This is a genomic window from Croceicoccus esteveae, assembly GCF_031846435.1.
GTDB classification, from domain to species: Bacteria; Pseudomonadota; Alphaproteobacteria; order Sphingomonadales; family Sphingomonadaceae; genus Croceicoccus; species Croceicoccus esteveae.
Genome location: NZ_JAVRHS010000015.1, coordinates 1 through 44,669, shown reverse-complemented (window position 1 = coordinate 44,669; position 44,669 = coordinate 1). Strand labels below are relative to the sequence as shown.

39 protein-coding genes are annotated in these 44,669 nt (G+C 59.2%); 14 read left to right on the top strand and 25 right to left on the bottom strand.

The annotated features are described in order from the left end of the window. Positions 1–818 precede the first annotated feature (818 nt). Genes RM533_RS12800 through RM533_RS12775 form a run of 6 tightly spaced genes read right to left on the bottom strand, consistent with a single transcriptional unit; the run spans position 819 to position 6,730 of the window. On the bottom strand, positions 819–1,772 hold the full coding sequence (locus RM533_RS12800; protein ID WP_311341620.1) for a ParB/RepB/Spo0J family partition protein: 954 nt from the start codon (positions 1,770–1,772) through the stop codon (positions 819–821). Continuing rightward, on the bottom strand, positions 1,769–2,545 hold the full coding sequence (locus RM533_RS12795; RefSeq protein ID WP_311341619.1) for a ParA family protein: 777 nt from the start codon (positions 2,543–2,545) through the stop codon (positions 1,769–1,771). The genes RM533_RS12800 and RM533_RS12795 overlap by 4 nt, the downstream gene beginning before the upstream one ends. Continuing rightward, positions 2,542–3,177 (bottom strand): 16S rRNA (guanine(527)-N(7))-methyltransferase RsmG, encoded by a 636-nt coding sequence (rsmG, locus tag RM533_RS12790; RefSeq protein WP_311341622.1) that lies wholly within the window; start codon positions 3,175–3,177, stop codon positions 2,542–2,544. The genes RM533_RS12795 and rsmG overlap by 4 nt, the downstream gene beginning before the upstream one ends. A 29-nt stretch (positions 3,178–3,206) precedes the next feature. Continuing rightward, positions 3,207–5,072, bottom strand: coding sequence for a tRNA uridine-5-carboxymethylaminomethyl(34) synthesis enzyme MnmG (mnmG, locus tag RM533_RS12785; RefSeq protein WP_311341618.1), 1,866 nt, complete (start codon positions 5,070–5,072; stop codon positions 3,207–3,209). A 54-nt stretch (positions 5,073–5,126) separates the two neighbouring features. Beyond that, positions 5,127–6,425: a tRNA uridine-5-carboxymethylaminomethyl(34) synthesis GTPase MnmE gene (gene mnmE / locus RM533_RS12780; protein ID WP_432265078.1), complete on the bottom strand. Its 1,299-nt coding sequence runs from the start codon at positions 6,423–6,425 to the stop codon at positions 5,127–5,129. Positions 6,426–6,472: 47 nt separating this feature from the next. Continuing rightward, a complete protein-coding gene (locus RM533_RS12775) occupies positions 6,473–6,730 on the bottom strand; it encodes a DUF6489 family protein (protein WP_311341617.1) in 258 nt (85 codons plus the stop codon). A gap of 108 nt (positions 6,731–6,838) precedes the next feature. On the opposite strand from RM533_RS12775, the gene RM533_RS12770 reads away from it, so the two are divergent. After that, positions 6,839–7,537, top strand: a complete 699-nt coding sequence (locus RM533_RS12770) for a dienelactone hydrolase family protein (protein ID WP_311341616.1) — start codon at positions 6,839–6,841, stop codon at positions 7,535–7,537. Positions 7,538–7,545: 8 nt separating this feature from the next. Beyond that, entirely contained in the window at positions 7,546–9,168 is a 1,623-nt protein-coding gene (locus tag RM533_RS12765; RefSeq protein WP_311341615.1) for an FMN-binding glutamate synthase family protein, read from the top strand. 82 nt (positions 9,169–9,250) lie between these two features. On the opposite strand, the gene RM533_RS12760 is transcribed toward RM533_RS12765, so the two are convergent. The 4 genes from RM533_RS12760 to hemE form a co-directional block, all read right to left on the bottom strand. Further along, positions 9,251–9,646, bottom strand: a complete 396-nt coding sequence (locus RM533_RS12760; RefSeq protein WP_311341614.1) for a BLUF domain-containing protein — start codon at positions 9,644–9,646, stop codon at positions 9,251–9,253. 21 nt (positions 9,647–9,667) lie between these two features. Further along, the gene (gene rho / locus RM533_RS12755) at positions 9,668–10,924 is read right to left on the bottom strand and encodes a transcription termination factor Rho (RefSeq protein WP_311341613.1); all 1,257 of its coding nucleotides are present in this window, start codon (positions 10,922–10,924) and stop codon (positions 9,668–9,670) included. Positions 10,925–11,153: 229 nt separating this feature from the next. Beyond that, entirely contained in the window at positions 11,154–11,606 is a 453-nt protein-coding gene (locus tag RM533_RS12750) for a CopD family protein (protein WP_311341612.1), read from the bottom strand. 116 nt (positions 11,607–11,722) lie between these two features. Beyond that, positions 11,723–12,754, bottom strand: coding sequence for a uroporphyrinogen decarboxylase (gene hemE, locus RM533_RS12745; RefSeq protein ID WP_311341611.1), 1,032 nt, complete (start codon positions 12,752–12,754; stop codon positions 11,723–11,725). 384 nt (positions 12,755–13,138) lie between these two features. Between hemE and RM533_RS12740 the strand changes: the two genes are divergently transcribed. Further along, positions 13,139–14,155, top strand: a complete 1,017-nt coding sequence (locus tag RM533_RS12740) for an AI-2E family transporter (RefSeq protein WP_311341610.1) — start codon at positions 13,139–13,141, stop codon at positions 14,153–14,155. Between the two features lie 18 nt (positions 14,156–14,173). Here RM533_RS12740 and RM533_RS12735 read toward each other — a convergent pair whose 3' ends face one another. The 8 genes from RM533_RS12735 to acnA form a co-directional block, all read right to left on the bottom strand. After that, positions 14,174–14,797, bottom strand: a complete 624-nt coding sequence (locus tag RM533_RS12735) for a nuclear transport factor 2 family protein (protein ID WP_311341609.1) — start codon at positions 14,795–14,797, stop codon at positions 14,174–14,176. Between the two features lie 135 nt (positions 14,798–14,932). Then, entirely contained in the window at positions 14,933–16,714 is a 1,782-nt protein-coding gene (locus tag RM533_RS12730) for an ABC transporter ATP-binding protein (RefSeq protein WP_311341608.1), read from the bottom strand. After that, the gene (locus tag RM533_RS12725) at positions 16,711–17,670 is read right to left on the bottom strand and encodes a hypothetical protein (protein ID WP_311341607.1); all 960 of its coding nucleotides are present in this window, start codon (positions 17,668–17,670) and stop codon (positions 16,711–16,713) included. Before RM533_RS12725 ends, RM533_RS12730 begins: the two co-directional genes overlap by 4 nt. Further along, the gene (locus tag RM533_RS12720) at positions 17,667–19,427 is read right to left on the bottom strand and encodes an asparagine synthetase B family protein (protein ID WP_311341606.1); all 1,761 of its coding nucleotides are present in this window, start codon (positions 19,425–19,427) and stop codon (positions 17,667–17,669) included. The genes RM533_RS12725 and RM533_RS12720 overlap by 4 nt, the downstream gene beginning before the upstream one ends. 53 nt (positions 19,428–19,480) lie before the next feature. Beyond that, positions 19,481–19,879 (bottom strand): lasso peptide biosynthesis B2 protein, encoded by a 399-nt coding sequence (locus RM533_RS12715; RefSeq protein WP_311341605.1) that lies wholly within the window; start codon positions 19,877–19,879, stop codon positions 19,481–19,483. Positions 19,880–19,901: 22 nt separating this feature from the next. Further along, positions 19,902–20,186 (bottom strand): PqqD family protein, encoded by a 285-nt coding sequence (locus RM533_RS12710; protein ID WP_311341604.1) that lies wholly within the window; start codon positions 20,184–20,186, stop codon positions 19,902–19,904. Between the two features lie 169 nt (positions 20,187–20,355). Further along, on the bottom strand, positions 20,356–21,408 hold the full coding sequence (locus tag RM533_RS12705) for a sulfotransferase family protein (protein WP_311341603.1): 1,053 nt from the start codon (positions 21,406–21,408) through the stop codon (positions 20,356–20,358). Between the two features lie 223 nt (positions 21,409–21,631). Continuing rightward, positions 21,632–24,307 carry an aconitate hydratase AcnA gene (gene acnA / locus RM533_RS12700; protein ID WP_311341602.1) on the bottom strand — a complete coding sequence of 892 codons (2,676 nt, stop codon included), beginning with the start codon at positions 24,305–24,307 and terminating at the stop codon, positions 21,632–21,634. A gap of 293 nt (positions 24,308–24,600) precedes the next feature. Between acnA and RM533_RS12695 the strand changes: the two genes are divergently transcribed. Beyond that, complete coding sequence (locus tag RM533_RS12695) at positions 24,601–26,112, top strand: L,D-transpeptidase family protein (RefSeq protein ID WP_311341601.1); 1,512 nt, start codon at positions 24,601–24,603, stop codon at positions 26,110–26,112. 195 nt (positions 26,113–26,307) lie between these two features. Here the strand turns inward: RM533_RS12695 and RM533_RS12690 are convergent, their stop codons facing one another. Together RM533_RS12690 and ispG are read right to left on the bottom strand one after the other, a co-directional pair. Beyond that, a complete protein-coding gene (locus tag RM533_RS12690; RefSeq protein ID WP_311341600.1) occupies positions 26,308–27,045 on the bottom strand; it encodes a murein L,D-transpeptidase catalytic domain-containing protein in 738 nt (245 codons plus the stop codon). 83 nt (positions 27,046–27,128) lie between these two features. Beyond that, positions 27,129–28,274 (bottom strand): flavodoxin-dependent (E)-4-hydroxy-3-methylbut-2-enyl-diphosphate synthase, encoded by a 1,146-nt coding sequence (gene ispG, locus RM533_RS12685; protein WP_311341599.1) that lies wholly within the window; start codon positions 28,272–28,274, stop codon positions 27,129–27,131. A gap of 121 nt (positions 28,275–28,395) precedes the next feature. Here ispG and RM533_RS12680 point away from each other — a divergent pair, with 121 nt between their 5' ends. Then, a complete protein-coding gene (locus RM533_RS12680) occupies positions 28,396–29,406 on the top strand; it encodes a zinc transporter ZntB (protein WP_311341598.1) in 1,011 nt (336 codons plus the stop codon). Positions 29,407–29,908: 502 nt separating this feature from the next. Beyond that, complete coding sequence (locus tag RM533_RS12675; RefSeq protein ID WP_311341597.1) at positions 29,909–30,706, top strand: response regulator; 798 nt, start codon at positions 29,909–29,911, stop codon at positions 30,704–30,706. A 136-nt stretch (positions 30,707–30,842) separates the two neighbouring features. Here the strand turns inward: RM533_RS12675 and RM533_RS12670 are convergent, their stop codons facing one another. After that, complete coding sequence (locus tag RM533_RS12670) at positions 30,843–32,543, bottom strand: CHASE domain-containing protein (protein WP_311341596.1); 1,701 nt, start codon at positions 32,541–32,543, stop codon at positions 30,843–30,845. On the opposite strand from RM533_RS12670, the gene RM533_RS12665 reads away from it, so the two are divergent. The 4 genes from RM533_RS12665 (at position 32,542) to RM533_RS12650 (ending at position 35,170) form a co-directional block, all read left to right on the top strand. After that, positions 32,542–32,688, top strand: coding sequence for a hypothetical protein (locus tag RM533_RS12665; protein ID WP_311341595.1), 147 nt, complete (start codon positions 32,542–32,544; stop codon positions 32,686–32,688). The two genes, RM533_RS12670 and RM533_RS12665, sit on opposite strands and share 2 nt — an antisense overlap. Positions 32,689–32,833: 145 nt before the next feature. Continuing rightward, the gene (locus RM533_RS12660; RefSeq protein WP_311341594.1) at positions 32,834–33,166 is read left to right on the top strand and encodes a NepR family anti-sigma factor; all 333 of its coding nucleotides are present in this window, start codon (positions 32,834–32,836) and stop codon (positions 33,164–33,166) included. A 59-nt stretch (positions 33,167–33,225) separates the two neighbouring features. Next, complete coding sequence (locus RM533_RS12655) at positions 33,226–33,873, top strand: sigma-70 family RNA polymerase sigma factor (RefSeq protein WP_432265079.1); 648 nt, start codon at positions 33,226–33,228, stop codon at positions 33,871–33,873. 118 nt (positions 33,874–33,991) lie between these two features. Then, positions 33,992–35,170, top strand: a complete 1,179-nt coding sequence (locus RM533_RS12650) for an AI-2E family transporter (RefSeq protein ID WP_311341592.1) — start codon at positions 33,992–33,994, stop codon at positions 35,168–35,170. Between the two features lie 81 nt (positions 35,171–35,251). Here RM533_RS12650 and RM533_RS12645 read toward each other — a convergent pair whose 3' ends face one another. Next, positions 35,252–35,869: a superoxide dismutase gene (locus RM533_RS12645; protein WP_311341591.1), complete on the bottom strand. Its 618-nt coding sequence runs from the start codon at positions 35,867–35,869 to the stop codon at positions 35,252–35,254. Positions 35,870–36,049: 180 nt separating this feature from the next. Continuing rightward, positions 36,050–37,288, bottom strand: a complete 1,239-nt coding sequence (locus RM533_RS12640) for a dicarboxylate/amino acid:cation symporter (protein WP_311341590.1) — start codon at positions 37,286–37,288, stop codon at positions 36,050–36,052. A gap of 149 nt (positions 37,289–37,437) precedes the next feature. Between RM533_RS12640 and glmM the strand changes: the two genes are divergently transcribed. Both glmM and thiD read left to right on the top strand, forming a co-directional pair. Beyond that, positions 37,438–38,775: a phosphoglucosamine mutase gene (gene glmM, locus RM533_RS12635; protein WP_311341589.1), complete on the top strand. Its 1,338-nt coding sequence runs from the start codon at positions 37,438–37,440 to the stop codon at positions 38,773–38,775. Further along, on the top strand, positions 38,772–39,599 hold the full coding sequence (thiD, locus tag RM533_RS12630; protein ID WP_311341588.1) for a bifunctional hydroxymethylpyrimidine kinase/phosphomethylpyrimidine kinase: 828 nt from the start codon (positions 38,772–38,774) through the stop codon (positions 39,597–39,599). The genes glmM and thiD overlap by 4 nt, the downstream gene beginning before the upstream one ends. Here the strand turns inward: thiD and RM533_RS12625 are convergent. Next, positions 39,559–40,518, bottom strand: a complete 960-nt coding sequence (locus tag RM533_RS12625; RefSeq protein ID WP_311341587.1) for an LOG family protein — start codon at positions 40,516–40,518, stop codon at positions 39,559–39,561. The two genes, thiD and RM533_RS12625, sit on opposite strands and share 41 nt — an antisense overlap. Positions 40,519–40,618: 100 nt before the next feature. Next, on the bottom strand, positions 40,619–41,818 hold the full coding sequence (locus RM533_RS12620) for a nucleotidyltransferase family protein (protein ID WP_311341586.1): 1,200 nt from the start codon (positions 41,816–41,818) through the stop codon (positions 40,619–40,621). A gap of 268 nt (positions 41,819–42,086) precedes the next feature. Between RM533_RS12620 and RM533_RS12615 the strand changes: the two genes are divergently transcribed. Further along, on the top strand, positions 42,087–42,227 hold the full coding sequence (locus RM533_RS12615; RefSeq protein WP_311341585.1) for a putative RiPP precursor: 141 nt from the start codon (positions 42,087–42,089) through the stop codon (positions 42,225–42,227). Positions 42,228–42,479: 252 nt separating this feature from the next. Next, the gene (locus RM533_RS12610; protein ID WP_311341584.1) at positions 42,480–44,546 is read left to right on the top strand and encodes a family 16 glycosylhydrolase; all 2,067 of its coding nucleotides are present in this window, start codon (positions 42,480–42,482) and stop codon (positions 44,544–44,546) included. The last annotated feature ends 123 nt before the right edge of the window (positions 44,547–44,669 follow it).

Below are 44,669 nucleotides of genomic sequence, written 5' to 3'. Positions count from 1 at the left end.
TGTGTTAACATTGTGGGATCTCGAGCCGGCTGAGTTCTGATAGTGCTTTGCACAGCTTTACTTCCAAGGCTGCCTGTTCGAGGCGTTCCTGTCACGCGGCGATCTGACGAACGGAAAGGGCGATCATAGGGACCCTGCTACCGTCGCAAGCACGGCAACAGGGCGCGGCCTGCCATGGCAATCGACGTGTACTGCACGAAATGCTTCATGTTCCGCGGGTCGCGTACTCCTGATGGCGAAGCGAAGCTGTGCAAAGCACACCGATACGAGCAGTGGCAAGTGGAACTCGGTCTATGTCCGTTCCCGATGGGCAGAACAAGGTGTCTGGGATGTCATGCTCAACATGCTAGTCGAGTTGGATCTCCCTGACGATTGGCAGCGCATAATCGACAGCACCATTCTTCGCGGCCATTCTCGCAGCAGCGGGCGCTAAACGGGGCCTGCGAGGAGAGCTCGGATCAAAGCCGCGGCGGCTTTGCGAGCAAGATCTCAATGCGCGTTTACGTCCGCTGTGGAGCCGCAGGCGCGCGTAGCACACGATCAGGAACGTCCTCCGAGAAACACTGCTGCTGCTGCACAACATCCTCCCGGTCATCCCCAAAACTGACCGCCGTGATCCAGCTTCATGCGATTATCGCCGCTGCCCTTGATCGGAACCTTGTCGAGCGGCTGTTCAATCTTTTCGGGCAGTTGCCTCGCATCGCGACCCGCTACGACAGGACTGCTGCGTCACTCCTGAGCTTCTTCTGCCTTGCCGCCGCCTGCATAGGGCTACCCATTGTGTCAACAGGTCTGGGGCAGCCGCCGGGCTGTACGCGTTAAATCTCGCCGCCGCTAAGCCGCTGACAAATCATGTCAAGCTGGTCCAGCGTCTTGAACTCGACATTCACCGTCCCGGAGTTTTCGTTTGCCATTGATATCTGCACGTTCAAGCCGAGGAATTCCTGCAGCTGGGTTTGGATCGCCAGCAGATCGGCTGCACCTTCATGAGTGGGAGGGCGGGCAGAGCGACGCGGCGTCTCCCTGTTTGGCGCACTCCTGCGCCTCACCAGTTTTTCGACCTCACGTACCGACAGGTCGCGTTGCACGGTATTTTGTGCGATTTCTTCCGCAGCTTCGCAATTGATCAGGGCGCGAGCATGACCCATGGAAAGTTGATCTTGCTCGACCAATTCCAGAACGCCGTCCGGTAACGCGAGCAACCGCATCAGATTGGCAACATGGCTGCGGGATTTATTGACCAGAGTTGCTATCTCAGCTTGTGACATTCTGTTCTGATCGACCAGCCTGCTATAGGCGCGTGCCTCCTCAACAGGATTGAGGTTCTCCCGCTGGATGTTCTCTATCAACGCAAGTGCCGTGACATCCTTGTCTTCGAGTTGCCTGACGATGGCTGGAATGTTTTGCACTCCGGCGATCTGCGCGGCTCTCCAGCGACGTTCTCCTGCGACCAGCTGGTATCGGGTGCCGCCAAGCGGCCGAACGATAATTGGCTGAATGACGCCACGTGCTGCAATTGAGCCAGCGAGGTCCTGTAAAGCGCCGTGATCGAATTTGACCCGCGGATTGTCGGGGTGAGCTTCGATAGATCCGATCTCTATTTGAGCCAATCCGTCCGTTACGTTGCTTGACCTGGTATCATGCCGCATATCTCCCACAGTGTCGGCCACGGTGGTCAGGGCAACTGGCTCTTCGCGATCCACATCACCCAGCAAGGCACCGAGTCCGCGGCCAAGGGCCGCCCGACGGCGATTAGCATCTGCGCCGGTCATGCTGCTTTCCTTAACGATGGCAATCTTGATATCAGCTCGCGCGCCAATGTCATATAAGCGATAGAACCTGCGCAATGATGATCATAGATCAATGCCGGCAAGCCGTGGCTTGGCGCTTCGGCTAGTCGCACGTTGCGGGGAATAACGGCACTGAACACCAAATCTCCAAGCACGTCCCGAACGTCATCTGAAACCTGTTCACTCAACCTGTTGCGACGATCCACCATGGTGAGCGCAATGCCAACGATACGAAGGGACGGATTGAATCGCTCTTTGACCTGCTCAACAGTTTGCATAAGCTGGCTTAATCCCTCCAGCGCGAAAAATTCACATTGGAGCGGCACCAGAAGCCTGTCGGCGGCAGTGAGAGCATTCAAGGTCAGAAGCCCCAGAGAGGGCGGGCAGTCGACAAAACAGATGTCGTACTCCTGAACCGAAGCCAGGCTCGTTCGCAATCGCTCAACACGTCCGGGTACGCTTACCAGTTCCACTTCGGCACCGGAGAGGTCGACTGTAGCTGGAACAATCTGCAGATTGCTGATTTTGGTTGTAGCTATGCACTCACTCAATGGCACCTCATCAACAAGCAAATCATAGCTGCTTGCGCCGCGGGATGCGCTCGCCAAACCCAGGCCACTCGAAGCATTGCCTTGTGGATCCAGATCAATCAGCAAGGTCCGCCAGCCAGATGCGGCAAATGCCGTTGCCAAGTTTATCGCCGATGTCGTCTTTCCAACGCCGCCTTTCTGATTGGCGACAGCAATCACGATCATCTCAGTGCACCTGTATCGATCATCGTGGTTCTGCCGACAATTATGCCAGCGTTGTCATTGGTGCATGAGTGTTCCACGTGAAACATCGCTCCTTGTTCACCCATCTGAGCAAGCTCTTCAGCAGCGCTTTTACCTTTTGGTAAAAGCCACCAGGTTTCAGGGGTGGCTATGTGGCTAGCCTGTGCAAGCGTATCTGGCAAGGAAGCGAATGCACGCGCGCTGATGATGGCAGCATTCCGACGTGCGAGTGTGCTCAACCGCCCGTGGTGGACCGTCGTATTCTCCAACCCATTTGCGTTCATTGCTTTCTTCAACCAATCTGCCCGCTTTCTCCGTTCCTCGACGAGGGTGAACGGCAAATCTGGACACAAGATCGCGCAGATCATCCCGGGAAACCCTGCACCTGTTCCCAGATCTACCCACTCTCCCGATGTTCCACGTGGAACAAGATCGACAAGCTGTGCGCTATCCAAGATGTGGCGAGACCATAGGAACGGCACAGTTGCAGATGCGATGAGGTTCTGCTGCCCATTCTCCTCGAGCAGCATGCTGGTGAACTTGTGCAGGCGGGCGATCTGTACTGGGGAATAGCGACCTGGGCTCCTGCCCAGCCATGCTAATGACTGCGCCATGTCAGAAGCATCTACTACTGCGCTACCACTCATTGCGGAACCTGCTCCGTCTGTCTCCGGCGAGCATGCACGAGAAGCGCGGCCATTGCTGCGGGTGTAATTCCATTGATGCGTCCTGCCGCCGCAATTGTATCCGGCCGCGCGCGCTCCAACCTCTCGATCATCTCCAGAGAAAGGCCTGGGATGGATGCAAATGGGAAGTCTGCGGGAATGGCTACGTTTTCACCGCGCTTCAGTTCTTTCAATTCGGCATCTTGGCGCAACAAGTACGGTGCGTAGTGCAGATCTTCGAGTGCCTCATCGAAAACATCCTCGGCCGCCTTCCATCCCAAGTATTCTTCAAAGCGGCATCGCCTGCTTTCCTCTTGGCAATCGTGGAGCAACCACTCTCCGAAGGAGCGGCCGCTCTTTCCGCTCCTCGCCGTCGAGGAAATCGCTTGCAATGCGGCGGCGGGCACCGACGCTTGTAGTGCCCGCTGCGTGGAAGCACGGTCAGACTGGCGTCGTCTGAACCAATCCTTCCGCTCTTGGCTCACGCAACCGTACTCGATCGCTATTGACGTCAGTCGAGTGCTTGCATTGCTCGCTCGCAAATGAAGCCTGTATTCCGCCCGGGCGGTGAGCATGCGGTATGGCTCCGTGATGCCGTGAAGAGTCAGATCATCGATCATTACGGCGATATAGGAATTGCTTCTATCAATGGCCGGCGCGCCCACCTCCACTGTTGCACTCGCCGCGCACAGTCCAGCGACCAAGCCCTGCGCCGCAGCTTCTTCATAGCCGGTCGTGCCATTGATTTGTCCCGCGCAGAACAGCCCACGAAGGTCCTTTGCTTCTAATGAGCGGTTCAGTGCCCGAGGATCGATGTGGTCATATTCGACTGCATATCCTGGTTCGACAATGACAGCGTTTTCAAGACCTTCAATTGTATTCAGAAAACGAGCCTGCACCTCGATTGGCAGCGATGTGCTTATCCCATTCGGATAAATAAGATGAGACCCCATTCCTTCTGGCTCGAGAAAGATCTGATGTCCCGTGCGATCAGCAAATCGGCTTACCTTGTCTTCGATAGAAGGACAGTAACGCGGTCCCAGCGCATTGATGGCGCCGCTGAATAGCGGCGAACGATCTTTGGATGCGCGGATAAGATCATGGGTTCGTTCGTTCGTTCTGGTGATCGCGCAGAACATCTGCGGATTACAACGTTGTGTCGTCAACGGCGACATGGTCCAATCAGAAATATCAGACGGTTGTCTTGGCAGACTCTGCCATGCAATCGTCCGGCCATCCAGACGCGGCGGAGTCCCTGTCTTGAGACGTGCAAGCGGGAGACCGATTGCTCGCAGCTGTTTTGCCAGTTGGCTCGCGGCCTGTTCGCCGACCCGACCACCGCTGAAGGTTTCTTCGCCCCTGAACATGCGTCCGCCGAGGAAGGTCCCGGTGCAAAGAACCACGGCCCGACTGTCAATGCGGGTACCATCTGCCAGAACGACCCCGGCGACTGCCCCCTGCGAAATAATCAATTCTGATACTTCGCCGGAAAGCTGGTCCAGATTTGGCTGTGCGCGTAGCATGCCCCGGATGGAGCGACTGAACAGAACGCGATCCGCCTGTACCCTTGGACCGTGTACAGCACTGCCCTTGGAGCGGTTAAGCATCCGGTAGTGAATCGCTGCAGCATCGGCTGCCCGGCCAATCAGGCCGTCAAAAGCATCGACTTCGCGAACAAGATGCCCTTTGCCCAGCCCGCCTATTGCTGGATTGCACGACATGGCCCCGGTTTTACGAGAGTCAAAGCTGATGAGGCAGGTTCGCACTCCCATCCGAGCAGCCGCACCAGCGGCTTCGCAGCCTGCATGGCCATCGCCTACTACAATAACGTCATAAGTTTGCATGCGCGGCGTCTACCCCAAGCAGGCCGCACAAGCAAAGATGTTCCACGTGGAACATTATTTGCCAATGCAGAAATTGCCAAAGAGCGCGTCGAGCATGTCTTCTGTCGAGACGTTGCCGAGCAGTCTGTCCAACTCCACTCGCGCCCTTCGCAGAAATTCAGCCAGGATCAACAGGTCCGCCGACCGATTGCCGAGCATCTCATGCGCGGCAATGACTTCCTGGCTGCTTGCATGAAGAGCGGTTCGTTGAAATCGGCTTAGCGCAATTTGCCCCGGCTTCGGCATGGCAGCTGCCGCAACGATTCTTAACGCTTCGCGCAGTTCGCGTACACCGGCAAGCGTGACAGCGGAGACGCTAAAATCGGGAGCCTTCTTCGCAAAATTATCCAGGTCGGACTTTGCACCAATTTCCCAAGCCTCTGCAGGTCCCTCACCTTCTGCACCCAGCCACAAGACGAGATCCGCTTTGACAACCTCGTTATACGCCCTTTCAATCCCGACGAGTTCTACGGCATCTGTTGTATCATCGCGCAATCCGGCCGTATCGATGAAAAGAAACGGAACACCGTCTATTGCAACGGGTCTTTGCAGAACATCGCGAGTGGTCCCGGCAACCGGCGTGATTATCGCCGCATCCTCCTGCACCAATGCATTGAACAGGCTGCTTTTTCCGCTGTTCGGCGGCCCAGCCAGGACGACCCGAAACCCTTCCTTCAAGGTTTCTGTCTGCGGCCCGTTCAGCCATTCCTGCAGCCGGTTGCTCATCACCTCCAGGCGAGCGGCGAAATCGAGTGGCATCTGCTCTGCGTCTTCCTCGTCTGAAAAATCCAGCACAGCTTCGACTTCAGCCGAGAGCTGGAGCAGATCTTTACGCCATTGCGTCACCATCCGCGAAAATAAGCCGCCAGCCATGGCTTGCGCGTTCAACCTTTGAAGTTCCGTTTCCGCCGCCAGCAGATCGGCCAAGCCTTCTGCTTGTGCCAAATCCAGCTTGCCATTGGCAAAGGCGCGCCGGGTAAACTCCCCCGCTTCGGCATGGCGGACCGCCGGGATCTTGCCGAGGGCCTGTTCTACTGCTCGAACCACGGCCCGACCGCCGTGGACGTGTAACTCTGCGCAATCTTCACCTGTCGCGCTAGCCGGGCCCGGCATGTAGAGCACCATCCCTGTATCGAGCACATCCCCTGCTTCAGAACGCAAATCGGCCAGCACGGCTCTACGCGGCGGCGGGACACGTCCGGCGATCGTCTGCAGCAGCTGCGATGCGGCAGGACCGCTGATGCGAATGACTGCAATCGCGGCAGGCGGGCTGCCGCTGGACACGGCAAAGATCGTTTCGGGCAGGTTCTGCATTGGCGGTTGTTTATTGCGAAGCGTCGGCAGCGCTCTACGACAATCGATCAGTCTTTCTTGGCCCGCGACCCGCCAAACGCTGCGCTGGCGCCGCTTTCCATCAATTGACGAAACATGGTCAGTCCCATCTCACCCATTGGCGCAAACTGCTTCACCATGTCCTGAAGCTGTTCGACACTGCCAGCACCCTTCATCGTCTTCACCAGAGTGTCGACATATACTTCATTGGCTCGCGTAACGTCAGGCAAGCCGAGGAAGCGCCGCGCTTCTTCAGGTGTGCAATCGACTTCGAAATTCATCTTCATAACCGCGCACCTTTTGTTGTCCTGGCACAAGCTGTCACAGCCGCTTTGCAATGTCTACCGTGGCGGTCTAATGATTTTTCAAAGCTGTATCGAAGAAGAGGCCCCAAAATGAAACTGACGACTGACATCCCCACACTCGACAAGCAATCCAGCTTCGGGGCCTATGTGTCGCGGCCGAAGGGCACGCCCAAAGCTGCCATCCTCGTCATTCAGGAAGTTTTTGGCGTCAATGATGGTATTCGCAAGAAATGCGATGATTGGGCGGAAAAGGGGTATCTGGCGGTTGCGCCTGATCTGTTCTGGAGGCTGGAGCCCGGCGTAGAGCTAAATTGGGATGACCAGGCACTGCGTGAAAAAGCGTTCGACCTCATGAACCGTAACGATCCTGACAAGAACATTCTCGATATCGAAGCCACGATTCACTGGATCAGGGGTGAATGCAAAATCGCAAAGGTCGGCGCAGTCGGTTTCTGCCTTGGCGGCAAGCTTGCATATATGACCGCAACACGCACCGACATTGATGCCACGGTAGGCTACTATGGCGTGCAGATCGACGAAATGCTGGACGAGCAGCACGCCATCTCCCGGCCTCTCATGCTGCATATCCCGACCGCCGACCAGTTTGTCCCTGCTCAGGCACAGGCAAGGATGCATGAAGGCCTGGAGGACAATGCCAAGGTGACGTTACTTGATTACCAAGGCCTCGGTCATGGCTTTGCAACCGAGGACGGTACAAGGCGTGATGAGGAAGCCGCGACGCTGGCGGATCGGCGTACGGCAGAATTCTTCACGCAGCATCTTGGCTGACAACTAGCATGCTGAACCATGCGAACTGGCGCGATTCGGCCAATCTCATCACGCGGTTTGCTGTTCCGCTCGTGCTTCTGGTGCTCGCCGGCATCTGTGCGTTCTGGCAACCGGCGCGCTGGGCGTTGCTGATCCTCGTGCCGCTGCTCGTCGTAGCAATGTTCGATTTCGCACAGGATCGGCACAGCCTGCGCCGCAACTATCCCCTGTTGGCGCGATTTCGCTGGCTTATGGAGGATCTGCGCCCTTATCTGCGCAGTTATATCGTCGAAGGAGATCTGGAAGGGCGTCCATTCAGCCATGACGAGCGCGCGCTGGTTTACGCTCGTGCCAAAGGGCAGCTTGATTCCCACCCCTTCGGCACCGAGCTCGACGTTTATTCAGAGGAATATGAGTGGCTGAGCCATTCCATTGTTCCAAACTCCAACGCACCTGAACAATGGCGCGTGCCGGTTGGCAGCGGCCAGTGCAGCAAGCCCTACGAAGCCTCCTTACTCAACATCTCGGCAATGAGCTTCGGATCGCTTTCCGCCAATGCCATCATGGCTCTTAACAAGGGGGCGGCGGCGGGTGGTTTCTACCATGACACCGGAGAAGGTGGTCTGTCACGGTATCACCGCAGCTTTGGTGGCGATCTAGTCTGGGAAATAGGCAGTGGCTACTTCGGTTGCCGGACCACGGAAGGCCGGTTTGATGCTGCGCAATTTGCCGAAACGGCGCAGAATCCGCAGGTCAAAATGGTGGAAATCAAGCTTAGTCAGGGCGCCAAGCCTGGGCACGGCGGTGTGCTTCCCGCGAGCAAGGTGTCGCAGGAGATTGCAACGACGCGTGGCATTGCGATGGGACAGGACTGCGTTTCCCCTGCCGGACATTCAACGTTTTCAACACCCATAGAACTGCTCGAATGGGCAGCTTCGCTGCGCGAATTGAGCGGTGGAAAACCTGTCGGCATCAAGCTGTGTGTTGGTCAGCCACACGAAGTATTCGCATTGGCCAAGGCGATGCTGGAGACCGGCATCAGGCTCGATTTCATTACCGTTGACGGTGCAGAAGGCGGTACGGGTGCAGCACCTGTCGAATTGACCAACCGGGTCGGCATGCCGCTTCGCGAAGGATTGATCATGGTCCGCAACGCCCTGGTGGGTTGCGGGCTCAAAAGCGACACCAGGATTGCGGCGGCAGGAAAGGTTCATTCCGGTGCGCAAATGGCGATGAACCTGGGGTTGGGTGCAGACTGGTGCAATGCTGGCCGGGCGTTCATGTTTGCCTTGGGTTGCGTCCAGTCCATGCGCTGCCATGAGGATACCTGTCCCACCGGTATTGCAACGCAAGACGCAACCCGTCAACGCGGCCTGGTCGTCATGGACAAGGGGGAAAGAGTCGCCCGCTTTCAAAGCCACACCCTGGCAGGTTTGCGTGAAATCGTGATGGCCATGGGATTGGACACACCCTGGGACATCAAGCCGCAGCATATCAGCGAGCGGCTGAATACGGTTCGATCCGATTCAATGGACAGGTTCTATAATTTTCTGGAAAATGAGGAGCTGCTCGAAAACCCCCGCGACACGCAATATGCGCGCTATTGGGCGGCGGCAGACGCTCACAGCTTTCGTGCCGCACAGGCGGCATGATGCCCATTGTATCAAGGGTGATCAACGGGCGCTGATGCAAGGCTATGAAAGCGTAAGCCCTGTCACCAAAAATCATCGCAGATCAGTTGAGCATGGCGTAGTTGAGGATCGCACGCCGGGTGGCTCCATCCATCTGCGCCGGCAGCAGCCCATCAATGCAACTGCGCCGTTCTTCCACAGATTCACTAAGCTGCAGAAGCCGCATCGACCATTGGGGGAATGACCGGGCCATTATCTCGACATTGGCGAGCACACTGACGCCAGCATGTCGGGGATCCTGAATAATGAGGCTCATCAAGGACCGCAACACCGCATTATCCCCCTCCAGCACCTGCAGGAAATTGCGCCCGTTATAAAAAAGCAGTCCGGTAACCTCCCGCTGCGCATTCGCGCTTCGGGATAGAGAGACAATGCTGCGGACGTCCTCGTAGGGCATGTCGGCCGACACTGTACTGATGTAAGTGACCTGCCTCAACACTGCGGACCCTTTGCCGGTTACCTACTGGTTCATTGTAGCAAAGAAATCCTCGTTCGTTTTGGAATCCTTCATCTTGTCGAGCAGGAATTCCATCGCGTCGATCGTGCCCATCTGCATCAGGATCCGGCGCAGCACCCACATCTTGGACAGCTTGTCCTTGTCGACCAGCAGTTCTTCCTTGCGCGTGCCGGATTTCCCGACATCGAGCGCGGGGAAGATGCGCTTGTCGGCAACCTTGCGATCAAGCACGATCTCGGAATTGCCGGTGCCCTTGAACTCCTCAAAGATGACTTCATCCATGCGGCTGCCGGTATCGATCAACGCCGTCGCAATGATGGAAAGCGATCCGCCTTCCTCGATATTGCGCGCTGCGCCGAAGAAACGTTTGGGCCTTTGCAGCGCGTTTGCGTCGACACCGCCGGTCAGCACCTTGCCCGAACTGGGCACGACAGTGTTGTAAGCCCGACCAAGCCGGGTGATGGAATCGAGCAGGATGACGACATCGCGCTTGTGCTCGACCAGACGCTTGGCCTTCTCGATGACCATTTCGGCCACCTGGACGTGCCTTGTAGCCGCTTCATCGAAGGTGGAGGAGATCACCTCGCCCTTGACGCTGCGCTGCATGTCAGTGACTTCCTCGGGCCGTTCGTCGACAAGCAGGACCAGCAGGAACACTTCGGGATGGTTGTCCGTGATCGCCTTGGCGATGTTCTGCAGCAGGACGGTCTTGCCGGTGCGCGGCGGCGCCACGATGAGCGCACGCTGCCCCTTGCCCTGCGGCGAGATGATGTCGATCACGCGCGCGGACTTGTCCTTGACGGTCGGATCAAGCGTATCGAGCGTGAGTTTCTCATCAGGGTAAAGCGGCGTCAGATTGTCGAAGTTGACCCGGTGGCGCACAACGTCGGGATCATCGAAATTGATTTTCAGCAGCTTCGTCAGCGCAAAGTAGCGTTCCCCGTCCCGAGGTGCCCGGATCTCACCCTCGACAGTATCGCCGGTGCGCAGCCCGAACTTGCGCACCTGATTGGGCGAGACGTAAATATCATCGGGACCGGCAAGATAATTGGCTTCAGGGCTGCGCAGAAAACCAAAGCCATCGGACAGGACTTCGATTGTTCCGATGCCAAGGATTTCCTCGCCATCATCCGCGACTTCCTTGAGAATTGCGAACATCAGATCCTGCCGCCGCAGGGTCGATGCACCTTCGACGCCCATTTCCTCGGCCATCTCGACGAGTTCGGCGGGCTTCTTCTGCTTGAGTTCCTTCAGGTGCATGATGCGGCAACAGTTCCATTGGGTGAACCTGCGCATGTCCATGGCAAGGTTCAAGCTTGGTAGGGCAAGGTGACCGTCGGCAGGACATGGTGGAGTGCCGAACCGGCAGCAGGACGCCGCCTCACCTGTTCAAATAGAACGATCCATCAGGCCCGTCAATGCTGTCGACCTGCTGCTGGCCTGCCGTTCCGCTGTGACACGCAGATCACCCGGCCAGTCAGGCGCGGCCTCAGGGCAGATAGAGTTTGCCGATGATTACAGTGGTGATGATCAGGATGGCAGCAATGCCCGGAACCTCGTTCAACAGACGCAGCTTGCCACCCGACAATGTGGGGCGGCCCTGCGCAAGCTTGCGGCCATAGCCGATCATCCAGCCGTGATATGCCGATAGCAGCAGCACCAGCAGCAATTTGATGTGCAGCCAGCCTGCGCTCCATGCATCGGTGGCAATCGCCAGCGCAATGCCGAAGGCCCACACCAGAACGAGGGCAGGGTTGAGAATGATCTTGCGCAGTTTGGCTTCGCGCTCGACCCAACGGGCAGCTTCGGCCGAGCCTGCTTCTGCCTCCTGATGATAGATGTAATAGCGCGGCAGCATGAACAGCCCCGCCATCCAGAAAATGATGAACACCAGATGGCCGACTTTCAGCCAGGGATACAGCAAAGCAAGTTCCTCATGCATAGTGGTTCAGATAGGGCAGAACGCATCACGATGTAAGACTGTGCTGATACGGTGGTATGCTCCGGCGCGCCGCTTGGCCAGACAGCCGGCACAATTGAGGTCACCATGCGCCACGATCAGGCAGGTCCGCGCCATTGCCGCACAACCGCCAGCATCTGCTCCACATGTGCGATCGGCGTCTCCTTGCCGATGCCGTGGCCAAGATTGAAGACATGCGGACGCTCGGCAAAGCAATCAAGAATGAACTGCGTGCGCGCGACCAGCGCCGGGCCGCCAGCCAGGAGCAGCAAGGGATCGATATTTCCTTGCACCGGCATGTCTGCCGGGAGGTTGCGCGCTGCCCATTGAGGATCGACGGTTTCATCAAGTCCGACGGCATCGATACCGGTCTGGCTGGCATAGGCGACGAGCTTTTCACCCGCGCCCTTGGGGAAACCGATGAACGGGATGTCGGGGCATTGCTCCTTGAAGGCTGCGACAATCCGGGAGGTCGGAGCAACGACCCATCGCTCGAACTCGTCCGGCGCCAGCGAGCCTGACCAGCTGTCGAACAACTGCACAGCTTGTGCACCGGCGCGGACCTGCTCCACCAGATATTGGACCGTGACTGCGCCTATGGCATCAATGATCGCACCAAATGCGTGCGGATCGCTGTAGGCCAGCTGGCGGGTTTCATGCTGGTCGCGGCTGCCTTCGCCGTTCACCATGTAAGTTGCGACCGTCCATGGCGCACCGGCAAAGCCGATCAGCGTGCATTGCGGGTCCAGCTGCTGCCGAACCCTGGCAACTGTCCTGTAGATCGGCTCAAGCCGTTCAGGAACTGCAGCAAGCGTGGCAAGCGCACAATCTGCAAGCCGCGGTGACAGCCGTGGGCCTTCACCGGCAAGGAATTCCAGATCCTGTCCCATGGCATAGGGCACGATCAGAATGTCTGAAAACAGGATCGCTCCGTCCATGGCAAACCGTCGGATCGGCTGCAGGGTAATTTCCGCCGCAGCATCGGCATCATAGACAAGGTTCAGGAACCCGCCCTTGTCGGCGCGCAACGCCCGGTATTCGGGAAGATAGCGCCCCGCCTGACGCATCAGCCAGACTGGGCGCTGGGTCATGTTTGCGCCCTTCAGCGTTTCAAGAAGCAAGCCCGACATGAAACGTGATACTCCACCACAACACTACAACAGGAATATTATTAATAAGGATGATGACAGTTGTTGGTCCTGTGGACATCCCGGTTTGGGATCGATTGCCCGAATTGTCCCCTGATGGCGAGAGCCAATCTGCCTGAGCGACTCTGCAGCGCCAATGAGTCAAAGGAAACTTGTGCGCCTTATGCACAGCCTCGGGTGATCTGCGGCGCGCTGTTGAAAACCTGACGAACAATCTGCGGTCAATGCGGGACTGGTCGTGGCTTGATGCTTGTCCCCGGCTCTGTCCCGTGGTTTATCCCCAGCTGGTACAGCACTCTGCCCTGCCACTCCCATAAGGAGCAGGGCCGGGCACAGCGCTGAAATGAAAGCGATGACGATCAGGCGATGACGATCAGAAGGTCAGCAAGTCTTGCCCGGGCCGCGCGGCTTACGCTCGGTGCGGCGGCTCCCATTCTGCTGTTACTCGCCATCTGGCAGTTGCGTTCAGTGCTGCTGCTGCTGTTGGCCGCCATTCTGGTGGCGGTAATCATCGATGGTCTGGCGCGGTTGCAGGGCCGGGTGCTGCCTGTCTCGCATGGCGTTCGCCTGACCATCGCGGCTCTTGTCCTGGTCGGAACAGGCGGGGCAATTGCCTACATGTTCGGGCATGAGCTGGAACGCCAGATCACGCAATTGCTGGCGCTCCTGCCGGGTGGCATCGCGGATCTGAAGGATCGTCTTGGCGAGGCGCGGGTCAATGCCATCGCCGATCGGCTGTCACCCAGCGGCGCAAGCATTGTCGCCTTGATGCAGGTGATCTTCTCATTGGTGGCGAGTGCCCTGTCCGGCTTGTTTCTTGCCGTTATCGGCGGTGTGTTTCTTGCAACACGGCCTAACACTTACCGGCAGGGTATTATCATGCTGGTGCCTGCGAGGCATGAAGAACGGACCGCACAATTGCTGAATGCGCTGGTTGGCGGCCTGCGCGCGTGGCTGCGCGGCCAGCTTGTCTCCATGGCGTTTGTCGGCACCACGATCTATGCTGGCCTCGTATTGATCGGTGCGCCTTCACCCCTGGCACTGGCGCTGATTGCCGCAATTCTGGGGTTTGTGCCGGTGATCGGCCCATTGCTTGCAGCCATTCCGGCCGTGCTGATCGGGCTGGCGCTTCCGCTCAACGATCTTGTCATGATCGTGCTGCTCTATTTTGTCGTGCAGAACTTCGATGGCAATGTGCTGAACCCGCTGGTCATGCGCCATGTCGTGAAGATCCCGCCGGCGCTGACCATGTTTGCGCTGTTTGCGGTGGGCGTGTTGTTTGGCCCGATAGGTGTGCTGCTGGGTGGGCCGATCACGGTGGTCGTTTTCATCCTTGTGCGACAATTGTGGGTGAGGGACGCACTCGGCAAGCCGATCTCCTGATCAGCGCCTCAGTTTCAATCATTGCGCGCGCACCTTGACCTTGGGCGCTGTCGCACCCCTGCGCATCCGGTTCAGGAACTGGTCGAGCGGCGCAGGCTCAGGTACGGGCCCTGGCGGAACGCCGCCACGCTCCCAGAATTCGGCATAGCTTGGAAACAGCTTGTGAAAATTGCCTTCGGTCCATTCGGTGTCGGGCCACCGCATCTTGTTTTCGCCGATGGGAGGCCGGTTCAGGTCGGTCGCATACCAGTAAAGCGGCAGACGTCGGGCAAAATACCAGCGGCCGTCACTTTGCCGGTAGTCGTCGATGTACATCATCTGCATGATGACCCATTCGTTGCCCGTTTCATGCTCGTTTTTTGAATAGACCACGCCATGTGCATGGCTTTCATCGTCGAACTCGATGATGTGGCCACCGATATGATGGGAGGTCCCGGTAAACGGCGAACGCAGGGTTGCGTCCATGTAGCTGCGCAGTGCTTCACGTCCCGAGGCACCTTTGCCGACCTTCACATCGTCAGGAAAGAGGCTGACCATGGCATCCATGTCCCGCATGTCCAGCGCCAATGCATAACGGGCAGGAAGCTGCCGGATCTCATCGAGCGCTTCCAGACGGGAGATCCTGTGTTCCAGCGATGACATGAAATATCCTTATGTTCGGCGGGTTGTGGTCTCAAGACGGGTATCCGGCATGCGATGGTAACGCATACGGGCTTCACTGCAACGCCTGATCAGGACGCCGTCTTGATCATGATCGTGCCGGATGAGGCGCTATCTTCATGATCTCTCGCGCTGTTCACTTGCCAGCAGGCGGGCAAGATGGCTGTGAGGATCGCGAGCAAGACTGCCAAATTTGCCTTGTTCGACAATCCTTCCATCCTGCAAGGCAATGACGTGGTCGGCGAAATCCATCATTGATGGACGATGCGCGATGGTCAGGATTGTCAACTGCCCACGCAGTCGCTTGATCGCAGCGGCAATCGCCTCCTGGTTTTCCCAATCAAGCGCACTGGTCGCCTCGTCGAGGATCAGGAAAGCGGGCTGCCTCAGCAATGCACGCGCAAGTGCGATGCGCTGGCGTTCTCCGCCTGAAAAGCGAGTACCACGCTCTCCCACGACCGTATCAAGGCCATCGGGCAACGCGGCTACAAAACCCATCGCATTTGCAAGCGTGAGTGCCCGCTCGATATCACCTTGTGTGGCTTGGGGATCGGCAATCCGCAGATTGACCGCCAGTGTGTCGTTAAGCAGGAAGGGATCCTGTGGAACAAAGCCCACGCTCTTGCGCCAAAGGCGGCGATTGCCATCGTCGAGAGGGGTGTCATCTATGAAGATGCGGCCGCCGGTTGGTCGCAACAACCCCATGGCAAGGTCGGCAATAGTGCTTTTGCCGCTGCCCGAAGGACCGATGAGCGCAGTCACCTCGCCGGCAGGCACATCAAGGCAGATGCCGCCAAGCAATGGGGCCGCCGCACCGTCAAATTGCAGCACGACATTTTCGAACCGGATTGCAGACTGCATGGTGGGGGCAGTCACGCCTGGCGCGGGCAGAGTTTCGGCTTCGCGGGTATAGAAACCGATCTGCTGCATGACATTGTCAAAGGCCGGCAGAGCGGTAAAATATTGCTGCAGCGAATCCTGCAATCCGCTGAACCGGGGCGCCACCCGCACGAAGATCAGCAGGAGGACGGCAATCCGCGGCAGGCCAAGCGTGAAAACCGCTGCCGCGACATAGACAAAGATTGCGGCAAAGGCGGCGCTTGCCACTTGGAAGAACAGCGTTCCAAGCGTCGAAATGCTTGCAAAGCCAATCGTCTTTTGCCGCACGACATCCAGATGACGGCGCAGGCGACCGGCATATTCCTCCTCGATGACGAAGGATTTTGCCACCCGGATCCCGGTCAGGAATTCCAGCAAGGTGACATTCTGTTCCTGGAACATGCGTGACAGATCATGGCCGAACCGTGTTGCCTTGCGCCGGACAGGATACAGCAGAAAAAACAGCAATGATCCAACCAGACTTGCAAACAGCGCCATCTCCCAGGCGACCAGTGCGGCAAGAGCAATGTAGATGAGCAGCATGACCATCGTCTGCATCAGGGCGAGAAGGCTCGACGCGGCGGAACGCACGCGATCGATCTCACCCAGCAGAACGTGGTTGATATCCGCCGGGCGGGTGCGCGCCGTCACTTCCCAGCGAGCCATGCCAACGCTTTCAAACAATTGCAGGCGCAACTGGTCGATAGCGCGGTGCATGGTTCGTGCCAGATACAGCGATTTTGCGCGCGCAAGCATCGCCTGCACCGCGATCAGCAGGACAAAGCCCACCAACAGGAGCGGCAGGCTGAGTGTGAGCGTGCCCAGCCAGTCGCCGATCAGCGGCAGCCGCCCCATCTCCGCCGCTCCGCCAGGATCAACTGCGGCCAGCAGAGGAATGAGGATGACCAGCGACAACCCCTCGGTCAGACCCACAAGGATCATCAATGCCAGTGCAATGGCAATTCTGCCGCGGGTGAGTTCCAGCAGAAAGGATGCAAATGCCCGCGTGGTGCCGATCATCGGTCGGCAATTTTCCGCACATGCCGCGCGACCAGATCCACGGTTTCGCCAAGCCGGGCGAGGTCTGCTGGAATGTGAAGGTCACCAATTTGCGCGCGATTGGCAAGGGTTACGCAATTGCGGAACTGTTCGGCGCGTTCCCTGTCGGTGTAGGGCGCAGAGCCGAACCGGATGGAATAGCTGAACCGCATCAATGCCTGAAACCCGGCAGCAGATGCCAGAGGGGCGATGAGCGGCTGATCGCCGCCGCGATGCAGAACGAAGAAATGATCGGCTCCTATCGTGCCTGCATAGAGATCTGGCAGACGGTGCTGCCGCTTGGTGAACCCTTCATAAACCAGCGGCAGGGCTGTTGCCCCGGTAATCGGCACTGCGTTTGCGGATTGCTGGGTCAGCTTGAGTTGCGCAAAAGCGGGAAACATGACCGGCTTGCCGTCCGCTCCGCCGGTAACATTAATGGCGAGCAGATCGTCAGTCACCAGCCGGTATCCTGTCTGGACAAAAGCTGCGGCGGTGGTCGATTTTCCCGCCATCTTGTCTCCCATCAACACCACGCTGCGCCCGTCGATTTCGACAGCGCTGGCGTGAAGCACCAGCAGCTCGCGCTTCTGCAGCAGCCAGGCCATGACGGGGCCAAGGATCGGAAAGGCAAGGAAGCCCCGCGGCGTATCGGGATAAGGCTGCACCTGAATTTCATCCGTGCCGCACACCCGAAATGCTGCGACACCGGGCCAGGCCATGTAAACACCCAGCGGATCGGCATAATCGAACACCACGCCGTCTTCCATCGCCGGCAAAGGGCGGTCCAGATCCGCATAGCGAATGGTTACATCGGGCGCTTCGACAGCATCGATAGCGGTCAGTTCCTCAAGCGGCACATTGCTGGCAATGGTCAGTCCGAATGCCTTGTACCATCGGCTTCCGGGTGCGGGCCCGCCTACGGCTTCATCCTTCATTTCGACTGCCCCACGGTCAATTTGCGGTCAATGTTGTCTGCGGACATTTCCAGCCAAAGCGCAAGCACGGCGGCGCGCCACAGCATGAAGGCATCCATGATCCCGATATTCGCGCCATGGCGTTCCACCCCTGCCCAGATAGCGTCAAGCCGTTTACGATTTGCAAATTCGTCAAGCTTGCGGTTGGCAGGCCCGGTGAGTTCACGCAGCCGGTCCTGATCCTTGAGCAGGCCCTGCTTGAAAGCCAAGGCAAAATCGAACTTGTCCGCCCGTTGCAGCACCGATGGCGGCAGGCGCCCCGCCATAGCCTGTCGCACAATGGCGCGGGTCTGCCCGTCACGCAGCTTGTGATGGGAAGGCAGGGACAGGGTAAGCTCGACCAGATCCCGATCGTAAAATGGCATGGCAGTGTGCACCCCGACCGCCCGGCTGGTGACGGCGAATACCTCCAGCGCCTTTGCCTGCAGCGGCGCGTCGAGCGCCCATTCCTGGAGCATCCGATCGTCGTGATCGCTGCGCCGATGCGGTGCAGGCGGCCAGCTTCGCCCGCCGCCCACCCGTTCAGCCAATGCAGGGGCAAGATCAGGCTGCTGTGCGCCTGCTCCATCCGCGACAGGCAACAGTCTTGCCCCGATACGCTGCACAGGTTTGCGCAGCCTGCCGACATGGGCAAGATAAGGAAGCGCGCTTTGCCAGCGTGGCCGGTGGTGGAGGAGGGCTGCGCCTCGTGCTTCGCGCCACAGCGCCAGCCAGCGGCCCTGCCGTGCAAGCTCGTTCAGCCGGCCAACCCCATAGGACACGATCTCATCACCGCCGTGACCGGACAGGACATGACCAAAGCCTGCCGCCGCAGCGGCTTTCTGCAGGCGGAAGCTTACCGAATGGCCGTAAGACAGATACGGCCCGTCAAGTGCCGCCAGATGATCACCAATATCCATCAAGGGGTCGTGCCCATCGCTGGCAAGATCGTGCACATCGAGATCAAACGCATCACGCAGCGCATCGAGATGCCTGCCGTCGCCCCAGCCTGCGCTTTGGCGGTAAGTCATGCTGAACACCGCAGAGCGGGGGCGCAACAATTGTTGCGCGGACAGCGATGCCAGAATGGCGGAAGAATCAAGCCCACCGCTCAGCAGCAATGCAGTGTCGCCCTCGACATGGCAGCGGGCAACAGATTGGTCGAACAGTTCCCGGAACCTGCTGGCAGCATCCGGCCATTCGACATTCCGGGGAACCGCGCTCATTGACCAATAGCGTTCGGTCCGCTCTCCTTGTGGTGTGACCGACAGCCAGCATCCGGGCGGCAGGCGGGAAATCTCGTTGAAGAAGGTTTCGTCCTTGTTGGTGACCTCATCCTTGATGAAGTCCGCAATCATCGCCTCGTTCATCGTGCAGGAAAACGAACAATGCTGGCGAACCGATCGGCTGCTGTGCGACACGACGATTTCGCCGCCGTCACGGGCAAGAAACAGTGGCGCCACGCCGAAAACATCCCGCGCCAGATAGATTTCGGAGGTCGCCGGATCATGCAAGGCAAAGGCAAAGACACCGCGCAGGCGTTCCGCAAGATCATGACCCCATGCGCGCCAGCCGGCGACGAGAACATCCGCGACCGGAGCATTGCCCGGCAGGCCGAGGGTCGACGCCAGTTCTCTGCCATTGTCGAGCCGGACAGTGCCGCCGATCCGTTCTGTCCCGCGGGCAAGGGTTTCCGGCTCGCTTGCAGATGGGATGATCGACGGCCTGCGTGCCTGCAAGTGGACATCCTGAAACCCCCATCGCGGGTTGCAGATAAAGGGGAAGCTGTCCATCATCCGATCGGGCGAAGATCCGCGATCGGGGTGAACCTGCCGATATCCTCTTCAAACCCGCCAATCAGGACCTGATCATCGTACAACGCCCAGGCATGCGCCTCCACGCGGCCTTGTGCATCCTGCGCGACGCCGACGCGCACCGTGCTGACATCTCCCTGCCGGGCCAGCATGTACTGCACTGCAAGCGCGCGGGTCAGGCAATGTGCCTTGGGGATGATGCGCGACGCATGCTTTACGCCCCAGACGATGACAGGAACGCTGCGGCGCTGCTGCGCAGTATGGCGAAGCAAGATGTGTCTGGAAACCGCGCGGTAGCTGGTCAGCGTCAAGGCGGTTCGGATCACGGCCACAACGATCAGGCTGCGCGCCAGCAGGCCTGCGTGGCGCCGACCCAATGCCGTAATGCGGCGGACCCGATCAATCGGCGATGGTGATGAGCTTCGCTTTGCGGAACGCTTCAAGAAGGGCAATGACATCATCATAGCAATCATCAACTTCCACGGCGTAATTGGCTGCCATCGCGTCGCACAGACCCTGCACGGAATTGCCTTCGCCAATGCTGTCCCAAAGAAAACTCGCCGTGCCGTTCAGCTGGAAATACCGGCTGGTATCGAGATTGAGCAGGGCGCTGCCGGTAGACAGTTCGCAAGCGACGACGTTTTCGCAGGCCGTCACTTTCGTCCTTACCGATAATATGCTCACCAATTCTGCTCCGTATTTGCCAATCTGCTCTACCCAGCAACCAAACTGCCGTCAATCGCGGCGGTGGGCAGCCGTTGCAGAGTGTAGCAGGGTGATACAACCGCTTGTAAACAAAAGGCTGGCGTGATTGCAGCCGCGCCGTTGCAAGCAGAAGTCGCAGTGCGGCAGATCAGCCGTTCAGCAGACGCTGGCGCACCCGTTTTGCCGCATCGTCTGCCTTGAGGAGCAGCCGGGCGCTGGCCAGTATGGCGCGGCCAAGCTGCCGCAACGCTGCGTTCGCTTCGGGCCGGTAGCCATGCGCCCGCATCGTGGGACCGGCAATCGCCTCGATCAGTCCCACCTCCAGTCGGCTAAGCTCGCCGCGCCATTTGTCCACCGAGGCAGTCGTGACGGCGGACCGACTCTTCCTCAGGTGCCGTTCGGTCCAGCTCGTCTTGCCCTCTTGAACGCCGGAGGTGCTGGCGGGGGAGGGGGCGCAGCGTGATCGGGCTACCAGCCCTGATTCATATGGTTCGCCCAGGAACATGCAGATCGCCTGCATCTCGTCCTGCGGTGCCGCGACCAGCGTTTCGTAACGGACCATGCGCATGTCCATCCGCTCTGCAGCATCGGCCCAGCGCCGCGCATAGATGTCGACCCATTCTGCCGCATCGCGCGCCAGCATCACGATCCTTTGCAGCGCTGGCCTCCCGTCAAGTTCCGGCTGCCGATAGCCGGTCTTCAGCTGCGAGGCGCCCGACGCGCGCGGATCGCGAATGGTGAACAGCACTTTGGGGCTGCCGAACCATTGGTCCAGGGTATCAAGATATCGCGTATGCCCCGGCGTCTTTTCACCGACACGCGGCTTGCCCTGCTTTTCGGCAAATACGGCCAGGATGATGCTGAAGATATTGGCGAAGCTGGTGTCGCCGCTTGCCAGGATACGGTCGCGACACCGCCTGACCGGAATATCGAGATCCTTGAAGCGCGGCCAGCGCGTATAATCCTGCCAGAAGCTTTCAAAATCTGGCGGGGCCGCTGCGGTGCCGAAATGTCTCCTGCGATAATGCAGGAAATGCGTTTCAGGGGTGACGCACAGCCGCGAATGGCGGTTGAGCGTGCTGGTCAGCAGGGTCGTGCCCGAACGCCCCGGCCCGACAATGAAGAACGGCTGCTCGACCTGATTGGCAGGAATCGTGGCAGGGAATTTGGCAGTATCGGGGGAGGGGCTGTCGTGCGTCATGCAAAAGTGCCTATGAAATCCGCACCCTGCGTCAATCAAGCGGCGACGATCCGGCTTGCCGACAAGGCGAACAGCGACAGGACGATCATTGCCGGCAGCAATCGTCGTTGCCTGCACTCAACGGCTTGAGGGAAACGGCCAGTTGCGACCGTTTCCCTCACTAGATTCTGCACGATCAGCTTGGCTGCCTCAGCATCCGCGGCACAACACCGCGGGCGATCTGTCAGGCAGCGAGCTTGCGCAGCACGTAATGCAGGATGCCACCGTTGCGGTAATATTCCATCTCATTGGCGGTATCGATCCGGCACTGCGTGACAAAGCTGATCTTCTCACCGGAAGCACGCGCCACTTCGACAAGAACGTCCTGTCCCGGAGTGAGCGTATCAAGCCCCTTGATCGTGAAGCTGTCCTCCGCTGTCAGGCCGAGAGACAGGCGCGTGTCGCCGTTCTTGAACTGCAACGGCAGGACGCCCATGCCGACCAGGTTGGACCGGTGGATGCGCTCGAAGCTTTCAACGATGACTGCGCGAACGCCCAGCAGGATGGTGCCCTTCGCTGCCCAGTCGCGCGATGACCCGGTGCCGTATTCCTTGCCGGCGACCACGACGAGCGGCGTGCCGTCTTCGCGGTGCTTCATCGCAGCATCGTAAATGGCCATGGTTTTACCGCGATAGGAAGTGACTCCGCCTTCGACACCCGGCACCATTTCATTGCGGATGCGAATGTTGGCAAAAGTGCCGCGCATCATCACCTCGTGATTGCCGCGCCGTGACCCGTAGGAGTTGAAATCTGCCCGGTCGACCTGATGGTCGAGCAGGTAGCGGCCCGCCGGGCTGTCGGCCTTGATCGACCCGGCCGGCGAGATGTGATCCGTGGTGACGGAATCGCCAAGGATGGCGAGCGGCCGCGCATCATGAATGTCGGCGATCGGCGCCGGCGTCATGCTCATGCCCTCGAAATAGGGCGGGTTCTGCACATAGGTCGAGCCACTGCGCCACGGGTAGGTGTCCGAACCCGTCACGTCGATCTTCTGCCAGTGCTCATCGCCCTTGTACACATCGGCATAGCGCGCCTGGAACATGTTGCGGTCGATGGAGGCGTTCATCAATTCGCTGACCTCGCGGTTGGATGGCCAGATGTCGCGCAGGAACACATCCTCGCCCATCTTGCCCTTGCCGATCGGCGTCGTGGTGATGTCCTGCGTCACCGTGCCTTTCAAGGCATAGGCAACGACCAGCGGCGGGCTGGCGAGGAAATTGGCGCGCACGTCGGGCGATACCCGGCCTTCGAAATTGCGGTTGCCCGAAAGGACCGAGGCGGCAACAATGTCATTGCCGTTGATCGCAGCGGAGATCGGCTCGGCAAGCGGCCCCGAATTGCCGATGCAGGTCGTGCAGCCATAACCGACAAGATCAAAGCCGATGGCGTCCAGATCGTCCTGCAATCCTGCCTTTTTCAGGTAATCTGTTACCACCTGCGACCCGGGTGCAAGGCTGGTCTTGACCCACGGCTTGGGGGTAAGCCCCTTTTCATGTGCCTTGCGCGCCACCAGCCCGGCAGCAACCATGACGCTTGGGTTGGACGTGTTGGTGCACGACGTGATCGCGGCGATCACGACGTCGCCGTCGCCGATGTCATGGTCCTTGCCATCGACGGCAACACGATCGGGGCCGGTCTTGTTGTAAACCGCGCCAAGATCCTTGTTGAACAGTTCGTCCACCCGATCGAGTGCAACCTTGTCCTGCGGACGTTTCGGCCCCGCAAGCGAGGGCACGACACTGCCCATGTCGAGCGACAGCGTGTCGGTGAACACCGGATCGGGCAGGTCAGGATCGGCCCACAAGCCCTGCTCCTTGCAGTAGGCCTCGACAAGCGCAATTTCGTCCTCTTCACGCCCGGTCAGGCGCAGATAGTCGAGCGTCTTGTCATCAATGCCGAAAAAGCCGCAGGTCGCGCCATATTCGGGCGCCATATTGGCAATGGTCGCCCGGTCGGCCAGCGACAGCGAGGAAAGGCCGGGGCCATAGAACTCGACAAAGCGGCCGACGACTCCCTTCGCCCGCAGCATCTGCACACAGGTGAGCACCAGATCGGTGGCGGTGATGCCTTCTGCCATGCGCCCGGTCAGCTTGAAGCCGACCACTTCGGGGATCAGCATGGAGACAGGCTGGCCCAGCATCGCGGCTTCGGCCTCGATGCCGCCAACGCCCCAGCCCAATACGCCAAGACCGTTGATCATGGTGGTGTGCGAATCGGTGCCGACGCACGTGTCGGGATAGGCGACCGTAGCGCCGCTTTCATCCTTGCTGGTCCACACGCCTCTGCCGATGTGTTCAAGGTTGACCTGATGGCAGATGCCCGTGCCCGGCGGCACGGCACTGAAATTATCGAGGCTTTTTGCGCCCCATTTCAAGAAATCATAACGCTCGGCGTTGCGCTGATATTCCATCTCCACATTGTGTTCGAACGCGCGCGGGTGGCCAAATTCATCCACCATCACCGAGTGGTCGATGACGAGATGGACCGGAACCAGCGGATTGATCTTGGACGTATCGCCGCCCAGTGTCAGGATTGCGTCACGCATCGCGGCAAGATCGACAACGCAGGGCACGCCGGTGAAGTCCTGCATCAGCACGCGTGCCGGGCGATACTGGATCTCCTGACTGGTTACCGGGCTCTTCTGCCAATCGACCAGCGCCTGGATGTCGTCGGTTCCGATGGTAAATCCGCCGTCTTCGAAGCGAAGCAGGTTTTCTAGCAACACCTTCATGGAAAACGGCAGGCGCGATACATCACCCAGTTTCTCTCCGGCTTTTGCCAGCGAATAATAGGCAAATTCGCGTCCACCCACTGTCATCGTCGAGCGGGTACCGAGCGTGTCTTGTCCGACTGCGGTCATGGCGTTGGTCGTCCCTTGATCATAATGTGCATGGCGCGCGTGTGCGCAACTCTTGATCCTTGCGCATACAAACTGCGGTGTTCATCAAATGCGATGGGCAAGATTGGGCGAAACGTCAAGGGATTGGCAGGACCGCCCGATACAGGCATATGGCGTTGCGTCGGCAATTCATCGTCGCGAAAGCTGCGTATGGCTATAATCCTTGCCGCTTATCAAGCGATTCTGGCCACGTTGCGGTCGGGATCTCAGAGCTACCAGAACAGACCGGCGTCGACGAATTCCAGGAGAACAGAATGAATGTGCGTGGTCAGTTGTCCAGCCGGGTTGTTGCAGTCGCGACAACAGGCGTGCTTGCGCTGATGCCGATTTGCGTGGCGTCACCTGTTCTTGCACAAGGCATACGCGCCCCATCCGAGCGTGTCCCGCAGGCTGGCACACCAAGGGATCTCCTGCTGCCTGCTGACCCCCAGTCCGGTGAGCCCCAGTCTGCCGATGTGCAGTCTGCCGATGTGCAGCGGCACAACGCATCGGGAGCGATGCAGGGGTCAGCCGTCACGCGTCAGCCGATGCCGCCATCAACCGCAATGCAGGCCATGCCGGTGGTGCAGGATATCGCGACCGATTTTTTCGAGACGGCGCCCCAATGGGACGAAGCAGCGGCAAAAGCCTTGCTCGCCTTCATCCGGACAGTCGATGCCGAAGGGCTGTTCCCTCGTGATTATCAGCCGATCATGCTCGAGGCGGCAATTGCCTCTGGCGACCGGGCGGCGCTGAACGATACAGCGACCCGCCTGTTTACCTGGGTGGCGCAGGATCTGCGCGATGGACGGACAGAAATGCCTGCTCGCCGCCAGTGGTTCGTTCGCGACCCGGATGCCGAACGCCTGCCGATCAAGCCGCTGCTTGAAGAAGCGTTGGCTTCCGGCGACATTGCCGGCGCGCTGAACTCGCTCAACCCGGTGCATCCCGATTATCGTGCCTTGCGCGACATGTTGGCCAAAACACCCAAGGCGCAGAAGGAAAAACGTGCCAAGATCCTTGCCAACATGGATCGCTGGCGCTGGCTTGGGCAGGACATGGGCCGCAGCTATCTGCTGACCAATGTGCCTGAATACCAGTTGCGCCTGACGGTGAACGACAAGATCGTGCGTTCCTACAAGACGGTGGTGGGAAAGCCCGGCCGCACCGCGACCCCGCAACTCGTCGAGAACGTGCAAGGGGTGATCTTCAACCCGACCTGGACCGTGCCGCAATCCATTGTGGTCGGCGAAGGTCTGGGCGCAAAGCTGCTTGGCAACCCTCGCAATGCAGCAGCGCAAGGGTACAAGGCGTGGAAGACGGAATCGGGTATGACCATGGTGGTGCAGCAGCCCGGCGCAAACAATTCGTTGGGTCTGATGAAGCTCGACATGCCGAACGAGCATGCGATTTTCTTGCATGATACGCCGGCCAAGCATTTCTTTGGACAGGATGACCGGGCGTTGAGCCATGGCTGCATCCGCACCGAACGGGCGCTGGAACTGGCGATGACCCTGGCAATGGCGGTTGGCGGGCTTGAGAAGGACGATGCGGTCGCGATCTCAACCTCCGGCGAATACACCAGGGTACCGCTTCAGAAGGAACTGCCGGTGTACATTACCTATTTCACCATGGCACGTGACATCGACGGCGAGATGCGCAGTTTTAACGATATCTACGGGCGCGATGAGCCGGTGCTGGCCAGCCTGTCTGCGCCCCGCGTTGCAAAAACCGGGCAGCGCGTGACAGAAGAAGCTGTGATCCCGATCGAGGCGCCGGGTGCCTGATTGTCTGCCATCTTCCCAAACCCTTCTGACCAGCCCCTCCTGACCGGCGTTCGCCTGCTGGAGGGGCCTGTGCCAAATAGGCTTGTGCCCTATAAAAGAAGGGACAGGGCAACAGCCAGCCAGTAAGCTGCGCAAGCGTTTTATCAGTATGGTTTGCTCGTGACGTCAGCCAGGTGGCAGCGAAGCTGGCGCGGCTCAGACTGGTGGGCGCGGCATTGTCCCGGCAGGGCCAGCGGCGGGTTCTCCGGCCTGCTGCTCCATCGCCGGCATCTGCGGCACGGACAGGCTGTCGGCAAACAGCAGACGTCCGCCAGACAGGTGCCACAACGCCTCACGAAAATCATCTGGTGCCATGGCAAAGCATCCGTCCGACCTGCCCAGCTTGCCATATTCGGCCACATGCGACGGCTCGGCATACCAGGCGGAATGCATCACGATATACCGGCGCAGCGCTGCATCATTGGTGGAGTCGAGCCCGCCAAGCCGGATCGATGTGCCGTATTTTCCGCTATACCACTCATAAGTGATGTAGGCGCCGCGGCTGGTCGCGTTGGACCCTTCAACATTGGAATAATGGTTGAGCCAGCCATCATGGTCCGGATCGGACCCCTTGCCATGCGCCACAAGAAAGCTGCGCACAGTGCCGTTTTCAAGGTTTGCAAAATGAAACCTCGGCACAGCCGAATGAAGGCCGAAATCCGCTATGCCGGCAATATCGGTCTTCCAGAGAACCGCTGTGTTTCGCTCAACCTGCTGCTTTGCCACTGCGAGCACGGCGCGTTCCTGCGCACTCGACGTCGAGACCTGCGCGAACAATCGTGCAGGGCTTGCGACAGCGGGAAGCAGCATGGCACTGCCAACGCCGACCTTCAGTAAAGACCGGCGCTTGAACGCAGCGGATTTCAAAACAGCATCAGCAGGATCAACCATCATTACACGCATAGCCGCGTGGCGCTGACAAAACGATGAACCATGCCGCCTTCTGTCGGATCAGAGCGCCGGTTCGTCCTGGCTTCTCATTGCGCAGCGGCATGCATGGCCGTCGATTTGCCAGCATCGCTCATGTCTGCTTCAATTTCGGCCGCCTTTGCTTCGACGAGCGCAACGACATGGTCCAGCATGTCCTGCGATTCGACATGATGATCGGTAAGCCCCGACAGATAGACCATGTGCTTGTTGTTGCCGCCACCCGTGATGCCAATGTCGGTTTCGCGCGCCTCGCCCGGGCCGTTCACCACACAACCGAGCACGGAAAGCGACAGCGGCACCTTGATGTGCTGCAACCGTTCCTCCAGTGCCTGCACCGTGCGGATCACGTCAAAGCCCTGCCGCGCGCATGACGGGCAGGAAACAACCCGCACCCCGCGTGTCCGCAGGCCAAGCGCTTTCAGCATTTCAAAGCCTACCCGCACTTCCATCTCCGGCTCTGCCGAAAGGGATACGCGCACGGTGTCACCGATGCCGGCCCACAGCAGATTGCCCATGCCGATGGAGGATTTGACTGTGCCGCCAATGAGGCCGCCTGCCTCTGTTATGCCAAGGTGGAGCGGGCAGTCCACCGCTTCTGCCAAGGCCTGATAGGCTGCGACAGCAAGAAACACATCGCTGGCTTTCACCGCGACCTTGAATTCGTGAAAATCATGATCCTGCAAGAGCTTGATGTGATCAAGCGCGCTTTCCACCAGCGCTTCGGGGCAGGGCTCCCCATATTTTTCCAGCAGATGCTTTTCCAGAGATCCGCCATTGACCCCGATCCTGATGGCACACCCGTTCGCCCTAGCTGCACGCACGACTTCGCTCACGCGTTCGGTGCTGCCGATATTGCCAGGATTGATGCGCAGACACGCAGCGCCCGCGTCCGCCGCTTCCAGAGCCCGCTTGTAATGGAAATGAATGTCAGCAACGAGCGGTACCTGCGCTGCTCGCGCGATTTGCCGGAATGCTGCGGTGCTGTCCGTGTCGGGACAGGACACGCGGATGATGTCGGCGCCAGCTTCCTCGCACCGGCGGATCTGGTCGATCGTTGCCTTTGCATCGGACGTAGGCGTATTGGTCATGGTCTGCACCGTGATCGGCGCGTCGCCGCCCACAGGCGTATTGCCAACCATGATTTGCCGGCTCTTGCGGCGCTCGATCGTGCGCCAGGGTCTGATGGTGGACATGATTGCTCCTATACACGCCCTTCGCCAATGCGGCAAAGGGCCTTTTGCAATCGCCAGAAGCGACGCACAGCCTGGGCCTGCACACACATCCGCCTGTTTTCTCAAGCCAAGGGATCTGCTCATGTCTGCCACCTGTCCGGAACGCGGCGCCGCTTCCTCGCAAGCCTTGCTGTTCGGCCGCGTGCTCGATGGTCAGGGCGGCGGCAGGGCAGTGGACTGGACTGCCGCAAATGACTGGCGTCCCGGCCAAGCTGGCGAGATGCTCTGGCTGCATCTTTGCCGCAGCATGCCGGGGCTTGCCTGCTGGCTTCAGGATGAATTGCTGATCCAGGAACCGACAGCTGAATTGCTGACCAGCAATGACACCAGACCACGCGCATTCCGGGAGGGAAATGCCTTGGTCGCAGTCCTGCGCGGCATCAACTTCAATCCTGGCGCAGAGCCCGAGGACATGATCGCGCTGCAATTATGGTCCGACGGGCGCCGGCTGGTGACTCTCCGCCGCGAACCCTTGCAGACGCCACGCAACACCTTGCAGGATATCGACGCCGGTAACGGACCGGTTGATGCCGGCGCTCTCATCACCTCGATCACCGAACACATGATCGCCCGGATGAACCATTCGATCATTGACATGAACGATCATATCGACTTGCTGGAACAGGCAGATCCCGAAGATGACGCTGGAGCGATGCTCGCCCAAATCGCGAAAATCCGCCGCAATTGTCTTGCTTTGAAGCGGCACATGAGCCCGCAGCACGAAGCCCTGGAGCGGATCAGCCGCGATGCGCCAGCCTGGTTCGAGGATCATGACCGACGCGAAATCGCAGAATCGGTTGATCGCCTGCGCCGATATCTGGACGATATCGATATATCGAAAGAAAGTGCGATCGTGCTCCAGGACGACATCCGCGCTCGCGCAGCGGCACGATCAAACCGCACCAGCTATCTGCTGACCATCGTGGCGGCTATCTTCCTGCCGCTGAGCTTTGTCACTGGTCTTCTGGGGATCAATGTTGGCGGCGTGCCGGGCGCTGGCGATGCCGACGCATTCTGGATCGTCTGTGGCTTGTGTGCAGCAATTCTGTCGGCGCAACTGCTCTTGTTCTGGCGCTGGCACTGGCTGGGATAAGGCGACCGGTCCGACCAGATTGCTGCAAGTGCGGCAAGGACCTACGCCTGCCACGCCTGCTGGTAGCCGACAGCGATCATCTCCAAGATCATGTCAAAAAAAGGCCTTTGCACCTCGGTGGAGGAGCAAAGGCCTTCGGGATCATGTCGTCTGCCGTTTGGACGGGAGGGGGGTCACGGCAGCGACACCATCATAATGCGCACCCTTGGCAACGGTTCCTGCCAAAAAGACTAGAATTCCGCTTTATTTCAGCCGCAAGGGTCCTTTGCTTCTTTTTACAGGTTGGCGGAAGCCTGAGCCGCTGCCAAACCTGGCGCGGATCAGTGCATCAGGTGTGGGCCGTGGACCCGGAGCCTGCCTGTCGGGCGGCTTGCCTACACCTCGTGCCATCATCCGGTTTAACGCTGTGACTTGCGTCGGACCAGACAAACAGGCACCATCATCAGGAACGATCATTGTGCGCCTGCGTTCTTGCGGCGTCTTACATCAAGGAAGGGTTTGCATGTCTCTCGGGGCCAAGGTTGCCGCCAATCTTCCATTTCTTCGTCGTTATGCCCGTGCCTTGTCCGGGTCACAGACCACCGGCGACACTTTCGTGCGTGCCACGCTTGAGGCAATTCTTGCCGACCAGGAGCTGAAAGACAGCCTGGGCGACGGCGGCCGGGTGCCTTTGTATCGCGCTTTCAACAAGATCTGGTCCAGCGCCTATCTCGATGTCAGCGATCAGGATGACAGCGTCGGCGAACATGAGGCAGCGGCCCGCAATCGCCTGTCGCGTGTAACGCCGCTCAACCGGCAGGCATTGCTTCTGACCACGCTTGAAGATTTTTCGGTGGAACAGGCCAGCGAAGTGATGGATCTGCCTGTCGCCGAGGTCGAAAATCTGGTGCAGGAAGCAGTGGCAGAAATCGATCGCGAACAGTCGACGCGGGTGCTCATCATCGAGGATGAGCCGCTCATCTCGATGCAGCTTGAAGACCTGGTCCGCTCGCTCGGTCACGATATCAACGGCACCGCCGCGACGCGGACGCAGGCGCAGGAAATCATTGCGGGCGAGATGCCGGGGCTGGTGCTCGCCGATATCCAGCTTGCGGACGGCAGTTCGGGGCTTGATGCGGTGGAAGACATTCTGGCGATCGATTCGGTGCCGGTGATTTTCATCACTGCCTATCCCGAGCGACTCCTTACCGGCGATCGGCCGGAGCCAACGTATCTTGTTACCAAACCATTTCAGGAATCAACGGTTCGCGCCGCAATCAGCCAGGCGCTGTTCTTTGGAACAAGCCGGCCGATGTCCTGACTTGAGTGCATATGATGTGGCTCGGGTGACGAGCTGACCGCAGGTCTACAGGGCAAGGGACGGGGTTATGCTTGTTAATCCCGTCCCGGTAAGCGATCGCCGCTGACATAAATTTTCACCGGTTTTACAAACCTGCTTAGCGGATCTTCCGGTCGGTCTTGTTTGTCGTGCGTGCCCGCATGGCAAATTCGCTGGGCCTCCTGACCGGGATCAGCATGGTGCAGCGCACTCCGGCCGGCTCGAACACCAGGTCCACCGGATTACGCAATTCATGTGCAACGATCTTTTCGATGAGATCAGTGCCAAACCCACGTCGCCGTTCCTGCACAACGGGTGGCCCGCCTTCTTCGCGCCAGCGGATCCGCACAAGATCGTGCGACACAAGATCCCAGTGCACGTAAACCTTGCCGGAATTGACGCTGAGCGCTCCGTATTTTGCGGCATTGGTAGCAAGTTCGTGAACCGCAAGCCCCAGCGACAAGGCATCGTTGGGGGCAAGATCGACATCCGGCCCGGCAAGGTCAAGATGGGAGCCATGCTGCATGGCATAAGGTGCCATCTCAACTTCCAGCACGGCACGCACGGGAGTGGCGCCCCATTCGGACTGGGTCAGCAAATCATGCGTCGCAGAGAGTGCTCTTATGCGTCCGTCCAGTGAACGGGCGTAATCTTCGATGGTTTCGGCACGCCGCCGGGTGAGGGAGATGATGGACAGAACATTGGCCAGCGTGTTCTTGACCCGATGGTTCAGCTCGCGGGTGAGCAGCGTGCGGATAGCGGCCTGCTCTTCAAGCCAGATGATGGCCCGGCGCGCTTCTGCTGCCTGACGCGTCAGCAAGGATGCAATCGCCAGCGCCAGAGAAGCGACGATAAGTCCGGCCAGCAGGACCATGGCGGCCAATGGGCTCAACCCCCTGGCGCGCAGCGGCTGTACCTCGAGGATCCACTGCCGATTGGCCACGTTGATTGTGCGGGTGACCGCCTCGTCCGTGATCGCTGCGCCCGGCGCTGCGCGCGAAGTCAGCGCAGCGAGCAGGTTCTGGGGTGCAACGGCCTGATCGTAAAGCCGGATCGCTGCACCATTTGACACTTCGCCATCCAGAGCGGATGTGAGAAAATCCCGGGCATTGAACGGGCTGAACACGAAACCCTTGAGAAAGCGCGTGTCGCGGCTGCCCTTTTGCCTGAATACGGGCATGTAGATGAGAAAGCCTGCCTCGTCGCTTCCGGCCGTTTCCTGAACCAGCGAAACGCGTCCAGTGGCGGTAGGCCGCGCGCTCTGTTCAGCCTCCAGCATGGCGTACCGGCGTTTTTGTTCCGAAAACATGTTGTAGCCAATCGCACGACGGTTGCGCTCGGTCATCGGCTGCAGCGTGATTATGGGAACGGCATAGGCATGATCGTCGCGGGGTGGCGGATACACTGAAAATTCGCCAAAATCGTCAGCGCTCATTCTGGCTTCCAGCTCGGGAATATCAGTTACGTCGGTTCGTTCCGCCCAGCCAATTCCTTCCGCTCCGCGAAAATTGGCGTCCAGCCGCAACTGCCCGATGAAAGCCTGGAACAGCTGTGCCTTGACTTCATCCTGCATGGAAAACAGCGCCGCGCCAGCACGCAGATATGCCGAATGGGCGTTGGCGCGGCGTTCAAGAGCGGCCGCTGCAGCAATTGTTTTCTGCTCCAGACTGGTGCGTCGGGTTTGCGCCTCGGTGTGTTCTATTGCCCATACGCCAAGAGCTGTCACGGCGATGATCGCGAGAAAAATAGCGATGGGGAGCGCCCGGGGATATTGTGCGAACCAGCGCAGCGCACCGCCAATCTGCGGAGGCTCCCGCATGGATGTCAAAGCAGCGGATACCGGGGGCGCAGATCCGGGCGGCGTGGCTATGGATCTTGGTGCCGGGACCGAAGGCGACGGTGCAGATGATGCCGAAGCCTTGTCGATGGGACGCTCCTCCATGATGCTGCAAGTATCTTTCTAAACTGGTATATATGTTTCTGGGTGGATGTGCGGCGTTGACCAAAGCTCTGCAGCCGCGAAGAATAACGCTGCTTCAGCCGCCGGCTGAATGATCGTATGACGCTGGATGTCCGGTCCTAGAGACGGTACGCTGGCTGGTCGATCGAATGAATAATGACATGCAGCGGGAACCGGCCAGCGTTGCTTTCGTTCCCTCTGACAAGAGCAGACGTCAATCCTGGCTGGACGCTTTCCTGGTGTTGGTCGACGATTGCGAAATGTCAGTTAATGGATTCGATCAGCTGGTTTTTTCCACGCGAGGCAGAATGACAGGTGATATGAAAACCGGAGCAGGGAAGGTGGGACGCACGATGAAGTCATCTGTTGCAAAACAACCGGCCTGGGCGACAGGCTTGCGGCATCTGTACGACTCTGTGGTGGAAGAGCCGCTCCCCAACAGTTTCGATGATCTGCTTTCTAAACTGGATGCTCAGGACTGATGGCGAAATCTGCAGGGGCCCTCGCGGGCAAGGCGGGCGGTTCGGCAAAAAGCGAACCGATGGCTGTAAAATCGACGGCTGGCAAAGCCGATCGCGCGCAATCTTCCGATCAAGCTGGTGGCACCCGTCGGCAACGTGAGTTCAAGCAGGAACTGACGGCCGTGATCCCGCATCTTCGTGCTTTCGCGCGTGGCCTGTGCGGGCGGCCTGACGTGGCTGACGATCTGGTGCAGGAAGCTTTGATGAAGGCCTGGGCGGCTCAGGAACGGTTTGAGCCTGGCACATCTATGCGCGCCTGGACTTTTGTCATTCTGCGCAACGCCTATCTCACCGACATGCGCCGGAACCGCTTCCGTGCCGATTACGATGAGACAGTCGCCGAGCGGATCCTGACAGCGCCGGCCGGACAGGAAGGGCCGTTGCATCTGTCCGATATGCATCGGGCCTTGCTGACCTTGCCGCCCGAACGTCGCGAGGCACTGCTGCTCGTGGGAGCAGGTGGTTTCAGTTATGAAGAGGCCGCGGAAATCTGCGATTGTGCGGTTGGCACGATCAAGAGCAGAGTGGGACGCGCGCGTGCTGCGCTCAACGTCATGCTCGATGATGGCACGGTCCCGCAGCGGGCAATCGGCGATGCAACCGCGCATGCAGCGATCATGGGGCAGCTGGACGACATGGCGAGCCCGCAAGGCAACATGGATCGCTGACAACTAGCCTTTAATGCTTTAGCTCGGCTAGATGGCAGGTGGCGTTCGAAGTGGCGCCATTCTTCACCAGGCTTGTTTTCAGTGGCAGATGCGTCGCTGTTCGTGCAGTGAATGATCCATGAACGATCGCGATCTGCCTCACAGCCGGCACACAGCAGGATCAGGCCCAGGCGGTCGCCCGTTGCGCGATTTGAGGCGCTTGCTGTCTACCCTGCTTCTGATGGTGGGGGTAGCGCTGTTTCTGGCTCTGCCGTTCGTCCTGTCGCTGGGAGCTGTGGTTTTCCTGCCATTGGTCACGGCCATCATCCTGACGATCATTCTGTCGCCGCTGGCCGACTGGCTGGCAAGATCAGGCATGCCCAATATAATGGCATCTTTTCTCGCCATGGCAATCTTCATCGCCGTTGTGGTGATCGCTCTTGCCACGGTTCTGCAACCCGCGATCGTCCTCATTGATCAGGTGCCGGAAATGATCCGGTCCATCAGCGAGACTTCCACCGCTCTTCAGGCGCAGATCGGCTGGCTGCACGACCTTAATCGACAGCTTCAGGATCTGGGCGGCGGAGGCGGCACTGAAGTGGTGGTCGCATCCCCCTCGATGATCGAACGGGTGGCACTTGCCACTCCTACTCTCTTTGTCGAAACGCTGCTGACGCTGCTGATGGCATTTTTCATGATCGAGGCGCGGGTACGCATGCGTCGCCGGCTGTTGCTGGACCGGTCCGAGTTTGGTGGCAGTGTCAAGGCGGCACGGGCAATCCGCGCGGTGCAGGACCGGGTTGCCTCCTACATATTGACCGTCGGCCTCATCAATCTGGGTGTAGGCGTGGTCGCTGCCTTGGGCGCATGGGCGCTGGGTATGGAGGCGCCCATCATGTGGGGCGGGCTCGCCGCTTTGCTGAATTTCCTGCCATATCTGGGTCCCCTTGCGATGACGGCGATCCTCGTTCTGTTCGGCCTGGGCAGTGCCGAAACCATTCTGGTCGGGCTTCTCCCTGCCAGCGCATATCTGACGCTGCATGCAGTGGAGGCAAATGTGGTCACGCCGGCGATCCTGGGCGCGCGCTTTACCATCAACCCGGTGCTGATCCTCATTGCGATCAGCTATTTCACCTGGATCTGGGGCGCATTTGGAGCTTTGCTGTCAGTGCCGATCCTCATTACCCTTGTTGCATTGCTGCAACATCTGGGCCGACCCAACGTAATCGGCTTCCTGTTTGGAGAGCCGCTGTTCCTGCCAGCACGCGAGCAGGAGCCAATCGCGCAACAGGCAGTGGCGCAGCAGGCAGCAATTTAGATGTTCTGGCCAACGGTCAACGGGCCGGAACATTGTCCGGCCCGTATTGCAGCAGGTTCTTTGTCAGGAAGCTGTGCCTGATCAGCCAGGATAGCTCCATGTCGAGCCGCGCTGATAATTTTCATCAGCAAAATCCCAGTTCATGTGCTCAGTCGACACCTTCTTCAGATAATCGGGCCGCACGTTCTTGTAATCGAGATAATAGGCGTGCTCCCAAACGTCGAGCGTCAGGACCGGGTTCTTGTCACCGATGGCGAGCGTGCCGGCATCATGCGTTTCCTCGATCGACAGCTTGCCGTCCTTGTCCGCCGCCAGCCAGACCCAGCCGGAGGCGAAATGCCCCGCACCTGCTGCCTGCAGCTTCTCCAGCATTGCATCGTGCGAACCGAACGCCGCATCGATAGCCTTGGCGAGCTCTCCTGAAGGCGCGGTGTTCTGAGGCGACATGCAGTGCCAGTAAAACCCATGGTTCCAGCTTTGCGCCGAATTGTTGAACAACCCCTGATCGCCCTTCTTGTCCGCATGGGCGATGATCGTCTCGAGCGCTGCATTGTCAAGATCGGTCCCGGCAATCGCCGCATTGGTCTTGTCGACATAAGCCTTGTGATGCTTGCCGTGATGCGTGTTGAGCGTTTCGGCTGACAGGGCAGGGCTCAGCGCATCGGCGGCATAGGGAAGATCGGGAAACTTGATGGACATGCTGTTCTCCTAGAAATGCGTGGTGTCGAGCGGCGCAATGCGCTGTTCGACAGCCTGTTGGCAAGCGCGCTTGTGCTGGCGATCAGTCCGACCGGGGCTGATCCGGTGGTCAGAAATCCGGCGCGCCATATCTGAACAACCCGCGAGGCTGTGCGAAGTTGCATTGCAATTCACTCGCAACTAATCGATCAGCCCGGAAGTCCTGCGGCCAATGGTGGCGGCCACCGCGACATTCATTGTGACATTGGCAAGCGTGCGCATCAGGTCGGGAATGACTTCTACGGCCACCAGCAGCGCCAAGGGGGCGATTGGCACTCCCATTGCCAGCGCGATCGGGCCAATGGCTGCGACAAAGCTGATGGCGCCGGGCAGCGAGACAGACCCAAGCGTTGTCAGCATGGCAACGGCTATACCCACCGTCATCACGGCAGGCGTAAGCGGCACATTGGCAAGCGCGGCAACATAGATCACGACCGCCAGGTTCATGGCAGGGCCGGTGCTGCGGAATATCGCCACCGCCATTGGCAGTACGAATTCGCAGTCACGCTCACGCACGCCAAGGTTCTGCGCAGCGCCAAGCATCGGCGGCAGGCTGGCAAGCGAGCTTTGCGTCGACAGAGCGACGGTCTGGGCCGGCAACATCGCCTTGGCAAACCGCAGCAAGTCCAGACGCGCGCCGAACACCGCAAGAACATAGGCCGCTGCCAGTATGGCGGTGCCGATCGCCAGCAGCATGGCAACATAATGCGCCACCAGCCCCAGTGCGGCAATGCCGGTGCGGGCGCCAAGCGCGGCGCCAAGCGCAAAGACTCCGATCGGCGCCAGTCTGAGCACCCAGCCAATCATCACCAGCATCACATTGGCGAGCGCGGCGAAGAACCCGGCAAGCAGGTCGCGCTGTGCCGGGACCAGCCGTGTCATCGCAAGAGCAAAGATCGCAAAGAAAAGGACTAGCGGCAGCATCGCGGTCTGGGCTGCGGCGTTGATGACATTGGTGGGAACAAGCGAGCCGAACAGTTCAGCAAGCGTTGGCACAGGACCGGGGTCGAGCGCGCCCATTTGCTCGGCCAACCCGGCAGCAGCGGCGGCAGGGATGGGAAAGGCTGTCAGCAGTGCCGGCGTGGCAAAGGCTGCCAGCAACGTGCCACCCAGCAGCAGCAGCAAGAAGGTGCCAAGCGTCAAAAGCGCCTTGCGTCCGCCACCGGCAGCCCTGGCCATCTGAAGCACGCCGCCAACCAGCAGCGCCGCGACCAGCGGGACAATCGTCGCCTGCAACGCATTGAGCCATAAGGTGCCGACCGGCTCCAGCACGGCGAGCACGCCTGCTCCCCTGTCGCTGCCTGTCAGTATCAGTCCGGTCAGCACTCCTCCCAGCAATCCCAGCATGGTCAGGGCCGCGGGCATCCGGATCTCGGGCATGGTCGATGCGTCCCGTGCCGCCCCGGACGGACTTGCGGTTTTGTCGCGAATGGTGTGCAATCCTGTTTTGCGGTCGTTCAGCTATCGGCATGACATGCAGCAGACGGCTGTGCCATGCAATTTGTTCGCGACAACAGGGGATCATCGGCTTGGGACGCAGATATTTTGGAACCGACGGCATTCGCGGCCGCGTCAATGAAGGCACCATCACGGCCAGCATGGCAATGCGGGTCGGACAGGCGGCGGGAACGCACTTCCTGCGCGGCACGCACAAGCACCGGGTGGTCATCGGCAAGGACACCCGGCTTTCAGGCTACATGATGGAAAGCGCCATGGTGGCGGGCTTTACCAGCGTTGGCATGGATGTGGTGCTGCTTGGCCCCATGCCCACGCCGGCGGTTGCGATGCTTGCCAAGTCCATGCGGGCCGACCTTGGCGTGATGATCTCGGCCAGCCACAATCAATATGAGGATAATGGCATCAAGCTGTTCGGCCCTGATGGGTTCAAGCTGTCTGACCGGGACGAACTCGCGATTGAAACCCTGCTCGACCAGGAGCCCGCTCTTGCTCCTGCGACCGATGTCGGCCGCGCCCGCCGGATCGAAGATGCGCGCGGTCGCTACATCCACGCAGTCAAGGCATCATTGTCCGATTCGATCAGGCTGGACGGATTGAAGATCGTGGTCGACTGCGCAAATGGCGCTGCCTATGACGTCGCGCCGGCTGCATTGTGGGAATTGGGCGCCGAGGTAATCGAACTTGGTGTGTCGCCGGACGGGTTCAACATCAACCGGAATGTCGGCTCCACCGCGCTCGACAGCATCAGGGCAGAGGTGCTGGCGCAAGGGGCCGATATCGGCATTGCGCTGGACGGGGATGCGGACCGGCTGATCGTCGTGGATGAGCAGGGCAACACAGTGGACGGCGACCAGATCATGGGGCTGATCGCCCGCGACTGGCACCGGCAGAACCGACTGCACGGTGGCGGCGTGGTGGCCACGGTCATGAGCAATCTGGGGCTGGAACGGTTTCTTGCGACCGAGGGCCTGTCGCTGATCCGCACGGCAGTCGGAGACCGTCATGTCCTGGAAGCAATGCGCGCTTCGGGTTGCAATGTCGGCGGCGAACAGTCGGGTCACATGATCCTGCTCGATCACGCCACCACCGGCGACGGGACAGTAGCGGCGTTGCAGGTGCTCGCCGCATTGGTCCGCTCGGGCCGTCCGGCAAGCGAGGTGCTCCACCTGTTCGACCCGGCACCGCAACTGCTCAGGAGTGTGCGGCATGCAGGCAATCTTCCGCTCGAAGCGGCATCGGTCAAAGCGGCAATTGCCGATGGTGAAGCCATGCTGGCAGGCAAGGGCCGGCTGGTTATCCGTCGCTCAGGCACCGAACCGCTCATCCGTGTCATGGCAGAAGGCGATGATGCGCAGACGGTGCAGCAGGTCGTCGATGCGATTTGTGACGCAGTGGCGCAGGCTGCATGACTCCGGCACTGGCTGCGCAGCGCAGCAGACCGCCGCGCGTTCTGTCGATTGCCGGGTCCGACAGTTCAGGCGGAGCGGGCGTTCAGGCTGACATCAAGACCATCACCATGATGGGCGGCTATGCCATGACCGCAATCACCGCACTTACGGCGCAGAACACGGCCGGCGTTCAGGCACTATGCACGATGACGCCTGATTTCGTGGTCCAGCAGGCGCAAAGCTGCATCGAAGACATCGGGGTGGATGCCATAAAGATCGGCATGCTGGGCTCAGGCGGTATTGCACATGCCGTCGCTGACCTGCTGCAAGATCTGCGCGCCACCTCGAATGTTCCCATCGTATTCGACCCTGTGATGATCGCGACCAGCGGGGCTGCGCTGGCGCAGGAGGATTCGATTGCGGCCTTTGGCAGGTTGATGGCGCTTGCCACATTGTCCACGCCCAATGTCGCCGAACTCGCCACCCTGGGCGGAGCACAGGCGCTTCTTCAAACCGGCACTGTTTTCCTGGCCAAAGGCGGCGATGCTGCCGGCGATGTCATCACTGACATCCTCCATCGCCCCGGCAAGCCACAACGAAAATGGGAGGGGTCACGCATCGGCGGTGATGCGATGCACGGCACCGGCTGTACGCTGGGCAGTGCGATTGCCACTGCCCTTGCGCTTGGCCTCGAACTTGAAGACGCGATCGCCAGCGCACGTGACTTTGTCAGAAGAGCCATAGTTGCAGCGCCTGCCTATGGCACCGGCAGCCGACCGCTCGGTCATGCTGCGGCACATTCGGTCAGCCCGGATGCTTCGGATAGATCTGGTAAAACTTGTTGATACGCTCCCACGCCTGTTCTGCCGTTTCCACGACACGGAACAGCGACAGGTCTTCCTGAGAAATGACACCCTCCTCGGCCAAGGCCTGGAAATTGATCACCCGGTTCCAGAATTGCTCGCCGAACAGCAGGATAGGAATAGGCTTCATCTTGCCCGTCTGGATAAGCGTCAGAAGCTCGAAAAATTCGTCCAGCGTTCCAAAACCGCCCGGAAACACCGCCACCGCCCGTGCGCGCAGCAGGAAGTGCATCTTTCGCAATGCGAAATAATGAAACTGAAATGAAAAGCGTGGCGTGACATATTCGTTCGGCGCCTGCTCGTGCGGCAGGACGATATTGAGTCCGATTGATTCGGCGCCTGCCTCGTGCGCGCCGCGATTGGCTGCCTCCATGATGGAGGGGCCGCCGCCCGACGTGACAACGAACTGGCGCTTCCCATCCTCGACGATTGCCGCTTCGCCGGCAAGAAATGCCAGCCGACGCGCTTCCTCGTAATAGCGCGACTTGGCAATGAGGCGTGCCACGGTCTCGTCTGACAGCGGCTCTGCTTCGTCGGCTGCACGCCCGGCTCCTTCCTGCAGCAATTTGGCCTCTTCGGGCGAGGGGATGCGCGCTGATCCGTAGATGACCAGCGTCGAGCCGACATTCCCTTCGTCGAGCAGCGTTTCAGCTTTCAACAGTTCAAGCTGGAAACGGACCGGACGCAAATCCTCGCCCAGCAGGAAATCCGTGTCCTGAAACGCCAGCCGATAAGCGGGATGTCGGGTCTGTTCGGTGTCCTGCGGCGCAGCTTCGGAAAAAGCGGCTTCCTGTTCTGCCTTGAAGAACTTGCGCGGGGTCAGCGAGCGGTCGGGCTGTTGCGGCTTGCCGTGTGGACCGGGAATGCCGGGTTTCTTTGGCGGCTGCGTGCGTTGGGACATGCGGTTCCTGTCATTGTGTGCAGCGCCAGCGATCCTGCTTTTATGGCGCTGGTGGGGTCTGTCGAGGTGGTAAGCTTTGCCTTGCCAGAAACGAAGCCGCTTACAAGGCTGGCTGATCTGCGAGGAACAGCGAGGGAAAGCGCATTTCTACAGCGCGCCGCATATCGCTGCTGGCAAGCCTTGCCCGCTCTTGGCCGAACCGGGCCGATCGAGCCAGTCCATCGCCATGGGTCCACCTCCACTGCAGGCGAGTGCGGCGGAACGGCTTCTCGCCGGCACTTGAAATGCCGGTAGCAGACAGCAGCAGCGCATCCTCGCCATGCGTGGCATCGGGCATGGTGTTAGACGCACCGAGGCCCAGGTCGATTGCGAACAGGCGCTGTGAATGATCCACCGCATCCATCAGCAGACGATCGAGCCCCTGATGACGGGCAAGCTCCAGCATGTGCTGCCTTGCGGACAATTGCATGCGCAGCAGCACGGTTGCGATCTCATGAGCATGAGAAATCCACGGCTCGCCCGCGCGCACGGCCTTGCTGAAGCTGATGAGAGTGACCAGGAAAGCGTATTCAGGCGAAAGCTGCGGCAGTTTGGCGTCCGGCGCTGTTCGATCTGCACCTGCAGCACCATTGCTCGCTGTGCTATGCGCGAAAAATTCCGCCAGATGCCGGGGCGGCGGGCCACCGGGCTGTTGCAGGCGATGGTGCAGGTCCACTGTCATTCCTGCAGTCCTTGGCAGGAAGGGCGACTCGCCAAGGTAATGGTGCCACCACCGACTGCTCTGACTTACCCCGCGGCGAAAGCCGTGCTGACACAGCACTTCGCTGGCGGCTTCATAATCCAGGCGCGGAACCAGCAAATCAATATCGGAAGCGATACGCATGTCGTAAGCACCGTACACCGCGTGCGAACGGCTCACCCCCTTGATGACAAGCACGTCAATGCCGGCGCGGGCAACAAGCGCGCTTGCATTGAAAGCATGGGCAAGATTGCTCAGGTTCCAGCGCAGGATTCCCATGCGCTGTTTGGCCATGGTATCGTGGAGCACCTCCGGAACGGGCACGGCCATTTTGTCCAACCCCATCTGGACCAGTGTCGATATCTTGCATTGTAACGCCAGGTCCCAAACCGCATGCCAGTCGGTTTCGCCGCACGTGAGCCGCCGATCAGCACCAGCCAGCAAGGCGGCGTCAGAGTCCGGGCACAGGTCTGCAAGAGTGGCGCGCGCGACTAGGCGCAGAATGTCTGCCGGTTTTTTAACCTCGATTTCTGACAAATCTTCCCCGCCTCTGTTAACCATGTTTAGCATAACTCTCTTCTTCCGGAATGGAGCCTGAAAAGCCGCCGCTACAATGAAAACCACACACGCCACGAGAAAAAATGTCTCATTATGATACAAAATGCAAATTGCGACGCTTCAGAGCTAATCCTGATCCTCACCCTGTTGTCAGGTGAAAGGCCGGGAGGTAAATAAAGATTTAGGTAAGGACGATTTTGCCGCGTCGTAACGAGGTGGAGCCTGATTGTCCGTCTAAACCCTGACCAAATTGTTGATAGGAGAATAATTTATGACGAAAGCAACTTACGAGCGTCCTGAAATGACTGATCTTGGCTCTTTTGAGTCGATGACCCAATCGGCTGTCAAAGGCTCGATGCTGGACATGAACGAGCCGGCAGGTACGCCGGTTTCGGATCTGACTTTTTCCTGAGTTCGCTCAAGATAAAGTTGGGATGACGAAAACGGCTCCTTTCGAGGAGCCGTTTTTTTGTGTGCAATGACGTGGCTCCCCACCAGGACTTAGTGCTGGAATTTGTTAAGAAGCGAAGCTGGCGCATGCTTTCCGCCGCTGCGTGAACTCGCGTGAAAACAGGCTGCACCAGCTTTCCCCGCCAGCACTCCGTCAATGGAATGTTAATTCAAAGTCATCATCACGCCTGAAGCTATTCTGGCGGGAAGAATCATGGCTTACATCAACGCACACGGGCATTCGATCAATTGGTCGGCCAAGGCACGAACATGGCTGAAGCCTACCAACAAAAGTGAGGTTGTCACCGGCAAGTCAGGCGCAGAAGCGCTGGAAGGCAGCGGCAAATACGCGGTGACGCTCAGGGGCAACGGCGGCGATGACACCTATTATCCCGTCAGCGGGCGCACCACGATCATCGAAGATGCTGGTGGCGGCAATGATTCCGTAAAGGCATACTTCAGTTATCTTCTGCCCGCGAATGTCGAAAACCTGCAGGTCCTCGGCTCCAATCTTTATGCCTTTGGCAATGAGCTCGACAACATCATTAAGGGGGGCAAAGGCAGCCAGACCCTCGATGGTCGCGCGGGGGATGACGTCCTGATCGGCGGCTCGGGTGCGGATATCTTCATCATTGCAAAAGGTGAGGGCAGCGATCTCATCCATGATTTCACTCCCGGACTCGACCAGGTCAGGTTCAGCGGCGTGTCCTTTGACAGTTTTGCCGGATTGAAGGCTGCCATGCAGCAGGTGGGCAAGGACGCGGTTCTCAACCTTGGCGATGACGATGTTCTGGTGTTCAAGAATGTGGCCGTGGATGATCTTGAGGCAGGTGATTTTCTGCTGCCAGTCGCCGCTGAAGGGCGGGTTCCACTTTTCAATGAAGAGTTCGACGATCTGTCCCTGTTCACGGGGAGTTCCGGCACTTGGAAGACCAGCTATTACTACGGCGATCGGACTCTGTCCGGTAACGGGGAAAGGCAGTTGTATGTCGATGCTGGCTACAAAGGTCTGGGGATCGATCCGTTTTCGATCAAGGATGGTATCCTGTCCATCACTGCGGAGCGCGCGTCGGCACAGACCAAGGCCGTGACCGGGCTTGATTTTACCTCCGGACTGCTGACGTCGGAGCAGACCTTCTCCATCCAATATGGTGTCTTCGAAATGCGCGCGCAATTGCCCGCCGGCAAGGGGCTCTGGCCAGCGTTCTGGCTGCTTCCGGCCGATGGTAACTGGCCGCCGGAGCTCGACATCATGGAAGTGCTCGGCGGCACTCCTGAAATCCTGCACACGACGGTTCATTCGCAGGCTTCAGGTTCGCACACATCGATTTCCAGCGTTACTGCCGGCGCCGATCTGTCAGCCGGGTTCCATACTTACGGTGTGGATTGGCAGAAGGATCAGATTACCTGGTACCTTGATGGCGTGAAAGTTTCTTCGGCGCCCACGCCTGACGATATGCATGGCCCCATGTACATGCTTGCCAACCTTGCCGTGGGCGGTTGGGCTGGCAAACCGTCAGACCGGCTTACCCATGCGGAAATGCAGATCGACTATATCCGCGCCTATCAAAAAGCTCCGGAACATCCTGCTGCTGAGATGCCGCAACATTGGCAGTCATTCGGCAAGGAACAGTTTGCTACCCTCGACGGCAGCAATGCAAAACAAAGCTGGAACTGGTCCTATCGCCTCGGGGCAACCGAACGCGGCGTAAAGCTCGTTGGTGATTGGGCTCGCTATGCGCACGGCAATGATCTGGACAACTTTATTCAGGGATCGAACGCACCGTATAATGAACTCGCCGGCGGCGGTGGTAATGACGTGTTGCGCGGCGGCGGCGGTGTCGATGTTTTCATCGTCCGCGACGGAGACGGCAACGACACTGTGCTGGACTTTTCCAACCGGCCGGGAAATTCGGACAAACTGGAGCTGGACGGCTTTCACTTCGAGCACTTCGACGATGTCCTTGCCTGGTCCTTCCAGGACGGTGCAGATACGCTGATCAGGCTGGATGAAGATCAGGCGCTTCTGCTCAAGAACGTGTCCTTGCACGACCTTAGTGCTGAACAATTCGTGTTCATGAATTCGACCGATGCACCACGTGCCGGTTCCGGATCGCCAGAGAATGTCTCTGCCGCCACCGTGCCTCCTCTTGCCGCAGCGGCAACTGCTGCGGCGGATGGTGGTTTGTTCTCTCAACCAGATGGAGAGCAGGCCGCTGCTACGCAGCTGCTCGATCTGGTGCAACAGCTGACGTTCGCAGACGGAGCACTCATCGCCTGATTGCCTGAACAACCTCGCTATGTACGGCTAGCCGAGCCGAGCCGAGCCGAGCCGAGCCATGGCTTTCGTTGACCTGAGCACACTATCTCAAGAAGATCGGGTATTTTCCAGCCGCACCTATGT

Excerpts from the sequence above, each read along its gene's own strand:
- RM533_RS12800 (WP_311341620.1), bottom strand. The coding sequence starts at position 1,772 with ATGACCGGCGCAGATGCTAATCGCCGTCGGGCGGCCCTTGGCCGCGGA.
- RM533_RS12795 (WP_311341619.1), bottom strand. The coding sequence starts at position 2,545 with ATGATCGTGATTGCTGTCGCCAATCAGAAAGGCGGCGTTGGAAAGACG.
- rsmG (WP_311341622.1), bottom strand. The coding sequence starts at position 3,177 with ATGGCGCAGTCATTAGCATGGCTGGGCAGGAGCCCAGGTCGCTATTCC.
- mnmG (WP_311341618.1), bottom strand. The coding sequence starts at position 5,072 with ATGCAAACTTATGACGTTATTGTAGTAGGCGATGGCCATGCAGGCTGC.
- mnmE (WP_432265078.1), bottom strand. The coding sequence starts at position 6,425 with ATGCAGAACCTGCCCGAAACGATCTTTGCCGTGTCCAGCGGCAGCCCG.
- RM533_RS12775 (WP_311341617.1), bottom strand. The coding sequence starts at position 6,730 with ATGAAGATGAATTTCGAAGTCGATTGCACACCTGAAGAAGCGCGGCGC.
- RM533_RS12770 (WP_311341616.1), top strand. The coding sequence starts at position 6,839 with ATGAAACTGACGACTGACATCCCCACACTCGACAAGCAATCCAGCTTC.
- RM533_RS12765 (WP_311341615.1), top strand. The coding sequence starts at position 7,546 with ATGCTGAACCATGCGAACTGGCGCGATTCGGCCAATCTCATCACGCGG.
- rho (WP_311341613.1), bottom strand. The coding sequence starts at position 10,924 with ATGCACCTGAAGGAACTCAAGCAGAAGAAGCCCGCCGAACTCGTCGAG.
- RM533_RS12750 (WP_311341612.1), bottom strand. The coding sequence starts at position 11,606 with ATGCATGAGGAACTTGCTTTGCTGTATCCCTGGCTGAAAGTCGGCCAT.
- hemE (WP_311341611.1), bottom strand. The coding sequence starts at position 12,754 with ATGTCGGGCTTGCTTCTTGAAACGCTGAAGGGCGCAAACATGACCCAG.
- RM533_RS12740 (WP_311341610.1), top strand. The coding sequence starts at position 13,139 with ATGACGATCAGAAGGTCAGCAAGTCTTGCCCGGGCCGCGCGGCTTACG.
- RM533_RS12735 (WP_311341609.1), bottom strand. The coding sequence starts at position 14,797 with ATGTCATCGCTGGAACACAGGATCTCCCGTCTGGAAGCGCTCGATGAG.
- RM533_RS12730 (WP_311341608.1), bottom strand. The coding sequence starts at position 16,714 with ATGATCGGCACCACGCGGGCATTTGCATCCTTTCTGCTGGAACTCACC.
- RM533_RS12725 (WP_311341607.1), bottom strand. The coding sequence starts at position 17,670 with ATGAAGGATGAAGCCGTAGGCGGGCCCGCACCCGGAAGCCGATGGTAC.
- RM533_RS12705 (WP_311341603.1), bottom strand. The coding sequence starts at position 21,408 with ATGACGCACGACAGCCCCTCCCCCGATACTGCCAAATTCCCTGCCACG.
- acnA (WP_311341602.1), bottom strand. The coding sequence starts at position 24,307 with ATGACCGCAGTCGGACAAGACACGCTCGGTACCCGCTCGACGATGACA.
- RM533_RS12695 (WP_311341601.1), top strand. The coding sequence starts at position 24,601 with ATGAATGTGCGTGGTCAGTTGTCCAGCCGGGTTGTTGCAGTCGCGACA.
- RM533_RS12690 (WP_311341600.1), bottom strand. The coding sequence starts at position 27,045 with ATGATGGTTGATCCTGCTGATGCTGTTTTGAAATCCGCTGCGTTCAAG.
- ispG (WP_311341599.1), bottom strand. The coding sequence starts at position 28,274 with ATGTCCACCATCAGACCCTGGCGCACGATCGAGCGCCGCAAGAGCCGG.
- RM533_RS12680 (WP_311341598.1), top strand. The coding sequence starts at position 28,396 with ATGTCTGCCACCTGTCCGGAACGCGGCGCCGCTTCCTCGCAAGCCTTG.
- RM533_RS12675 (WP_311341597.1), top strand. The coding sequence starts at position 29,909 with ATGTCTCTCGGGGCCAAGGTTGCCGCCAATCTTCCATTTCTTCGTCGT.
- RM533_RS12665 (WP_311341595.1), top strand. The coding sequence starts at position 32,542 with ATGGATGTCAAAGCAGCGGATACCGGGGGCGCAGATCCGGGCGGCGTG.
- RM533_RS12670 (WP_311341596.1), bottom strand. The coding sequence starts at position 32,543 with ATGCGGGAGCCTCCGCAGATTGGCGGTGCGCTGCGCTGGTTCGCACAA.
- RM533_RS12660 (WP_311341594.1), top strand. The coding sequence starts at position 32,834 with ATGAATAATGACATGCAGCGGGAACCGGCCAGCGTTGCTTTCGTTCCC.
- RM533_RS12655 (WP_432265079.1), top strand. The coding sequence starts at position 33,226 with ATGGCTGTAAAATCGACGGCTGGCAAAGCCGATCGCGCGCAATCTTCC.
- RM533_RS12650 (WP_311341592.1), top strand. The coding sequence starts at position 33,992 with ATGAACGATCGCGATCTGCCTCACAGCCGGCACACAGCAGGATCAGGC.
- RM533_RS12645 (WP_311341591.1), bottom strand. The coding sequence starts at position 35,869 with ATGTCCATCAAGTTTCCCGATCTTCCCTATGCCGCCGATGCGCTGAGC.
- RM533_RS12640 (WP_311341590.1), bottom strand. The coding sequence starts at position 37,288 with ATGCCCGAGATCCGGATGCCCGCGGCCCTGACCATGCTGGGATTGCTG.
- thiD (WP_311341588.1), top strand. The coding sequence starts at position 38,772 with ATGACTCCGGCACTGGCTGCGCAGCGCAGCAGACCGCCGCGCGTTCTG.
- RM533_RS12625 (WP_311341587.1), bottom strand. The coding sequence starts at position 40,518 with ATGTCCCAACGCACGCAGCCGCCAAAGAAACCCGGCATTCCCGGTCCA.
- RM533_RS12620 (WP_311341586.1), bottom strand. The coding sequence starts at position 41,818 with ATGGTTAACAGAGGCGGGGAAGATTTGTCAGAAATCGAGGTTAAAAAA.
- RM533_RS12615 (WP_311341585.1), top strand. The coding sequence starts at position 42,087 with ATGACGAAAGCAACTTACGAGCGTCCTGAAATGACTGATCTTGGCTCT.
- RM533_RS12610 (WP_311341584.1), top strand. The coding sequence starts at position 42,480 with ATGGCTTACATCAACGCACACGGGCATTCGATCAATTGGTCGGCCAAG.